Source organism: Streptomyces shenzhenensis (assembly GCF_021462265.1).
GTDB classification, from domain to species: Bacteria; Actinomycetota; Actinomycetes; order Streptomycetales; family Streptomycetaceae; genus Streptomyces; species Streptomyces shenzhenensis.
This window is the reverse complement of sequence record NZ_JAJONF010000003.1, coordinates 173,015-229,597: the sequence shown is the minus strand read 5'-3', so window position 1 is coordinate 229,597 and position 56,583 is coordinate 173,015. Positions and strand designations below refer to the sequence as shown.

The 56,583-nt window shown below is 71.3% G+C and carries 53 protein-coding genes and 2 tRNA genes (2 of these 55 only partly in view); 27 read left to right on the top strand and 28 right to left on the bottom strand.

Going from position 1 to position 56,583, the window contains the following annotated elements:
- Positions 1–401 carry the start of an alpha/beta fold hydrolase gene (locus LQ326_RS05625; RefSeq protein ID WP_234533283.1) on the bottom strand. It extends 556 nt beyond the left edge of the window, so only the first 401 of its 957 coding nucleotides appear in the window; it begins with the start codon at positions 399–401; its stop codon lies off the left edge, out of view.
- On the bottom strand, positions 398–1,924 hold the full coding sequence (locus LQ326_RS05620; RefSeq protein WP_234533281.1) for a flavin-containing monooxygenase: 1,527 nt from the start codon (positions 1,922–1,924) through the stop codon (positions 398–400). Before LQ326_RS05620 ends, LQ326_RS05625 begins: the two co-directional genes overlap by 4 nt.
- 210 nt (positions 1,925–2,134) lie before the next feature.
- On the opposite strand from LQ326_RS05620, the gene LQ326_RS05615 reads away from it, so the two are divergent.
- On the top strand, positions 2,135–2,761 hold the full coding sequence (locus LQ326_RS05615) for a MerR family transcriptional regulator (protein ID WP_234533616.1): 627 nt from the start codon (positions 2,135–2,137) through the stop codon (positions 2,759–2,761).
- 132 nt (positions 2,762–2,893) lie between these two features.
- On the opposite strand, the gene LQ326_RS05610 is transcribed toward LQ326_RS05615, so the two are convergent.
- On the bottom strand, positions 2,894–3,697 hold the full coding sequence (locus LQ326_RS05610; protein WP_234533278.1) for an exodeoxyribonuclease III: 804 nt from the start codon (positions 3,695–3,697) through the stop codon (positions 2,894–2,896).
- Positions 3,698–3,776: 79 nt separating this feature from the next.
- On the opposite strand from LQ326_RS05610, the gene LQ326_RS05605 reads away from it, so the two are divergent.
- Positions 3,777–4,277, top strand: a complete 501-nt coding sequence (locus LQ326_RS05605) for a GNAT family N-acetyltransferase (RefSeq protein WP_234533277.1) — start codon at positions 3,777–3,779, stop codon at positions 4,275–4,277.
- A gap of 122 nt (positions 4,278–4,399) precedes the next feature.
- On the opposite strand, the gene LQ326_RS05600 is transcribed toward LQ326_RS05605, so the two are convergent.
- The 7 genes from LQ326_RS05600 to galU form a co-directional block, all read right to left on the bottom strand.
- Positions 4,400–4,473, bottom strand: a tRNA-Ala gene (locus LQ326_RS05600).
- A gap of 105 nt (positions 4,474–4,578) precedes the next feature.
- Complete coding sequence (sepX, locus tag LQ326_RS05595) at positions 4,579–5,922, bottom strand: divisome protein SepX/GlpR (protein WP_234533275.1); 1,344 nt, start codon at positions 5,920–5,922, stop codon at positions 4,579–4,581.
- Between the two features lie 185 nt (positions 5,923–6,107).
- Complete coding sequence (locus LQ326_RS05590) at positions 6,108–6,788, bottom strand: GNAT family N-acetyltransferase (protein WP_234533273.1); 681 nt, start codon at positions 6,786–6,788, stop codon at positions 6,108–6,110.
- Positions 6,789–6,808: 20 nt separating this feature from the next.
- Positions 6,809–7,345: a MogA/MoaB family molybdenum cofactor biosynthesis protein gene (locus tag LQ326_RS05585; protein WP_234533271.1), complete on the bottom strand. Its 537-nt coding sequence runs from the start codon at positions 7,343–7,345 to the stop codon at positions 6,809–6,811.
- Positions 7,342–7,854 carry a cyclic pyranopterin monophosphate synthase MoaC gene (gene moaC, locus LQ326_RS05580; RefSeq protein ID WP_234533269.1) on the bottom strand — a complete coding sequence of 171 codons (513 nt, stop codon included), beginning with the start codon at positions 7,852–7,854 and terminating at the stop codon, positions 7,342–7,344. Before moaC ends, LQ326_RS05585 begins: the two co-directional genes overlap by 4 nt.
- A 233-nt stretch (positions 7,855–8,087) precedes the next feature.
- The gene (gene glp, locus LQ326_RS05575; protein WP_234533267.1) at positions 8,088–9,410 is read right to left on the bottom strand and encodes a molybdotransferase-like divisome protein Glp; all 1,323 of its coding nucleotides are present in this window, start codon (positions 9,408–9,410) and stop codon (positions 8,088–8,090) included.
- A complete protein-coding gene (gene galU / locus LQ326_RS05570) occupies positions 9,407–10,318 on the bottom strand; it encodes a UTP--glucose-1-phosphate uridylyltransferase GalU (RefSeq protein ID WP_234533264.1) in 912 nt (303 codons plus the stop codon). The genes glp and galU overlap by 4 nt, the downstream gene beginning before the upstream one ends.
- 132 nt (positions 10,319–10,450) lie before the next feature.
- Between galU and LQ326_RS05565 the strand changes: the two genes are divergently transcribed.
- Entirely contained in the window at positions 10,451–11,032 is a 582-nt protein-coding gene (locus LQ326_RS05565; RefSeq protein WP_234533263.1) for a 5-formyltetrahydrofolate cyclo-ligase, read from the top strand.
- Between the two features lie 89 nt (positions 11,033–11,121).
- Here the strand turns inward: LQ326_RS05565 and LQ326_RS05560 are convergent, their stop codons facing one another.
- Positions 11,122–13,881, bottom strand: a complete 2,760-nt coding sequence (locus LQ326_RS05560) for a penicillin acylase family protein (protein WP_234533261.1) — start codon at positions 13,879–13,881, stop codon at positions 11,122–11,124.
- Between the two features lie 197 nt (positions 13,882–14,078).
- On the opposite strand from LQ326_RS05560, the gene LQ326_RS05555 reads away from it, so the two are divergent.
- From LQ326_RS05555 to mscL, 6 genes are all read left to right on the top strand, one after another.
- Positions 14,079–15,692 (top strand): potassium/proton antiporter, encoded by a 1,614-nt coding sequence (locus LQ326_RS05555; protein ID WP_308401853.1) that lies wholly within the window; start codon positions 14,079–14,081, stop codon positions 15,690–15,692.
- A gap of 269 nt (positions 15,693–15,961) precedes the next feature.
- Positions 15,962–17,254 carry an MFS transporter gene (locus tag LQ326_RS05550; protein ID WP_234533259.1) on the top strand — a complete coding sequence of 431 codons (1,293 nt, stop codon included), beginning with the start codon at positions 15,962–15,964 and terminating at the stop codon, positions 17,252–17,254.
- Between the two features lie 67 nt (positions 17,255–17,321).
- Positions 17,322–17,657, top strand: a complete 336-nt coding sequence (locus LQ326_RS05545; protein ID WP_234533257.1) for an FmdB family zinc ribbon protein — start codon at positions 17,322–17,324, stop codon at positions 17,655–17,657.
- 102 nt (positions 17,658–17,759) lie between these two features.
- The gene (locus LQ326_RS05540) at positions 17,760–18,593 is read left to right on the top strand and encodes an S-methyl-5'-thioadenosine phosphorylase (protein ID WP_234533255.1); all 834 of its coding nucleotides are present in this window, start codon (positions 17,760–17,762) and stop codon (positions 18,591–18,593) included.
- 262 nt (positions 18,594–18,855) lie between these two features.
- On the top strand, positions 18,856–19,443 hold the full coding sequence (locus LQ326_RS05535) for a CpaB family protein (protein ID WP_234533253.1): 588 nt from the start codon (positions 18,856–18,858) through the stop codon (positions 19,441–19,443).
- Positions 19,444–19,581: 138 nt separating this feature from the next.
- Positions 19,582–20,061, top strand: a complete 480-nt coding sequence (mscL, locus tag LQ326_RS05530) for a large conductance mechanosensitive channel protein MscL (protein ID WP_234533250.1) — start codon at positions 19,582–19,584, stop codon at positions 20,059–20,061.
- 28 nt (positions 20,062–20,089) lie between these two features.
- Here mscL and LQ326_RS05525 read toward each other — a convergent pair whose 3' ends face one another.
- On the bottom strand, positions 20,090–20,266 hold the full coding sequence (locus LQ326_RS05525; protein ID WP_181809695.1) for a hypothetical protein: 177 nt from the start codon (positions 20,264–20,266) through the stop codon (positions 20,090–20,092).
- Positions 20,267–20,348: 82 nt separating this feature from the next.
- Between LQ326_RS05525 and LQ326_RS05520 the strand changes: the two genes are divergently transcribed.
- The 4 genes from LQ326_RS05520 (at position 20,349) to LQ326_RS05505 (ending at position 23,770) form a co-directional block, all read left to right on the top strand.
- Positions 20,349–21,572 (top strand): low temperature requirement protein A, encoded by a 1,224-nt coding sequence (locus tag LQ326_RS05520; protein WP_234533248.1) that lies wholly within the window; start codon positions 20,349–20,351, stop codon positions 21,570–21,572.
- Between the two features lie 51 nt (positions 21,573–21,623).
- Positions 21,624–22,658: a P1 family peptidase gene (locus LQ326_RS05515; RefSeq protein ID WP_234533247.1), complete on the top strand. Its 1,035-nt coding sequence runs from the start codon at positions 21,624–21,626 to the stop codon at positions 22,656–22,658.
- A gap of 63 nt (positions 22,659–22,721) precedes the next feature.
- Positions 22,722–22,880 (top strand): hypothetical protein, encoded by a 159-nt coding sequence (locus tag LQ326_RS05510; RefSeq protein ID WP_234533641.1) that lies wholly within the window; start codon positions 22,722–22,724, stop codon positions 22,878–22,880.
- Positions 22,881–23,023: 143 nt separating this feature from the next.
- Positions 23,024–23,770, top strand: a complete 747-nt coding sequence (locus tag LQ326_RS05505; RefSeq protein ID WP_234533245.1) for a DUF6227 family protein — start codon at positions 23,024–23,026, stop codon at positions 23,768–23,770.
- A gap of 16 nt (positions 23,771–23,786) precedes the next feature.
- On the opposite strand, the gene LQ326_RS05500 is transcribed toward LQ326_RS05505, so the two are convergent.
- The 6 genes from LQ326_RS05500 to LQ326_RS05475 form a co-directional block, all read right to left on the bottom strand.
- A complete protein-coding gene (locus LQ326_RS05500; protein WP_234533243.1) occupies positions 23,787–24,038 on the bottom strand; it encodes a hypothetical protein in 252 nt (83 codons plus the stop codon).
- 116 nt (positions 24,039–24,154) lie between these two features.
- Complete coding sequence (locus LQ326_RS05495) at positions 24,155–26,242, bottom strand: PTS fructose transporter subunit IIABC (protein WP_234533242.1); 2,088 nt, start codon at positions 26,240–26,242, stop codon at positions 24,155–24,157.
- Positions 26,243–26,489: 247 nt separating this feature from the next.
- Complete coding sequence (gene pfkB, locus LQ326_RS05490) at positions 26,490–27,437, bottom strand: 1-phosphofructokinase (protein ID WP_234533612.1); 948 nt, start codon at positions 27,435–27,437, stop codon at positions 26,490–26,492.
- Positions 27,438–27,466: 29 nt separating this feature from the next.
- On the bottom strand, positions 27,467–28,228 hold the full coding sequence (locus tag LQ326_RS05485) for a DeoR/GlpR family DNA-binding transcription regulator (RefSeq protein ID WP_234533240.1): 762 nt from the start codon (positions 28,226–28,228) through the stop codon (positions 27,467–27,469).
- 196 nt (positions 28,229–28,424) lie between these two features.
- Complete coding sequence (locus LQ326_RS05480) at positions 28,425–28,943, bottom strand: hypothetical protein (protein ID WP_234533238.1); 519 nt, start codon at positions 28,941–28,943, stop codon at positions 28,425–28,427.
- Between the two features lie 127 nt (positions 28,944–29,070).
- Positions 29,071–29,802: a Crp/Fnr family transcriptional regulator gene (locus LQ326_RS05475; RefSeq protein WP_234533236.1), complete on the bottom strand. Its 732-nt coding sequence runs from the start codon at positions 29,800–29,802 to the stop codon at positions 29,071–29,073.
- 1,369 nt (positions 29,803–31,171) lie between these two features.
- Here LQ326_RS05475 and LQ326_RS05470 point away from each other — a divergent pair.
- Positions 31,172–32,137 (top strand): helix-turn-helix transcriptional regulator, encoded by a 966-nt coding sequence (locus LQ326_RS05470; protein ID WP_234533234.1) that lies wholly within the window; start codon positions 31,172–31,174, stop codon positions 32,135–32,137.
- Positions 32,138–32,899: 762 nt separating this feature from the next.
- On the opposite strand, the gene LQ326_RS05465 is transcribed toward LQ326_RS05470, so the two are convergent.
- The gene (locus LQ326_RS05465) at positions 32,900–33,916 is read right to left on the bottom strand and encodes a sigma-70 family RNA polymerase sigma factor (RefSeq protein WP_234533232.1); all 1,017 of its coding nucleotides are present in this window, start codon (positions 33,914–33,916) and stop codon (positions 32,900–32,902) included.
- A gap of 239 nt (positions 33,917–34,155) precedes the next feature.
- Here LQ326_RS05465 and LQ326_RS05460 point away from each other — a divergent pair, with 239 nt between their 5' ends.
- The gene (locus tag LQ326_RS05460) at positions 34,156–34,674 is read left to right on the top strand and encodes a GNAT family N-acetyltransferase (protein WP_234533230.1); all 519 of its coding nucleotides are present in this window, start codon (positions 34,156–34,158) and stop codon (positions 34,672–34,674) included.
- A 93-nt stretch (positions 34,675–34,767) separates the two neighbouring features.
- Here LQ326_RS05460 and LQ326_RS05455 read toward each other — a convergent pair whose 3' ends face one another.
- A complete protein-coding gene (locus tag LQ326_RS05455; protein ID WP_234533227.1) occupies positions 34,768–35,559 on the bottom strand; it encodes a dioxygenase family protein in 792 nt (263 codons plus the stop codon).
- Positions 35,560–35,699: 140 nt separating this feature from the next.
- Here LQ326_RS05455 and LQ326_RS05450 point away from each other — a divergent pair, with 140 nt between their 5' ends.
- Complete coding sequence (locus LQ326_RS05450; protein WP_234533225.1) at positions 35,700–36,212, top strand: MarR family winged helix-turn-helix transcriptional regulator; 513 nt, start codon at positions 35,700–35,702, stop codon at positions 36,210–36,212.
- Positions 36,213–36,337: 125 nt separating this feature from the next.
- Here the strand turns inward: LQ326_RS05450 and LQ326_RS05445 are convergent, their stop codons facing one another.
- On the bottom strand, positions 36,338–37,876 hold the full coding sequence (locus LQ326_RS05445; RefSeq protein WP_234533223.1) for an MFS transporter: 1,539 nt from the start codon (positions 37,874–37,876) through the stop codon (positions 36,338–36,340).
- 184 nt (positions 37,877–38,060) lie between these two features.
- Positions 38,061–38,711 carry a TetR/AcrR family transcriptional regulator gene (locus LQ326_RS05440; protein ID WP_234533221.1) on the bottom strand — a complete coding sequence of 217 codons (651 nt, stop codon included), beginning with the start codon at positions 38,709–38,711 and terminating at the stop codon, positions 38,061–38,063.
- 625 nt (positions 38,712–39,336) lie between these two features.
- Here LQ326_RS05440 and LQ326_RS05435 point away from each other — a divergent pair.
- The 6 genes from LQ326_RS05435 to LQ326_RS05410 all read left to right on the top strand — a co-directional run bounded on the left by LQ326_RS05435 (position 39,337) and on the right by LQ326_RS05410 (position 47,591).
- Positions 39,337–40,563, top strand: coding sequence for a M6 family metalloprotease domain-containing protein (locus tag LQ326_RS05435; protein WP_372496737.1), 1,227 nt, complete (start codon positions 39,337–39,339; stop codon positions 40,561–40,563).
- Positions 40,564–40,925: 362 nt separating this feature from the next.
- Positions 40,926–42,509: an IclR family transcriptional regulator domain-containing protein gene (locus tag LQ326_RS05430; RefSeq protein WP_234533219.1), complete on the top strand. Its 1,584-nt coding sequence runs from the start codon at positions 40,926–40,928 to the stop codon at positions 42,507–42,509.
- 160 nt (positions 42,510–42,669) lie between these two features.
- Positions 42,670–43,326, top strand: a complete 657-nt coding sequence (locus tag LQ326_RS05425) for an RNA polymerase sigma factor (RefSeq protein ID WP_372496736.1) — start codon at positions 42,670–42,672, stop codon at positions 43,324–43,326.
- Entirely contained in the window at positions 43,323–44,414 is a 1,092-nt protein-coding gene (locus LQ326_RS05420) for a CU044_5270 family protein (RefSeq protein WP_234533217.1), read from the top strand. Before LQ326_RS05425 ends, LQ326_RS05420 begins: the two co-directional genes overlap by 4 nt.
- A 218-nt stretch (positions 44,415–44,632) precedes the next feature.
- Positions 44,633–45,271, top strand: coding sequence for a TetR/AcrR family transcriptional regulator (locus LQ326_RS05415; RefSeq protein ID WP_234533215.1), 639 nt, complete (start codon positions 44,633–44,635; stop codon positions 45,269–45,271).
- A gap of 1,102 nt (positions 45,272–46,373) precedes the next feature.
- Positions 46,374–47,591, top strand: a complete 1,218-nt coding sequence (locus tag LQ326_RS05410) for an acyl-CoA dehydrogenase family protein (RefSeq protein ID WP_234533214.1) — start codon at positions 46,374–46,376, stop codon at positions 47,589–47,591.
- A 268-nt stretch (positions 47,592–47,859) separates the two neighbouring features.
- Here LQ326_RS05410 and LQ326_RS05405 read toward each other — a convergent pair whose 3' ends face one another.
- Positions 47,860–49,212, bottom strand: coding sequence for an MFS transporter (locus LQ326_RS05405; RefSeq protein WP_234533212.1), 1,353 nt, complete (start codon positions 49,210–49,212; stop codon positions 47,860–47,862).
- Positions 49,213–49,351: 139 nt separating this feature from the next.
- The gene (locus tag LQ326_RS05400; RefSeq protein ID WP_234533210.1) at positions 49,352–50,377 is read right to left on the bottom strand and encodes an Lrp/AsnC family transcriptional regulator; all 1,026 of its coding nucleotides are present in this window, start codon (positions 50,375–50,377) and stop codon (positions 49,352–49,354) included.
- A gap of 167 nt (positions 50,378–50,544) precedes the next feature.
- Here LQ326_RS05400 and LQ326_RS05395 point away from each other — a divergent pair, with 167 nt between their 5' ends.
- The 3 genes from LQ326_RS05395 to LQ326_RS05385 all read left to right on the top strand — a co-directional run bounded on the left by LQ326_RS05395 (position 50,545) and on the right by LQ326_RS05385 (position 53,427).
- Entirely contained in the window at positions 50,545–52,017 is a 1,473-nt protein-coding gene (locus tag LQ326_RS05395; RefSeq protein ID WP_234533208.1) for a CoA transferase, read from the top strand.
- A gap of 68 nt (positions 52,018–52,085) precedes the next feature.
- Entirely contained in the window at positions 52,086–53,243 is a 1,158-nt protein-coding gene (locus LQ326_RS05390) for a hypothetical protein (protein ID WP_234533206.1), read from the top strand.
- A 111-nt stretch (positions 53,244–53,354) separates the two neighbouring features.
- Positions 53,355–53,427, top strand: a tRNA-Arg gene (locus LQ326_RS05385).
- A gap of 868 nt (positions 53,428–54,295) precedes the next feature.
- Here LQ326_RS05385 and LQ326_RS05380 read toward each other — a convergent pair.
- Both LQ326_RS05380 and LQ326_RS05375 read right to left on the bottom strand, forming a co-directional pair.
- Positions 54,296–54,784 carry a hypothetical protein gene (locus LQ326_RS05380; protein ID WP_234533204.1) on the bottom strand — a complete coding sequence of 163 codons (489 nt, stop codon included), beginning with the start codon at positions 54,782–54,784 and terminating at the stop codon, positions 54,296–54,298.
- A 46-nt stretch (positions 54,785–54,830) separates the two neighbouring features.
- Positions 54,831–55,145 carry a hypothetical protein gene (locus LQ326_RS05375; protein WP_234533202.1) on the bottom strand — a complete coding sequence of 105 codons (315 nt, stop codon included), beginning with the start codon at positions 55,143–55,145 and terminating at the stop codon, positions 54,831–54,833.
- A gap of 176 nt (positions 55,146–55,321) precedes the next feature.
- Between LQ326_RS05375 and LQ326_RS05370 the strand changes: the two genes are divergently transcribed.
- Positions 55,322–55,696, top strand: a complete 375-nt coding sequence (locus LQ326_RS05370; protein WP_234533200.1) for a hypothetical protein — start codon at positions 55,322–55,324, stop codon at positions 55,694–55,696.
- Between the two features lie 9 nt (positions 55,697–55,705).
- Here the strand turns inward: LQ326_RS05370 and LQ326_RS05365 are convergent, their stop codons facing one another.
- Entirely contained in the window at positions 55,706–55,885 is a 180-nt protein-coding gene (locus LQ326_RS05365; RefSeq protein ID WP_234533199.1) for a hypothetical protein, read from the bottom strand.
- Between the two features lie 121 nt (positions 55,886–56,006).
- Between LQ326_RS05365 and LQ326_RS48590 the strand changes: the two genes are divergently transcribed.
- Positions 56,007–56,156, top strand: coding sequence for a hypothetical protein (locus LQ326_RS48590; RefSeq protein ID WP_234533170.1), 150 nt, complete (start codon positions 56,007–56,009; stop codon positions 56,154–56,156).
- Positions 56,157–56,373: 217 nt separating this feature from the next.
- Here LQ326_RS48590 and LQ326_RS05355 read toward each other — a convergent pair whose 3' ends face one another.
- Positions 56,374–56,583, bottom strand: partial view of a sensor histidine kinase gene (locus LQ326_RS05355; RefSeq protein WP_234533168.1) — the 3' portion only. It continues 1,008 nt past the right edge of the window; only the last 210 of its 1,218 coding nucleotides appear in the window; its start codon lies off the right edge, out of view — the gene reads right to left on this strand; it ends in the stop codon at positions 56,374–56,376.

Genomic DNA, 56,583 nt, shown 5'->3' with positions numbered 1-56,583 from the left:
TGCTCGCGGAAGCGAGGGCGCGTCGCGGCCGCCATCACGGTCATGCCGCCCATCGAGTGGCCGACGATCACGGCGCGCTCGCCGCGTGCGAGAGTCTGCGCGAGCACTGCTTCGAGGTCGTCCGCCAGCGCCTGGGTGGTGCACGCGGAGCTCGCGGGACTGCGCCCGTGCCCCCGCTGGTCGTAGGCGATGACCCGGTGGTCGACGGCCAGTTCGCGGATCTGCGCCGCCCAGAAGGCGGTGGAGCAGGTCCAGCCGTGGGCGAGGACGACGCAGGGGGCGCCCTCGGGGCCGTGCACCTCGGCGTGCAGACGGGCGCCGTCGGCGGAGACGACGGTGAGTTCGCGCGCGGGGGCGGGCGGGGCGTACGGCCCGGTGGTCACGTGGGTGAGCCGGCTCACGCGCCCACCTCCGCGTCCACGGCCCTGTCGCTGCCGCCGCCATCGCCTGGCAGGGGCGCGCGGATCACGTCGTACTCCGTGAGGTCCACCCGCCGGGTCGCACGCCGGAACTCCGTGGTCGTACCGGGCCAGATGGTGGTGTTGCGGCCGCTCGCGTCCAGGTACCAGCTGGTGCAGCCGCCGGTGTTCCAGACGGTGCGCTTCATGCGCTCCTGGACCTTGCGGTTCCAGGCGGCCACGGCGCCGGGGCGCGCGTCGAGGGCCGCCCGGCCCCCGAGGACGTGGAGCTGGCGCAGATAGTCGGCCATGTAGTTCAGCTGGGACTCGATCATGAGGATCATGGAGGAGTTCCCGAGGCCGGTGTTGGGACCGATGATCGTCATCCAGTTGGGGAACCCGGCCGCCGAAGCGCCGCGCAGCGCCTCCATGCCGCCCTTCCAGACCTCCGCGAGGGTCCGTCCGTCGGCGCCGACGACCCGTTCGGCGATGGGCATGTCGGTGACGTGGAAGCCGGTGCCGAAGATGATCGCGTCGACCTCGGCACTGCTGCCGTCGGCGGCGACGACCGTCGACCCGCGGACCTCACTGAGCCCGCTGGCCACCACGTCCACGTTCCGCTGGGTGAGCGCCGGATAGTAGGAGCTGGAGAGCAGGATCCGCTTGCAGCCGATGCGGTAGTCCGGGGTGAGCTTGGCGCGCAGCGCGGGGTCCTTGACGGCACGGGCCATGTTGCGCTTGGCGAGGCTCTCCACCAGGCCGAGTTCGTCGGGCCGCTTGGTGAACGCCTGGACCTGGAGTTCCCGGATCCCCCACAGCAGTCCGCGCCGGGCCTGGGTGGTGAAGGGCAGCGCCCGGTGCAGCCGGCGCTCGGCGGCGCTGATGGCCCGGTCCACCCGGGGCATCACCCACGGCGGGGTGCGCTGGAAGAGGGTGAGCCGCGCGACGTCGGGCTGGATGGCGGGCACGATCTGGATGGCGGAGGCGCCGGTGCCGACCATGGCGACCCGCTTGCCGCGCAGGTCGTAGTCGTGGTCCCAGCGGGCGGAGTGGAAGACCTTGCCGGGGAACGAGTCCAGCCCCGGGATCTCGGGGATCTTCGGGTCGGACAGCGGCCCCGTGGCCGAGACGACGACGTCGGCGGAGAAGGAGCCGGCGGCGGTCTCGATGTCCCAGCGCAGTTCGTCCGCGTTCCAGACCATCCGCTTGACCTCGGCGTCGAGGCGGAGGTGCGGCCGGAGCCCGAACACGTCGGTGACGTGCTCCAGATAGGCGCGGATGTGCTCCTGCCCGGAGAAGGTGCGCGGCCAGTCGGGGTTGGGCGCGAAAGAGAAAGAGTACAGGTGGGAGGGCACGTCGCAGGCACACCCGGGATAGCTGTTGTCCCGCCAGGTACCGCCGACGCCGCCGGCCCGTTCCAGGACGACGAAGTCGGTGATCCCCTCCCTGCGCAATCGCACGGCCGCGCCCAGCCCGCCGAACCCGGACCCGATCACCGCCACCCGTACATGCTCGTGCTGGGCCATCCCGGAGCCTCCACACCTCGCCCGTGATTACGCCAGTGAACGCTGGCACGGTTGGACTGTAGAGCAGCCGCGTACTGATGGGTAGGGGGCGGACGGGCGAAAGTTACCGTCGGTACAACATAAGCTGCGCACGTGGCAGACGACGGCGGACGACGCACCCACACGGACCGCGGCCAGTCCGCCGAGCAGGGCGGCCCGCGCGAGTACCGCATGGAGGAACTGGCCGCGCTGGCCGGCATAACCGTGCGCACCCTGCGCTTCTACCGCGAACGAAAGCTGATCCGGCCGCCCCGCCGCGAGGGCCGTATCGCCTGGTACGACGACCATCACCTGGCCCGGCTGCGCACGATCTCGGCACTGCTGGAACGCGGCCACACCCTGAACGGCATCGCCGAACTGGCGGAGGCCCTCGACCACGGCAAGGACGTCGCCGAACTGCTCGGCGTCGACACCCCCACCGAGGAGGAGCCGGTCCGCCTGACCCCCGAGGAACTCGCCGCCCGCTTCGAGGGCGAGGTCACCCCGGAGAACCTCGGCGCCGCCATGGACCTCGGCTACCTCGGCACCGACGGGGACGACATCGTCCACATCAGCCGCCGCCTGCTGGACGCCTCCTCGGCCCTGGTCCGCGAGGGTTTCCCGCTCGCCGAGGTGCTGGCGGCCGGCCGCAGCGTCCGCGAGCACGCCGACGCGCTCGCCGAACTCTTCGCCGAACTCGTCCTGCGCCACGGCCCGGAGGAGGACCTGGAGCGCCTGCGCCCCCTGGCCCGGAGCGTGGTGGAGGCGGAGGTGTCACTGGCGTTGGACCGCCGGCTGCGCAAGCAGCCGCAGTCGTAGCAGAAGCCGGAGTCGAAGCAGAAGCCGGCCGCAGCAACACCCGGAGTCGAAGCAGAAGCCGGTCACAGCAACAGCCGGAGTCGAAGCGGCCGGAGTCGCGGCAGAAAGCCGGAGTCGTCGCAGCGGAGGCCGTCAGTGGTCGTAGACGACGGTGACCGGCGCATGGTCGGACCACCGCTCGGCATGCGTGGCCGCGCGCTCCACGAACCCCTTGACCGCCCGGCCGGCGAGCCCGGGCGTGGCCAGCTGGTAGTCGATGCGCCAACCTGAATCGTTGTCGAACGCCCGCCCCCGGTAGGACCACCAGGTGTACGGCCCCTCGGCCGCCGGGTGCAGCGCGCGCACGACGTCGACGTACCCGCCGCCGGCCGGGTCCAGGACGCCGCCGAGCCACTCCCGCTCCTGCGGAAGGAAGCCGGAGTTCTTGGTGTTGCCGCGCCAGTTCTTCAGGTCGGCCTGCTGGTGGGCGATGTTCCAGTCGCCGCAGACGACGACCTCACGCCCGTCGGCGGCGGCCCGCTCGCGCAGTTCCTTCAGATAGGCCAGGAACTCGCCCATGAAGCGGTACTTCTCGCCCTGCCGCTCGGTGCCCACCTCCCCGGAGGGGAGATAGAGGGAGGCGACGGTGACACCGGGCAGGTCGGCCTCGACGTAGCGCCCGCTCGCGTCGAACTCGTCCGACCCGAAGCCGATGCGCACGCGGTCCGGCTCACGCCGGGTGTACAGGGAGACGCCCGCGCGCCCCTTGGCCACCGCGGGGGCGTGCACCACGTGCCAGCCGCCGGGCGCGCGCACCTCTTCCGGGAGCTGCTGCGGCTCCGCGCGCACCTCCTGCAGGCAGAGCACGTCCGCGGAGGTCTCCGCGAGCCACTCCACGAAACCCTTCTTCGCGGCGGCCCGCAGCCCGTTCACATTCACCGAGGTCACAGTCAGCACGCCGGAACGATACCGGCACACTGGACGGAGTCCTGATGTCCACCGCGTTCGCCGCCCGCACGAATATGCGATATCTCACATGATTATACGTCCGGTCGCCTTCGACCACCCCGACGCCGTCAAGCTGAACGACGAGGTCCAGGCCGAGTACCAGTTGCGCTACGGCGACGGCGGCGACGCCACCGTCCTCGGCACGGCCGACTTCGAACCGCCGAACGGCGTCTACCTGATCGCGTACGACGAGTCCGACCGCCCCGTGGCCACCGGCGGCTGGCGCAGCCAGGACGCGAACGGCGAGGGCAACGAGGACGGCGACGCCGAACTCAAGCGCATGTTCGTCATCGAGGCGATGCGCGGCCGGGGCCTGGCCCGCCGCATGCTCGCGGCCCTGGAGGACGACGCCCGCGCGGCCGGCCGCCTCCGCATGGTCCTGGAGACCGGCACCAAGCAGCCGGAGGCCATCGCCCTGTACACCTCCAGCGGCTACGAACCGTGCGCCAAGTTCGGCTACTACCGCCACTACGAGTCGAGCCGCTGCTTCGCCAAGGTCCTGCGGGCGGACGGACGGGCGGATCTGTAGGCCCCAACCACCGTGGCGCACCGACCGGGTGGCGGCTCAGCCGCCGCCCACCGGTTCGGGCACCCGGAGAACGACGAAGACCCCGCACGATCCTTACGATCGTGCGGGGTCTCACCGTGCAGTGGACCTGAGGGGATTTGAACCCCTGGCCCCCTCGATGCGAACGAGGTGCGCTACCGGACTGCGCCACAGGCCCTTGCAACGAGTGAAACTCTAGCATCCCCGTCGGGGTGCTTGGAAATCCGTTCCCTGACTGGTCAGGAGCGGGGCGCCGGGGCCGCCCCGCCCTCTCGGCCTCGGATCATTCGTTGGCCGCGCGCGGGCGGTCGCCGTCCTCGTACTGGTCGAAGAGGGGCGTGCGGCCGCGCTCGCGGGCCCGGCGCGCGGAGGCCGCGGCGGGGTTTCCCCCGCGCGAGCGCCGCCGGGCCTGCGGGAGCGCGTCGGTCCCGTCGGCCGCCGTCTTGTCGTCGGCGGCCGGCGCCGCCGCCTCGGCCTCCGGCGTGGTCTCCTGCTCCGGCGCGACGGCACTGGACCGCGCCGAACTCCACGCGTCCGGCGCCGCCAGGTCCACGTCGGAGGTGGCGCGCGGCGCGACCGGCGCGGTCACGTACGTCGGCAGGGGCACCGGCACCGGGTCCCAGCTGTCGCCGTGCCCGGGGCGGCGCTGCCGCTCGCGCTGCTGGTCGACCCATTCGGCGTGGTCGGTCTGTTCGACGAGGGCGCGCCGGTCGGCGGCGAGGGCGGACAGCCCGGGGTCGGTACCGGTCTCTGGTCCCTCCTCCGGTTCGTCCGCGACGGCTCCGGCGTCGAGCGGCGGGCGCCGGCGCCGCTGGCGCTCCCGCAACCGCTGTGCGGCGGCCTCGGCCTGACGCCGGTCCATCTGGTAGGCGAAGCGCCGGCGCTCCTGGGCGCGCAGGTAGGCGATGTAGGCGCTGAGCATGACGGCGGGCACACCCGGCGCCCACAGGAACGCGAGTCCCCCGACGGCGGCGACGATCGCGCCCAGCGTGAAGGCGACGAAGAGCAGGACCGTGGTGCGCCGACGGCGTGCGAGCGCCTTCGAGCGCCGGGCTCGTTCCGCGGCCGCCTGCGCGGACGGCGCGCGCCGCGGGGTCGGAATCCGGCTGCGCGCGGACATGGAGCCGGACGTGGAGCCGGACTTGGGCGCGGAGGTGGATGCGGAAGCCGACGCGGACGAGGGTGCCGCGGAGGCGGACGCCGACGCCGTGGCGGGCGGGCCGCCCGGCTGACCGGACGGCACGGACGGGGACTTGGCCGTCGTCGCGACCCCCTGGTCGCGCGCCGGTTCCTGACGCCCGAGCGCCTCCGGTTCCCCCTCGGACCCGAGGTCTGCCCGGACCTGACGGCGGGTCGGAGGCATGGCGAAGGCCCGGACGTCCACCGACTCGGTGACGGCGTCCGGATCGCCGGCGTCCTGCTCCCCCTCAGAGGCGGAGCGCGCCCGCACGTCCCTGGCGTAACGGCGCTCCATCCCCGCCCGTCCGGACAGCAGCCGGATGGCGGTGCTGAAGCGTTCCGTCGGACGGGCCTCGTTCAGCTCGTCCTGCCTACGGAGCCACATCGGCACCAAGTAGGCGGCCCAGGCCCCGACAATGACTGCGTAGATGAGGCCGCTGCTGCTCACGCCTCACACGGTAGAGGGGTTTGCGTGGGGCCATCTGCCAATTGCGCCGGTGTGTCGCACGATCCGGCTGATATTTCGAGCTTTTTTTGTGACCGATGCGATCAGCGGGCCGCCCAAGCCGTGAATTCAATGGCCTGGGACAGTCAAGAACCGATCAATTTCGAACACGCATTCAATTTCTTCGGCTAACCGGGATTCCCTGGCGTGTTCTGCGGATTGCGGGGCACATGCGGAGGAGCGCCCGTCGGCCCCGCCCCCGGCGCCTCCGCGGACGCGCTCTGGGAGCGTGCCCGCCGCCAGCGGCCGAGCAACCCCTCGGGCACCTCTTCCGCCGTGAGGGCGAAGACCATGTGGTCGCGCCAGGCGCCGTCGATGTGGAGATATCGGGGCCGCAGCCCCTCCTCACGGAATCCGAGTTTCTCCACGACCCGGCGGCTGGGCCGGTTCTCCGGGCGAATGCAGACCTCGACGCGGTGCAGACCGACGGTGCGGAAACAGTGGTCCACCACGAGCGCGACGGCCGTCGGCATCACCCCGCGGCCGGCCACCGACTGGTCCACCCAGTAGCCGACGTGCCCCGAGCACATCGACCCCCAGGTGATTCCGGCGACCGTCAACTGCCCCACCAGCCGGCCCTGGTACTCGATGACGAACGGCAGCATGCGACCCGCGTTCGCCTCGGACCGCAGGTGCCGGACCATCTGCCGGTAGGTCGGCCGGTGGGCTATCGGCCCGCTGGGCGTGGGCGGCGGGATGGTCGCCTCCCACGGGCGCAGCCAGTCGCGGTTGCGGCGGTTGACCTCACGCCACGCCCGCTGGTCGCGCACCCTTATGGGCCGGAGGACGACATCGCCGTCCACCAGCACGACGGGCCAGGACGAGGTGTTCAGCTCGCACCCCCACTGCTGGTTCCGGGATGGTCGCCGCCGCGGATCTGGTCGACGGCGTGCGCCAGCAGCGGTTCCAGGACGGCGAGACCGTCCCGCACCCCGCCGGTGGACCCGGGAAGGTTGACGATCAGTGTCCGGCCCGCCACTCCGGCCAGGCCCCGGGAGAGCGCGGCGGTGGGCACTTTCCCGCGGCCGAACGCCCGCACGGCCTCGGCGATGCCCGGCACCTCGTAGTCGAGCACCGCGCGGGTCGCCTCGGGCGTGCGGTCGGTGGGCGAGACGCCGGTGCCGCCGGTGGTGACGACGACGTCGTACCCGGCCTCGACCCCGGCGCGCAGCGCGGCCGCCACGGGTTCCCCGTCGGGCACCACCCGCGGCCCGTCCACGCTGAAGCCGAGGCCCGCCAGGCCCGCCGCGACCAGCGGACCGCCCCGGTCCTCGTAGACCCCGGCGGCGGCACGGTTCGAAGCGGTCACGACCAGCGCGCGATACGGCGCGCGCGGCGCGCCACCGGCGGACGGCCCGGCGCTCACGCTCTGCTCCAGTCGCCCGACTTTCCGCCCGTCTTCTCCTCCACGCGTACGTCCGTGATGACCGCTCCCTTGTCGACCGCCTTGACCATGTCGATCACGGTGAGCGCCGCGACGGAGACCGCGGTGAGGGCCTCCATCTCGACACCCGTGCGGTCCGTCGTCCGCACCGTGGCCAGGATCTCCACCGCGTCGTCCGCGACCGACAGATCCAGTTTCACACCGGACAGGGCCAGAGGGTGACACAGCGGAATGAGGTCCGGGGTGCGTTTGGCGCCCATGATCCCGGCGATGCGCGCGGTGGCGAGGGCGTCGCCCTTCGGAACGCCCTCGCCGCGCAGCAGTTCGACCACGCGGGGCGAGACGAGGACACGTCCGCTCGCGCGGGCGGTGCGCGCGGTCACGTCCTTGCCGGACACGTCGACCATGCGGGCGGCGCCCGCGTCGTCGAGGTGCGTCAGTCGGTCTGGCACGGAGGGTCCGGGGGTCTCCCCCCGGAAGGGCTCAGTCATGCTGTGTGGCGCTCCCGGTCCTGGCCCGTCGCGGTGCGGCGCTCGGGCCTGCTGTGCGCGACACGCTACCGCCAAGACGGCCCGCACCAGCGGGCAGGACGTCCGGCGGACGGATACGCGGGCGCGGCAGAACGCCCGGCGGACAGATACGCGGGCGCGGCAGGACCGGCTGGCGGACAGATACGCGGGCGCGGCAGGACCGGCTGGCGGACGCCCGCCGGACGGGACACCCGCTAGCCGAGCAGGACGACCTCGACGTCCGTACCGGGCTCGACGTACTCCACGTCCTCGGGTACGACGATCAGCGCGTCGGCGTGTGCCAGCGCCGCGACCAGGTGCGAGCCGGCGCCGCCCACGGCGGTCACCTCGCCGTCGGCGTACGCCCCGCGCAGGAACTGCCTGCGCCCCTTGGGCGAACCCAGTGTCCTGTCGGCCCTGAGGGTCGCGGTGGTGCGGGGCCGGTGCACGTCGTCCAGGCCCATCAGGGTGCGGATGGCGGGGCGGACGAACAGCTCGAAGGAGACGTACGACGACACGGGGTTGCCCGGAAGCGCGAGCAGGGGCGTGTGGTCGGGGCCGATGGAGCCGAAGCCCTGGGGCTTGCCGGGCTGCATGGCGAGCTTGCGGAAGTCGATGCCGGCGCCCGGCTCGTCCTCGTCCCCGACGTGCGCCAGCGCCTCCTTGACGACGTCGTACGCCCCCACGCTGACCCCGCCGGTGGTGACCAGCAGGTCGGCGCGGACGAGCTGGTCCTCGATGGTGGCGCGGAGGGTCTCGGCGTCGTCGACGACGGCGCCCACCCGGTAGGCGATGGCGCCCGCGTCCCGGGCGGCGGCGGTGAGGGCGAAGCTGTTGGAGTCGTAGATCTGCCCGCTGCCGAGTCCCTCGCCGGGCTGGACGAGTTCGCTGCCGGTGGACACGACGACCACGCGCGGGCGCGGGCGCACGCGTACGGTGCCGCGGCCGATCGCGGCGAGCAGCGCGATCTGCGGCGGGCCGAGGAGGGTGCCGGCCTTGAGGGCGAGGTCGCCGGCCTTCACGTCGCTGCCCGCCGCGCGTACGTGCGCGCGTGCCTCGGCCGGCCGGTGCACGCGCACGTGCCCCTCGGCGCCCTCGGGGGCGAGGCTGCGCGCCCGCATCCCCGCCACCGGTCCTTCGCCGAGCCCGCCGTCGGTCCACTCCACGGGGACGACGGTCTCGGCGCCGGGCGGCAGCGGGGCGCCGGTCATGATGCGGGCCGCCTGGCCGGGGCCCACGGGGGTCAGCTCGGCCGCGCCCGCCGCGACGTCCCCGACGACCTCCAGGACGGCCGGGAACTCCTCGCTCGCGCCCGCCACATCCGCGACCCGTACCGCGTAGCCGTCCATGGAACTGTTGTCGAACGGCGGCAGCGACAGCGGCACCATGACGTCGTCGACCAGGACGCAGCCCTGGGCATCGAGGAGTTGCAGCTCGATGGGGTCCAGGGGGCGGACGGTGGTGAGGATGTCCTCCAGGTGCTCGTCCACCGACCACAGGTGGTCCGGGCCGGCGGTGCGGGTCGCGGCGCTGCTCAACTCTGCTGCATCTCCTCGGCTACGTAACTGCGAAGCCAGGTCCGGAAGTCCGGGCCCAGGTCTTCACGTTCGCACGCGAGCCTGACAATGGCACGCAGATAGTCGCCGCGGTCGCCGGTGTCATAGCGGCGGCCCTTGAAGACGACGCCGTGCACGGGGCCGCCAACCTTTTCGTCCTGGGCGAGCTGCTGGAGGGCGTCGGTGAGCTGGATCTCGCCGCCGCGGCCGGGCTCGGTGCGCCGCAGTATGCCGAAGACGTGCGGGTCGAGGACGTAGCGGCCGATCACCGCGTAGCCGGACGGGGCGTCCGCCGCATCCGGCTTCTCGACCAGGCCGGTCACCTTGACGACGTCGCTGTCGGCGGTGGTCTCCACGGCCGCGCAGCCGTAGATGTGGATCTGCTCGGGGTCGACCTCCATGAGCGCGATCACGCTGCCGCCGTGCCGCTCCTGGACCTCGATCATGCGCTGGAGCAGGGGGTCGCGCGGGTCGATCAGGTCGTCGCCGAGCAGGACGGCGAAGGGCTCGTCGCCCACGTGCGGGGCCGCGCACAGCACGGCGTGCCCGAGGCCCCTGGGATCGCCCTGGCGCACGTAGTGCATCGTGGCCAGGTCGCTGGACTCCTGCACCTTGGCGAGTCGGCCCGCGTCGCCCTTCTTCTGGAGTGCCGACTCCAGTTCGTAGTTGCGGTCGAAGTGGTCTTCCAGCGGACGCTTGTTGCGTCCGGTGATCATGAGAACGTCGTCGAGCCCCGCCGACACGGCCTCCTCGACCACGTACTGGATCGCCGGCTTGTCGACGACCGGCAGCATCTCCTTGGGAGTGGCCTTGGTGGCCGGCAGGAACCGGGTGCCGAGGCCTGCCGCGGGAATGACAGCCTTGCTGATCCTGGGGTGCGACTGAGTCATGCCCGCCACCTTATCCGGTGCCTTTGCGGAGAATCTGAGGCTCCGGGTAATAGGCACGCATATGGACTGATTAGGAAGGGTGCGGAGCGACCTGTGGAGCACGGTGGACCTGACGCCGAGACTGGCAAGCGGATGTTGCGCCGAGAAATCCTCGGGGTGAGGAACAGGTTGACGACCGATGTCGTCAGGGAGGCGGCCGACGCGCTGGCCGAGCACGCGCTGGAGCTGCCCGAGCTGGCGGGTGCGCGCACGGTGGCGGCGTACGTCTCCGTCGAGAACGAGCCCGGCACGCTCACGCTGCTGGACGCGCTGCTCGCGCGGGGGGTGCGCGTCCTGCTCCCGGCGCTCCTGCCGGACCATGATCTGGACTGGGGGGCGTACGCCGGGGAGGGCTCCCTCGCCCGCGTCCGGCACGGCGGGAAGATGGCGTTGCTCGAACCCTCCGGTGAACGCTTTGGGCCGGACGCCGTGCTCGGCGCCGACGTGGTGCTGCTGCCGGGGCTCGCGGTGGACGCGCGCGGGATGCGCCTGGGGCGCGGCGGAGGGTCGTACGACCGGGTGCTGGCGCGCCTGGAGCGCGTGGACGCGCGCCCGGCGCTCGTGGTGCTGCTGTACGACACGGAGGTGGTCGAGCGGGTGCCCGCCCAGGCGCACGACCGGCCGGTGCAGGCGGTGGTGACGCCGTCGGGGGTGCGCCGGTTCACGAGTCCCTGAAGGGCTCCCGCAGGAAGCGGAAACGGCCCTCCACGCGCGCGTGGAGGGCCGTTTCACCTGTGGATGCCCCTCGGCTCAGGGCTTTCGGCTCAGGGCTTGAGGACGAGGGTGTCGCTGGTGCCCTTGTCGACCGCCTTGTCCGAGAACGACCACGGGAGCAGTTCGCCGTCGGCCCACTTGCCCGTCTGGTCGGTGTAGTGGGCGCTGAAGGCGTGACCGGAGGCTCCGGTGAGGTTGATCCACTTGGATTTGTCCAGGTCGTCGAGGTTGACGACCATCCGCATGGAGGGGACCCACACGACGCCGTAGCCGCCGGCCGCGTTCCAGCCGGTCGCGTCGACCGTGGCCTCGCCGCCGCTGAGCTTCCAGGGGCCGCGGTTGAGGATGTACTGGACGATGCCCGGGCCGTCGGTGCCGAGGGTCTGGTTCTTCAGGAACAGGCGGTGCAGCCGGCCCCAGCTCCAGGTGTCGATGTCCTTGCCGAGCTTGGCGGTCAGCTCCCAGCGGGCGTCGATCATGGCGCGCTTGAACAGCTCGTCCATGTTGTCGGCCTTGTTGCGGTCGCCCACTCCGGCCGGCGTCTTCCACCAGTCGCTGTTCGGCTTCTCCATGAGGTTGCGGACCACCTCGAACCAGCGGTCGCCGCCGTCCGGCTGGGCCTGGTCGGCGTCGCGCTCGCCGCACTCGCGCACCTTGGTGTCCTCGTCCACCGGACCGGTGCTGTCGACCTTGTCCACCCACAGGCACTGGCCCTTGACGCGCAGTTCCTTGGGCAGCTTGTTGCCGAAGGCGAGCTTGAGGATGTTGCGCCAGACCGCGTTGAAGTACGCCGCGGCCGCGGAGTCCGCGTCCTGGGTGTAGTCCCAGCCCTCAAGGAGTTTCTGCGCCGCGCGCACGTCCTTGTCGTCAAGGTTGATCTTCAGCAGCCTGGGCACCAGCAGCTTGGCGATCTCACTGCTGGTGTCCGTCTGCATCTGGCGCATGTCGTCGGTGGAGATCTTGCCGCCGTCCTTGATCTTCGACTCGATCAGGTCGGTGATGCGCTGGCTGCGGGTGCCGTAGCCCCAGTCCGTGGTGAGCGTGTAGGGGTACTTGTCCTTGTCGATCACGGCCTGGTTGGCGGTGACGATGTAGCCCCGCTTCGGGTTGTACTCGTAGGGCAGTTCGTCCTGCTTGATGAAGCCGGTCCACTTGTACTTGGAGTCCCAGCCCGGTGCCGGGATGGACCCGTCGTCGGCCGACGAGCGCGTGGGGATCTTGCCGGGCAGCGTGTAGCCGATGTTGTTCTTGGTGTCGGCGTAGATCAGGTTCTGCGAGGGCACGTCGAACTGGGCGGCCGCCTGGCGGAAGGAGTCCCAGTCGGACGCCTTGTCGAGGGCGAAGACGGCGTCCATGGTGGTGCCCGGGTCCAGGGCGGTCCATCTCAGGGCGATGCCGTAGCCGTCGCCGCGGTCGGGGGCGGCGGTGTCGACGGTGGCCTTCTTGCCGACCTGGACGAGTTCGTCGTCGCGGTCGGACAGCAGCGGCATGCCGTCGGCGGTCTGGCGTATGACGATCTCCTTGGACGCGCCGCCGGCCACCTTGACGGTCTCCGTGCGGGTCGTGAAGGGCTTGGTCTTGCCGTCGTACAGGTAGCCGTCGCCGGAGAGCTTCTCCAGGTAGAGGTCGGTGACGTCGACACCGGAGTTGGTCATGCCCCAGGCGATGTCCGCGTTGTGGCCGATTATCACGCCCGGCATGCCGGCGAAGGTGTAGCCGGTGACGTCGTACTGGCACTTGCTGGAGATCGTGGTGCAGTGCAGGCCCATCTGGTACCAGACGGACGGCAGTGACGCCGACAGGTGCGGGTCGTTGGCGAGCAGCGGTTTGCCGGTGATGGTGTAATCGCCCCCGACGACCCAGGAGTTGGAGCCGATGCCCTGGCCGTTCACGCCGACGGCCGTGGGAACGCCGTCCAGGACGTTGTAGAGGCCCTCCAGCTGGCTCGTGAGCGCCGAACCGGCGGACGAGGTGGCCGATGAGCCACCCGTGGTCGTCGAGGACCCGGAGCCGCTCGTGGAGCCGCTCTGGAACGTCTTGGTGACCTCGTCGTACTGGCCCTGCTGGACGATCGCCTTGTTGCGGCTGTACGGGTAGTCCGGGTAGAGGTCCTTGATCTGCTGCGGGCCGAGGCGGCTGGTCATCAGGGCGCGGTCGATCTCGTCCTGCATGTTGCCGCGCAGGTCCCAGGCCATCGCCTTCAGCCAGGAGACCGAGTCGACGGGGGTCCACTGCTCGGGCTTGTAGTCGTTGACGAACCCGAGGGCGGCGTACTCCAGGGAGATGTCCTTGCCGTTCTTGCCCTGGAGGTAGGCGTTGACCCCCTTGGAGTACGCCTGGAGGTACTTCTTCGTGGCGGCCGACAGCTTGGTGTCGTACTCCTCCTTCGCGACCCGGTCCCAGCCCAGGGTGCGCAGGAATTCGTCGGCCTTCACCTGGCTCTTGCCGAACATCTCGGACAGCCGCCCCGCGGTCATGTGGCGCCGCACGTCCATCTCGTAGAACCGGTCCTGCGCCTGGACGTAGCCCTGCGCCATGAACAGGTCCTCGTCTGTCGAGGCGTAGATCTGCGGGATGCCGTAGCCGTCGCGCTTGACGGTCACGGGTCCGGCGAGGCCGTCGAGCGTGATCGAACCCTTGGTCTGCGGCAGGGACGCGCGGACCGTGCTGACCGACCAGTACGCCCCGTAGAAGACGCCACCGAGGACGGCCAGGACGAGCACGAGCACGATCAGCCGGGCTCTGCGCCCCTTCTTCCTGCCGGACTTGCCAGGCTTGTCACCCGTTGTGGCGGTGGTGTTGGGGGGCATCGCTGTCCTTGCTGTCCTAACGCGAGCGGCAGACGGGCATGTGCTTTTGACTGAGCGCTGGAGCAACCATAGGCGCAGGGCCCCACGCCACTTGACGCGGAGTGGGGAACCGGCAGGCACGGGCGTTCGATCTTGCCTCGGCAAGCGTCAAGAAAGCGTCAAGAGTTAGGTAAGGTAACGAAGTACTTGGGTGCGGAGTGCCGCACTCTCGGTCCTGTGTACGTGCGCTTCCGCGCCGCCCGCGCGCGAGCCAAGGAAGGGAACCGCCGCTGACTGTCCACCACCTCAACCAGCTCCTGCTCCTCTGCTCCGTGGTCCTGCTCGTCGCCGTCGCGGCCGTCCGGATCTCCTCGCGCAGCGGGCTCCCCAGCCTGCTCGTGTACCTGGGGATCGGTGTCCTCATGGGCCAGGACGGCATCGGCGGCATCCACTTCGCCAACGCCGAACTGACCCAGGTCATCGGCTACGCGGCCCTGGTCGTGATCCTGGCCGAGGGCGGCCTCGGCACGAAGTGGAAGGAGGTCCGCCCCGTCCTGGCGTCCGCCTCCACGCTGGCCCTGGCCGGGGTCGGGGTGAGCGTCGGCGTCACCGCGGCGGGCGCGCACTACCTGGTCGGGCTGGAATGGCGGCAGGCGTTCGTCATCGGCGCGGTGGTGTCCTCGACGGACGCGGCGGCGGTCTTCTCGGTGCTCCGGCGCATTCCGCTGCCCGCGCGGGTGACGGGCACCCTGGAGGCGGAGTCCGGTTTCAACGACGCCCCGGTGGTCATCCTGGTCGTCGCCCTCTCCACCGCGGGACCGGTCGAGCACTGGTACGTCCTGGTGGGCGAGATCGCCATGGAGCTGGCCATCGGCGCCGGCACCGGCCTCGCGGTCGGCTGGCTCGGCTCCTGGGGCCTCAGGCGCGTCGCCCTGCCCGCCTCCGGCCTCTACCCGATCGCCGTGATGGCCATCGCGGTCACGGCGTACGCGGCCGGCGCGCTGGCGCACGGCAGCGGCTTCCTCGCGGTCTACCTGGCCGCCATGATGCTCGGCAACGCCAAGCTGCCGCACTGGCCCGCCACCCGCGGCTTCGCCGAGGGGCTCGGCTGGATCGCCCAGATCGGCATGTTCGTCCTGCTCGGCCTGCTGGTCACCCCGCACGAGCTCGGCGACGACATCATCCCCGCCGTCGTCATCGGGCTGGTGCTCACCATGGTGGCGCGCCCCGTGAGCGTGGTCGTCAGCCTCGCGCCCTTCCGGGTGCCCTGGCCGGAGCAGACCCTGATGTCCTGGGCCGGCCTGCGCGGCGCCGTGCCCATCATCCTGGCGACGATCCCCATGGTGAACGGCGTCGACACCAGCCACCGGATCTTCAACATCGTCTTCGTCCTGGTCGTGGTCTACACCCTCGTCCAGGGGCCGACCCTGCCCTGGCTGGCCCGCACACTGCGGCTCGGCGAGGGCCCGGAGGCCGCCGACCTCGGCATCGAGTCCGCGCCCCTGGAGCGGCTGCGCGGACACCTGCTGTCCGTCTCGATCCCCGAGGGGTCCCGGATGCACGGCGTGGAGATCAACGAGCTGCGGCTGCCCGCCGGGGCCGCCGTCACCCTGGTCGTCCGCGAAGGAAAATCGTTTGTTCCGCTGCCCGCGACGGTGCTGCGGCGCGGGGACGAACTCCTCGTGGTCGCCACCGACCCGGTGCGGGACGCCGCGGAACGGCGGCTGCGCGCGGTCGGCCACGGGGGCAAGCTGGCGGGCTGGCTGGGCACGAACGGGACGGCCGACGCGGAACCGAAGTCGCGACCGGGGCGCGCGCGGGGCGTACGTTAAGAGCACGTTTCGGGCGGTTCACACCCCGACCAATCCCAGGCGAACGGGCCCGGCGGTGCTCGTTTTCACAGGCGTACCGAGCCTTCACCCCTGTACGATGAAGGCACCTTGATCGAACCAACTCTGCCTGACGCAGGGCTGGCGCGACCGTATGGCGGCCGGATCACTCCTCGCAGGGGACGCCGGTATCTACCGCAGTTCCGCGCAAGAGGACAGCTCTCGGCGCCCCCCGCACGGGCGCGCTACCAGGCGGCAGAAAGGCACGGGCCGTGGCATCCACGGTCACCACCGAGCCGTCCGGGAACCCGGCGGCGCCGTCCCGCCCGGGATACGGACAGCTGCTGCGCACCCGCGGCGCCTGGACGTTCCTGCTCCCCGGTTTCGCGGCGCGCCAGCCGTTCGCGATGCTCACCATCTCCATCGTGCTGCTCGTGCGGCACACCACCGGCTCCTACGGCGTCGCGGGAGCCGCCGCGGCCGTCACCGGTGTCTCCATGGCGCTGTTCGCGCCCTACAGCGGGCGTCTGGCCGACCGCCACGGGCAGCGCGCGGTGCTGGTCCCCGGCGTGCTCGTGCACACGTTGTCGGGTCTCGCCCTGACGGCGCTCGCGCTGGCGCACGCGCCCCTGTGGGCCCTGTTCGCGGCGGCGGTGCCGACCGGCGCCTCGGTGCCGCAGATCGGGCCCATGGTGCGCGCCCGGTGGGGCGTGCGGCTCCAGGACTCCCCTCTGCTGTCCACCGCGGCCGCCTTCGAGTCCGTCACCGACGAGCTCACCTTCGTGGTCGGCCCGCTGCTCGCGACCACCCTGTGCACCACCGTCGCCCCGGCCGCCGGCCTGGTCACGGAGGCCGCGCTCACCCTGGCCGGCGGCCTGCTGTTCGCCGCGCGCAGGAGCACCCAGCCCCAGGTGACGGGTACCGCCCACGCGCGCGTGCGGCACCCCTCGGCGCTCCGCGTGGCGGGTGTACGCGTGCTGATCGCGGCCTTCCTGGGCATCGGATCCGTCTTCGGCGGCATGCAGGTCTCCCTCGCCGCGTTCACCGAGTCGATCGGCGAGCCCGGCCTGAACGGCGTCCTGTACGGCACCTTCGCCGCGGGCAACATGCTCTCGGGCGTCGTCTGCGGCACGCTCGCCTGGAAGGCCGCCCCGCACCGGCGCCTGCTCGTCGGCTACGCGGCGCTCGCGGTGACCGCGTCGGCGCTGTGGACGTCCCACTCGGTACTCGTCCTGGCCGGTCTCGGCCTGCTGGTCGGCATGTGCATCGCGCCCGCCCTGATCACCGGCTACACGCTGGTCGAGAGCCTGGTCCCGGCCGGCGCCCGCACGGAGGCGTTCACCTGGCTGACCGGCGCGGTGGCACTCGGCCAGGCGGCCGCGGTCACGGTCGCCGGACAGTTGGAGGACCGCCTGTGGGGCGGCGCCGGATTCCTGGTGCCGATGGCCGGCACCGTGCTGGCCCTGGTGACCCTTCTGGCACTGCGTTCACGGCTGTCCGGCCGGCCCCGGAACCGTACGGTCGCACGTGGCGTCGGTCACCGCGTGCCCGTGACGGTGGACTGATCCTCAGGAATACGTCACTATGGACCGTCGTTAGCACTCATTGAGTGAGAGTGCCAGGAGGAAGACAGTGCCGACCTACCAGTACCAGTGCACCGAGTGCGGCGAGGGCCTCGAGGCGGTGCAGAAGTTCACCGACGACGCCCTGACCGAGTGCCCCAACTGCGGTGGCCGCCTGAAGAAGGTGTTCTCCGCGGTCGGCATTGTCTTCAAGGGCTCGGGCTTCTACCGCAATGACAGCCGCGGCTCGTCGTCGAGCAGCAGCCCCGCGTCGAAGCCGTCGAGCGCTTCGTCCGAGTCGAAGACGTCCGACTCGAAGTCGTCGACGTCCTCGACGTCGACCTCGTCCTCGTCCTCGTCCTCGTCCTCGTCCTCGACGGGCTCGGCCAGCAGCTCCGCCGCCTGAGACCTCAACCCTCGGGACCCCGCCGCCGACCGGCGGCGGGGTCTTGAGGCGTTCCCGGGCACCGGCTCCGGCCCGCCCGGGCGGCGAGCTAGTGTGCTGCGCATGGTGAACGCAGAGATCGGCGTAATCGGCGGTTCCGGCTTCTACTCGTTCCTGGACGACGTGACCGAGATACAGGTCGATACGCCCTACGGGCCGCCCAGCGACTCCCTCTTCCTCGGTGAGATCGCCGGCCGGCGGGTCGCCTTCCTGCCCCGCCACGGACGCGGCCACCATCTGCCGCCGCACCGCATCAACTACCGGGCCAACCTGTGGGCGCTGCGCTCCGTCGGCGTGCGCCAGGTGCTCGGCCCGTGCGCGGTGGGCGGTCTGCGCCCCGAGTACGGTCCGGGCACCCTGCTCGTACCGGACCAGCTGGTGGACCGTACGAAGTCCCGGGCGCAGTCGTACTTCGACGGGCTGCCGCTGCCCAACGGCACCGTCCCGAACGTCGTGCACGTCTCCCTGGCGGACCCCTACTGCCCCACCGGACGGGCGGCGGCGCTGAAGGCGGCGCGGGGCCGGGACTGGGAACCGGTGGACGGGGGCACGCTGGTGGTGGTCGAGGGTCCGCGCTTCTCGACCCGCGCCGAATCGCTGTGGCACCAATCGCAGGGCTGGTCGGTGGTGGGCATGACCGGCCACCCCGAGGCGGCGCTCGCCCGTGAACTGGAGCTCTGCTACACGTCGATGACGCTGGTCACCGACCTGGACGCGGGCGCCGAGACCGGCGAGGGCGTCTCGCACGACGAGGTGCTGCAGGTGTTCGCGGCCAACGTGGACCGGCTGCGGGGCGTGCTGTTCGACGCCGTGGCGGCCCTGCCGGACAGCACGGCACGGGACTGCCCGTGCACGAGCGCGCTCGGCGGCATGGATCCGGGGTTCGAGCTGCCGTGACGCGTGCCCGGACGGGGGCCGGGACGCGAGCCCGGACGGGGGCCGGGACGCATGCCATGACGAATGCCGTGACGCATGCCTGACGTGTGCCGTGACGCGTGTGTGATGCCGGGGTCTTCCGCGGGGCGGATGCGGGCGGAATTCCCCGTTCGGGTGGCCCAGTTGTCCACAACCGGCCGGTAGCCCACCGGCTCCGACGGGTTTCCGCGCGAGAGGTCATCGTGGTCTCGCAAGCCGATTCCTCGTCGCAGGTGGTGATCCCATGTCCGTTCCCCCGTCTCCCCACCCCGCCCTCCCCCCTCTCCCGCGCGTCCCGCTCCCGCTCCCGCTGGGCACCGACGCCCCCGCCACCTGTGAGGTCCCGCACTTCGAACCGGTGCGGGTACGCGGCGGGCGATATCAGCTCCACCGGCTGCTACGGCACCGCAGGCGGGCCCTCGCGACCGGCCTCGCGATCACGGCGGCGGCGCTCGTCGCGGCCGGACCGCGCACCGCCACCGACCCGCTGCGCGCCGAGCGGCGGCCCCGGGGGCACCCCAGCGTCACCCAGCCGGTACGACGGCACATCCCGCCCGCGCCCATGGTGACGGCACCGGTGCGGATCGCCGACGCGGCCACCGTCCGGCTGCTGCGCCCCGGCGACCGGGTGGACGTCGTCGCCGCCGGGGATCTCTCGGCGGGCGGCCGGACCCGGGTGATCGCACGCGGGGTGCGCGTGACCGAGCTGCCGGAGCCGGCCGACGCGGCCGCGGAGAGCGGGGCACTGGTCGTGCTCTCGGTCCCCCGGGACACCGCGGCCCGCCTGGTCGGGGCGAGCGCCACGGCACGGCTGGCGGTGACCTTGTACTGAACAACCCGGGGCGATTTACGGGACGCTTCGTGTCAAGTCGCACATCGTGACTACCGGATGGGGCGCGAGGGCCCCACGGTGCCGTAGGTTGCGGAGCGCTTTGTTCCACAGCCTGTGCATGTGAGGAGAGTCCCCAAGGTGAGCGCGAAGAAGGATCCGGGTATCTGGCAGGGCTTCAAGGCCTTCCTGATGCGCGGCAACGTCGTCGATCTGGCAGTCGCGGTGGTCATCGGCGCCGCCTTCACGAACATCGTCAACTCTGTGGTGAAGGGGATCATCAACCCGCTGGTCGGCGCGATCGGCACGAAGAACCTCGACAGCTACAGCTCGTGTCTGCAGGCCCCGTGCGCGCTGAACGCGGACGGCACGGTGAAGACCGGCATACCGATCATGTGGGGCGAGGTCCTGGGCGCCACGCTCTCCTTCGTGATCACCGCGGCGGTCGTGTACTTCCTGATGGTCCTGCCGATGGCGAAGTACCTGTCCCGGATGGAGGCCCGCAGAAGGGCGCGGGAGGGCACGCACGAGGTGGTCGAGGTGACCGAGCTGGAGGTGCTGAAGGAGATCCGCGACGCCCTGGTCGCACAGCGCAGAAACGGCCCCGACGCGCGTTACTAGCCGCGCCGCCGCGGACGGACCGGGCGGCTCAGAGGTGGTGGGGCGGCTTCTCGTCGAGGAAGCGCTTGAGGTCGGCGGCCGAGTCGCCCTCCGGGCGGTCGCCCCAGCCGCGGTCCGTGTCGTCCGACGACTGCCGGTCGAGCGGGTCGTCGAAGATCAGCGCGGCTTTGGGGTCGCGCGGCGCGGGTTCGGGGGCGGTACTCATGTCTCAAGACTACGGCCCTGTCACCCGCCACCCGCGAACCCGTTCGCAGGCCTTCGGCGCCCTTTTCTGCTGTGCTGGTCCCATGACGTCGAGTTCTCCTCCTGCTCCTGCCCCCCAGCTCCGGCCACTGCGCCGGCTCACCGCGCGTGGGCGCGCGGAGGCCCACCGGGTGGCCTCACCCCTTGAGCTGTTCTTCGACCTCTGTTTCGTGGTGGCCATCGCGCAGGCGGGCGTGGAGCTGGTGCACGCCGTGGCGGCCGGGCACGCGGGTGAGGGCGTCCTGAACTACGCGATGCAGTTCTTCGCCATCTGGTGGGCGTGGATGAACTTCACCTGGTTCTCCTCGGCGTACGACAACGACGACGTGCTCTACCGGGTCGTCACACTGGTCCAGATCGCCGGCGTCCTGGTGCTGGCGGCAGGCATCTCGCAGGCTTTCACCCACCACGACTACCTGGTGGTCTGGCTGGGTTACGTGATCATGCGGCTGGCGATGGCCGCGCAGTGGCTGAGAGCCGCGCGAGGGGCCCGCGACGCGGAGCGGACCATGGCGCTGCGGTACGCGGGCGGGGTGCTGCTGTGCATGGTCGGCTGGAGCGGCCTGGTGGTGCTGCCCGTGGACGCGCGGGCGTGGGTGTTCCTGGTGATGGCGGTCGCCGAGATGTGTGTGCCCCTGTACGCGGAGAAGGCCTACACGACCTCCTGGCATCCGCACCACATCGCCGAACGGTACGGGCTGTTCACGATCATCGTGCTCGGCGAGACGATCGCGGCGGCGACGGTCGCCGTGAAGTCGGCCGTGGCCGAGCACGACGCGCTGAATGAGCTGCTGCCGATCGCGGCGGGCGGACTACTGATCGTCTTCTCGGCGTGGTGGATCTACTTCGTGGTGCCGATCCACGGCCATCTGCGTTCCGGCAGGGAGTCGTTCCTGTGGGGTTACGGCCACTACCTGATCTTCGCGTCGGCGGCCTCGATCGGCGCGGGCATCGAGGTGGCCGTCGAGGAGGCGGTCGGCAAGGCGCACATCTCCACGACGGCGGCGTCGGCGGCCGTGACCGTGCCGACGGCGCTGTACCTGCTGACCGTGTGGGCGCTGCACGCGCGGTACTTCAAGGTGGGCCTCGCCCAGCAGCTGGTGCTGCCGGTGACGGCGCTGCTGGTGGGCTGTTGCACGTTCCTGGGTGACCGGGCGGTGCCGGCGGCGGGTCTGGTTTCGGCGCTGGCGGTGGCGACCGGGACCACGCTGACGGCGCGCACCGCCGGCCGCCGGCACCTCGCGGAGACCGCCACGGCCGCCTCCTGACCGGCCCCGGAACCGCACGGAGCTGGGCCGGGCTGGGCCAGACTGGCTGTCATGACTGTTGACGCATTGACGGACGTGGCCGGGCTGCGGGTGGGGCACGCCACCCGTACCGGCGCGGGCTGGCTCACCGGTACCACGGTCGTCCTCGCTCCCGAGGGCGGCGCGGTGGCCGCCGTGGACGTGCGCGGCGGGGGTCCCGGCACCAAGGAGACGGACGCGCTGGACCCGCGCAACCTGGTGCAGCGGGTGGAGGCGATCGTGCTCACGGGCGGCAGCGCGTACGGGCTCGACGCGGCGTCCGGGGTGATGGCCTGGCTGGAGGAGCGGGGGCGCGGGGTGCGGGTGGGACCGGATCCGGCCCATGTGGTGCCGGTGGTGCCGGCCGCCTGCGTCTTCGATCTGGGGCGGGGCGGGGACTTCCGGGCCCGGCCGGACGCGGCGACGGGGCGGGCCGCGGTCGAGGCGGCCGCGGCGAGCGCGCCGGGCGCCCCGGTCGCGCAGGGGTGCGTGGGCGCCGGTACGGGCGCGGTGGCCGGGGCGGTCAAGGGCGGGGTGGGCAGCGCGAGCACCGTGCTGGACTCGGGGATCACGGTGGCCGCGCTGGTGGTGGCGAACGCGGCCGGCGCGGTGCTGGATCCGGAAACGGGGGTGTTGTACGGGGAGTTGTTCCAGGGGCGGGTGGCCTATCCCGAGGAGCGGGTGCAGGAGGCCGCGCGCCGGCGGCTCGCCGAGACCGCCGCCGGGAACGGGCCGCCGCCGCTCAACACCACCCTCGCGGTGGTCGCGACCGACGCCGCACTGTCCAGGGCGCAGGCGCAGAAGCTGGCCGGGACGGCGCACGACGGGATCGCGCGCGCCGTGCGGCCGGTGCACCTGCTGCACGACGGGGACACGGTGTTCGCGCTGGCGACGGGGGCCCGCCCGCTCGACACGAGCCCGCTCGCGCTCAACGAGATCCTCGCGGCCGGCGCGGACCTGGTGACCCGCGCGATCGTACGGGCGGTGCGGGCCGCCGGGCCGGTCGACGGGCCGGGCGGGGCGTGGCCGTCGTACGAGGAGTTGTACGGGGCGCGCGGAGAACGGTGAGGGGCCGTCCGGAACCTCGCGGGTTCCCGTCGCCCGTCCCGGTTCCGGTTCCACGGTCAGGTGGTGCTACGACAGCTCGGCCGCAGCTCGCCCGTCGGCGACGTCGTGATCGTGAAGAACTCGCCCGACAGGACCGCGCAGCCGGACAATGGACTCGGCGGCCGGAACCTGCCGTGGCGCGAGCGGACCGCCGTGAAGTGCCGTATGACCGGCACGTTTTGACGGAACGTCGGGCCGCAGGGGAACTTTTCGTGCTCCCCGCGCGTTTTCACGGCGTACGTTTTCTCGGTTCCCGGACATGATGTCCGACTGAGGGGCTACCGTATGCACCCACAAGGTGACATGCAGCAACGCCGGGAGAAACCTTGAGCGTTCCGTACGAGACGGCAGCGTACGAACCAGCCGAGTCGCCCGAGTCTCCGGAGGAGCACCTCGCGCGGCTCCTAGGCCGTGCCCTGAACTCCTTCGAACTGCCCGACGAGGTCATAAGGCAGCTGGACTGCGCGCTGGCACAGGACAGTTCGCTGCACTCCGCGCACCACAGCGCGGGGCTGCACCGGGAGACGTACCGGCACACCTGGCTGCTGGCCGACGGCTCGGCGGTCACCCTGTGGGAGCTCGTGCACAACACCGCGCCGGGCAGCGACCCGCAGCACGAGGTGTACGTCGACGAGGAGGAGCTGCGGGTCGCGACCGCGCGGCTGCCCCTGCCGCCGGAAACCCCGGACTTCGAACTGCCGGTGCTGGTGACGCCGGCGCCGGTCCCGGTGCCCCGGCACGTGTACGTGCCGGACGACTCGGCGGACCACGCGCGCCGGCTGCTGCGCCGTGCGGAGAACCCCGACCGGCCGGACACGGAGACGGCCGAGGTGCTGTCGACGGCGTTCGCGCACCAGATCACCCAGGCGTTCGGGCGGCCGGCCCGGGCGGGCAGGCCTGGACTGGCCTTCTCGCTCTACGAGCACGCGTTCCTGCTGCGGGACGGCCGGGAGCTGTCCCTGTGGGAGGTCGAGCACACGGCGACGCCGGACGGCCGGCACATGTGCGAGGTGTACCCGACGGAGGACGCGGCCAGGAACGCGATGGAGCGGCGGGCGGCCCGGCGGCGCTAGGGCCTGTCCGAGAGGCTCAGCGGCGGCCCAGGCGGCGGACCAGGCCGGCGAAGGCGTCCTGTTCGGCGGGGGTCAGTTCGACGGTCTCGCGCGGCGGAGCGGCCCGGAGCTGGTGCGGGAGTGCGGGCAGGGCGCGTGCGGCGTGCCAGGCGAGGGCTTCGCGGCGGTTGCGGCGCAGCAGGCGGGTCACGACGACCACCCAGGCGGCGGCCGCCAGGGTGAGCGCGGCCATGCCGATCAGCTGGAGTGTCGAGGCGTGCGCGGGCATACGTCCCAGTACACACCACGGTCCGGGACTTTGGTCCCGGACCGTGACGAATCTCGCAGGTGCCGTGAACAACTCACAGCGAATCAAAGGGACAAGACGGCAAGGCGGGGCGGGGATCAGGCCGCGACCGGCTGCTTGGCCTCCTTCGCGGCGGCCGGGCCGGCAGCGGAGCCGCCCGCCGGGGTCTGCTGGGCCGGCTTGCGCAGGCCCTTGAGGAGGACGACCAGGGCCGTGGTGACGCAGACGCCGACGGCGATGGCGATCAGGTAGAGGAACGGGTTGCCGATCAGCGGGACCACGAAGATGCCGCCGTGCGGGGCGCGCAGGGTGGCGCCGAAGGCCATCGACAGGGAGCCGGTGACGGCGCCGCCGACCATCGCGGACGGGATGACGCGCAGCGGGTCTGCGGCGGCGAACGGGATCGCGCCCTCGGAGATGAAGGAGGCACCCAGCACCCAGGCGGCCTTGCCGTTCTCGCGCTCGGTCTCGGTGAAGAGCTTGCCGCGCACGGTGGTCGCCAGGGCCATCGCCAGCGGCGGGACCATGCCGGCCGCCATGACCGCGGCCATGATCTTCATCGCGGAGTCACTGGGGCTGGCGACGGCGATACCGGCGGTGGCGAAGGTGTACGCGACCTTGTTGACGGGGCCGCCGAGGTCGAAGCACATCATCAGGCCGAGCAGGGCGCCGAGCAGGATGGCGTTGGAGCCGGAGAGGCCGTTCAGCCAGTCGGTCATGCCCTTCTGGGCGGAGGCGATGGGCTTGCCGACCACGACGAACATCAGGAACCCGACGACCGCCGAGGAGACCAGCGGGATCACCACCACCGGCATGATGCCGCGCAGCACCGCCGGGATGTTGATCTTCTGGATCGCCATCACCACACCGCCGGCCAGCAGACCGGCCACCAGGCCGCCGAGGAAGCCCGCGTTGATGGTGGAGGCGATCATGCCGCCCACGAAACCGGGGACCAGGCCCGGCCGGTCCGCCATGCCGTAGGCGATGTAGCCCGCCAGGACCGGCACCAGGAAGCCGAAGGCGACGGCGCCGATCTGGAACATCAGGGCGGCCCAGCTGTCGGACTGCGTCCACACGAAGTGGTTCAGTACCGAAGGCGCCGACTTGATCTCGTAGCCGCCGATCGCGAAGCCGAGGGCGATCAGCAGACCGCCGGCCGCGACGAACGGGACCATGTAGCTCACGCCGGACATCAGCCACTTGCGCAGCTTGGTGCCGTAGCCCTCGCCGGCCTCGCCCGCACGCTCGACCGGCGTGGCCGGCGCGGAGCCGGAGGTGGCCTCGCCGCGGGCCGCCTTCGCGCGGACCTCGCCGATCAGGTCGGCGGGGCGGTTGATGCCCGCCTTCACGCCGACGTCGACGGTCGGCTTGCCGGCGAAGCGCTCCTTCTCGCGGACGGGGACGTCGTGCGCGAAGATCACGCCGTCCGCCGCCGCGATGACCTCGGGGGCGAGGCGGGTGAAGCCGGCCGAGCCCTGCGTCTCGACGACGAGTTCGACGCCTGCCTCGCGGCCCGCGTTCTCCAGGGACTCGGCCGCCATGTAGGTGTGGGCGATGCCGGTGGGGCAGGAGGTGACGGCGACGATACGGAAGGGACGCCCGTCGGCCTCCGGGCCCCCGTCCGCGGTGGCCGCTGCGGTGCCGGCGGAGGCCGCCGCCGGCACCGCAGCGGTGTCCTGGGAGGCGCCTTCGGCGCCCGCGGTGGCGCCCGCGGCCGCCGCCTCGTCCTTCGCGGGCGCGGGCGTCTCGTCGCCCCGGATCAGCGCCGCCGCCGTCGCCGCGTCGCCGGCCGACCGCAGCGCGTCGGTGAACTCGCTGTTCATCAGCTGGCGGGCCAGCGAGGAGAGGATCGTGAGGTGGGCGTCGTCGGCACCGGCGGGGGCCGCGATCAGGAAGACCAGGTCGGCGGGGCCGTCCGAGGCCCCGAAGTCGATACCGGCGGCACTGCGCCCGAAGGCGAGCGTCGGCTCGGTGACGTGGGCGCTGCGGCAGTGCGGGATGCCGATGCCGCCGTCGAGGCCGGTGGGCATCTGGGCCTCACGGGCGGCCACGTCGGCGAGGAAGCCCTCCAGGTCGGTCACCCGGCCCAGGGTCACCATGCGCTCGGCGAGGGCGCGCGCCGCCGCTTCCTTGGTGCCGGCGGACAGGTCGAGATCGACCAGGTCCGCGGTGATCATGTCGCTCATCGCGGGCTCCTATGCACGCGTATCGCCCGGAGTGTGGGGTGGGCGGGGGTGGGGACGGGGGTGCCGTGGGGGGCGGGGTGGGAGACGGGGCCGGGGAAGCCCCGCCTCCCGGGGACGGCGGGGCGGCTCAGGGTGCCCCGACGGCCCGTCGGCGCGGCGAGTAACGAAGAACCGCGCCGCGCCTGGGGCGGTTGCCGGCGGGCGGCGCCGGGGAGGAGCGCTGCCGCGTTCGGGGTCGTATGTACGTTCATGACACCGGCTCCGTCAGTTCGCGGTCGACGGGGATCCGGTCGGTGACGGTCACCGCCGTGGGATCCAGGTCGGCCGGGGTGGGCATCACGCTGCCGGGCAGCCGGACGGCGGCGGCGCCGTGCGCGACGGCGGAGGCGAGGGCCTTCGGGCCGCTGCCGCCGGCGATGAGGAAACCGGCGAGGGAGGAGTCACCGGCGCCGACGTTGCTGCGGACGGTGTCCACCCGGGCGCTCGCGAACCAGGCGCCCTCGTCCTCCACGAGCAGCTGGCCGTCGGCGCCCAGGCTGGCGAGGACGGCGTGTGCGCCCATGCCGCGCAGCTCCTCGGCCGCCTTCAGCGCGTCGCCCACCGTCGCCAGAGGGCGCCCGACCGCTTCCGCGAGCTCCTCGGCGTTCGGCTTCACCACGTCCGGCCGGGCCCGCAGCGCTTCGAGCAGCGCGCGCCCCGAGGTGTCCAGCGCGATGCGCGCGCCCCCGGCGTGCGCTCGGGCGACGACATCGGCGTACCAGGAGGGCGCGAGACCGCGCGGCAGGCTGCCGCAGCAGGCGATCCAGTCGGCGTCGCGGGACTGCTCGCGCACGGTCTCCAGGAGCAGTTCCTGCTCCTGGGCGGAGAGTTGCGGGCCCGGCGCGTTGATCTTGGTGAGCACCCCGTCGGATTCCGCGAGCGCGATGTTGGAGCGGGTGGCTCCGGCGACGGGGACGGGCGCGACCTCGATGCCCTGGGCGTCGAGCAGGTCGGCGACCAGGGCGCCCGGCGCTCCGCCCAGGGGCAGGACGGCGACGGTGCGCCGGCCGGCGGCGGCGACGGCGCGGGAGACGTTCACGCCCTTGCCGCCGGGGTCCATGCGCTCGCCGGAGGCGCGGATGACCTCACCGCGCTCCAGGGCGGGGACCTCGTAGGTGCGGTCCAGGGACGGGTTGGGGGTGACGGTGAGGATCACGCCCGTACCGGTCGCGGCGCTCGTGGTGCTCATGCTCGTACTACTTCCGTGCCGCCGCGCTCGATGGCGGCGGCGTCCTCGGGGCTCAGCCCGCTGTCGGTGATCAGCAGGTCCACGTCGCTCAGGTCGCCGAAGCGGGCGAAGTGCTCCTGGCCGTACTTGGCGGAGTCGGCGAGCAGGACCACCCGGCGGGCCGCGGCGACGGCCGCCCGTTTGACCGCGGCCTCGGCGAGGTCGGGGGTGGTCAGACCCTGGTCGGCGGAGAAGCCGTTGGCGGCGACGAAGAGGACGTCGGCGCGGATCTCGCTGTACGCGCGCAACGCCCAGGCGTCGACAGCGGCGCGGGTACGGTGCCGTACGCGCCCGCCGACCAGGTGGAGCTGGATGCCCGGGTGGTCGGCGAGGCGGGCCGCGATCGGCAGGCTGTGCGTGACGACGGTGAGCGTCGCCTCCAGCGGGATGGCCGCGGCCAGCCGGGCGACCGTCGAACCGGCGTCGAGGATCAGGGTGCCCTCGGTGGGCAGCTCCGGGACGGCGGCCTTGGCGATGCGGTCCTTCTCGTCGGCCGAGGTGGACTCGCGTTCGGCGAGGTCCGGCTCGAAGTCCAGGCGCCCGGCCGGGATGGCACCGCCGTGCACCCGGCGGACGAGGCCGGCCCGGTCGAGGGCCTTCAGGTCGCGGCGGATCGTCTCCGCCGTGACCTGGAACTCCTCGGCGAGCGACACGACGTCCACCCGGCCGCCGTCACGGGCGAGCCGGAGGATCTCCTGCTGCCGCTCCGGTGCGTACATGCCCCTGTGCCTCCGCTCGACGATGCGTCCGCGATGCGCCCGATGCCTGGCGCACCCGCCACTGACGCCCCGGCCGATGTCCGACTGCGTCCGACTCGTGCCCGAACTTGTGGTTTCGCTCGGAGGCTACGCCGGGATTTCCGGAAAGTAAACAGGTTCGGGCACGGGACGGACACATACGGGCAGAGATGCCGGGTCAGCCGTGCCTCAGGGCCTTGATCTTCTGCTCGGCGGCCATGACGGCGCGTGCCAGTTCGCCCCGGGCGGCCTCCTGCCGCATGGCCTGGACGAGCTGGGCGCGCAGCTCGGGGGCGGTGACTTCGGTGGCCGGGCCGGGCTCGGGCAGGGCGGTGGCGAGATAGGCGTCGACCCGGTCGGCGACCTCCGTCAGCTCGGGGCGCAGGGCTCCCGTGTGGTCGGCGATTCCCTTGATCATGTTGCCGGTCTGGGAGATGTCCTCGAAGTCGCCGGCCCGGCAGGGCTTCCGGGCGAGGCGGCACTGGGCCTTGTAGAGGTCGGTGAGCCACTCGGCCGGCCTGTCGAGTTCGGCGTTCGCCTCGTCCCGGCCGCGGATCTTCCGCGTCCAGGCGAAGACCTGTCTGTGGTGCCGGAGGGTGGAGGTGGCGAGGACACCCGTGACGAGAGCGGAGACGGTGCTCAGCACGAGAGTGCCGGCGCCGGTGCCGATCGCCAGCGTGGTGGTGCTGGTCATCATGCGGTGATCCGTTCGAACGTGAGCGTCAGCGGCGGGGGCCGGTGCGCCGGGGTGTGGGAACGGCGCACCGGGCCGGTGTCAGTTCGCCGGCCAGTGCCAGTGGGCGGGTGTCGGTGCGCGGGCGGTGTCAGTGCCCGGCGGCGAGGTGGCGCAGCGCGTCGACGTCGTGGATGACGAACTGGCGGTACCGGGCCTCGACGATCCCGTGGTAGCGCAGGGTCCGGATGGCGCTCTCCGTGGTGGAGGTGGCGAGCTGGAGAGCGGAGGCGATGTCCTTCTGGCTCGGGCCGGCGATGTTGGTGGAGTCCGCCCGGGGGCCGGGGACGCCCGCGGTGTCGGCGAGGTGCGCCAGCAGTCCGCTGACGCGCTGCAGGGGCGACCTGGTGACCAGGGTGTAGACGAGCTCGTCGCTGCGGCCGCGGTCCTCCAGGCTGCGCAGGAGGGCGAGCTGGATCTCGGGCCGGCGGCGCAGCAGGACGTTGAAGTGGCGGGCGCGGCAGGGGATGACCACGGTCCTGGTCAGGCACGTGGTGAGGACGGTGGAGCGGGGGGCGATGAGCTTGGCCTCGCCGACCAGTTGGCCGCCGCCGCGGAACCGCGTCACGGCGGGGAGACTCTCCCCTTCGCCCAGCGGGAAGCGGTCCTGCCGTACGACGCCTTCCCAGATGACGTACACGTTCCGGTCGTCCGGCCCCATCGGCAGGCGCTCGTCCCGGGTGTAGCTGCGGCTGTGCAGCCGCGCCTCCCGCAGGACGTGCCACTCCGCGGCGGTCAGCCGCTGCAGGAAGCTGCCCTCGGGCTTGTTCTCGTGCCCGAGAAGTAAGTCGATCGGCCGGGCGGTGTCGATGGCCGAAGGCATGGTCACTCCCCCGCGCCGGCGGCCGTGGCGGCGCGGGTCCCGGCGTACGCGCCCCGGGGCACGTGGTGGTGACGACGCGTCACAGGCGGGGCGCCGCAGGGGTGACAGCACGACGGCACGAGGAGGCCGTCGTCGTTGACGGTACGCACTTGGCTCTGATCCCTTTCTCTCGAAGTTCTGAGAACCCGCTGGTCAGCTGGGTTCCGTTGGTGGGTCCGGCGGTGGTTCTCGGCTCCCTTGCCGGGAGGTACGACAGCGCCCGGGTGGTGAGGCCGGGCGGGTTGAGACAGGTGAGCGAGATAAACCGTACCGCCCGCCGCAAGCGAAGAGCCAGTTACCTTTCCGAAGGCGTCGCGAAGAATAGTGATCATGACGGAAACCCCTGACCGCGGGGCTTTGTTACAGAAGATCACGCGCGATCCGGCTGGACGGTCCGCCCACCCTTCGGGAAATTCCGGATACCGGTTGCCGCGGTTATCCGCATACCCTCACAGAAACATGCCGGCGCCCTTCCAGACGCGCGCCATATGAGCGGTGTACGACATCCACGCATACCGCGGGCAAAAACGAGAGGCCCCGGGGCACCACCCCCAGGACCTCCCGGAAAAGGTCCGGACCCACCAGGGATCAGACCGGTGCCCAGTAAACACCACGGACGGCCTTTGGGTCACTCCCCATCGGACGACAAGGAGTCACCACCTGCCGACTCGTAGCGCGAAAGCCCCGACAGCGGGGAATCTCACGGACAGTGCCCCGTCCCGCACAGGCCGTCGAGACGCCTCACCGGGCCGCACGGTTTGCCCTTTTTATACACCCGGGGGCGAGGGGAACCGAGATCGCGGCCGGGACGTGACAGCGTTATCAAATGATTGCCATCGATCAAGAGCAAACAGATTCGGCCAGCCGGGCCACGTCCCGCCGGCGACCCGAACAACGACCCGAACGGACGGAAACACCTCGGGAAAAACCGCGCGGCGGCCCGCCGCTCCGTTGGAATTAACCGACACCGGTTCGGCAATTCCTTTCCGGGAGACCCCCAATGCCGACAGAAAACGCGGCGAGGTCGCGTGAGGCACGGATTCCCGTACGGAAATCCGTGCCTCACGCCCCCCGCCCCTCCAAATGTCGACTAGTGAACAAGGGCACTGCGGCTCGGCCCCGACTCCGCCCCTATGCCCTGTCAGTTTCCTTTCAGAGCACTGGAGTTGAGCGCGCCAGGTACTCGAAACCGGAGGGTTCAGCACATAAGGTGGCATTCACTGTCAAAGGGCATCCATCGCCCCACGGCCTCGGCCCTGGCCGATGAAGGCATGGGTGCCGCGACCGATTAGGCCGGATCCTGTCCTATTGATACGGCATCCTCGTCCGCATGACGACAGACACTCCGGCTCGGCTGCTTCAGCTGCTGTCTCTTCTGCAGACTCCCCGGGAGTGGCCCGGCGGGGAGCTCGCCGACCGGCTCGGGGTGTCCCGGCGTACGGTGCGGCGGGACATCGACCGGCTGCGGGAGCTGGGGTATCCCGTGGAGGCCAGCAAGGGGGCCGACGGGGGGTATCGGCTGGTCGCGGGGAAGGCGATGCCGCCGTTGCTGCTCGACGACGACGAGGCCGTCGCCATCGCGGTCGGCCTGCGGGCCGGGGCCGGGCACGCCGTGGCGGGGGTGGACGAGGCGTCGGTACGGGCGCTGGCGAAGCTGGAGCAGGTGCTGCCGGCCCGGCTGCGGCACCGGGTGACCACCTTGCAGGCCGCGACCACGCCGCTGACCAGTGGGGACGGGGCGAGTATCGCACCCGAGACGCTGACCGTGATGGCGTCGGCGGTCGCGGGGCGGGAGCGGCTGCGGTTCGCCTACCGGGCGGCGGACGGAAGCGAGACGCGGCGGCAGACGGAGCCGTACCGGCTGGTGTCGACGGGGCTGCGTTGGTACCTCGTGGCGTACGACATCGACCGCGACGACTGGCGGACGTTCCGGGTCGACCGGGTGAGCGAGCCGTTCGCGACCGGGGCGCGGTTCGCTCCGCGGGAGTTGCCGACGGGGAGTGCGGCGGAATACCTGCGGCGGTCCATCCAACGGCAGCAGGAGACGTACGGGTTCGCGGTCGCGTTCGCCGGCACGGCGGAGGAGGTGGATGCTCGGCTGCCGGGGTGGTTGGGGACGCCGGTTGACGAAGAGGGCGGCTGGTGTGTGGTGCGGGGGGAGAGCGGGGATCCGGTGGAGTGGCTGGCGGTGCGGTTGGTGATGGCCGGGTGTGAGTTCGTGGTGCGGGAGCCTGCGGAACTGGTCGAGTGCGTAAGGGACTTGGGGGGTCGGCTGAGCCGGGCCGGGGGTGCGTGAGGGGAGCCGGGCCGCGGGTGGGGACGCTTTCCGGCGCCGGCCGTGCGCCTGCCCCAAAGGGGTACCCCCAGCGCCCACCCGTGCCGCCTGGGTGCACCTCCCAGGCCCTTGGCAGGGCTGGAACGGTGCCCCGAAGGGGCGGGGGGCCGTGCCGGTGTGCCGGGGGGGCACCGGTGGTGCTGGGGGTGCTCACCTCGGCGGGCTGTGCCGCTGTGACAGAATCTGCCGTCCGGTGGTTCACCCCGTGGTTCAGGTACGGGGTGAACCACCGTCTCAGCATGCCCGGGCGCGTCGGAACCGGGCGGACGCAGCCCTCCGCGCCCCGGTGGAAAGAGTGGAGCCGGGCTCCGGCGCCTGGGGGGACAGGCACCGGTGCCCGGCTCTGGGAGAGTCCCGGCGCCGGGGGGATGGTGCGTCGGGACGTGGCTTGTCGACAGGGCGGGGGCGTTGTCGAGGGTCGCCGGGTCGTCGCTGGGCCGGGGAGAGTCGCCTTCGGCGGTCGCCGGTTGCGGCGGTCCGGTCGCGGCGGTCGCCCGGTCCCGGAGTCGTGGCCGGGCCTCGACCTTCCGGCCCTGGGGCGGCTGTTCCCGCCCTGGCTTGGTTGTTCCCTGCACGCGAACCTTGAAGCGGCGGTACCGCGCCATGTTTGCGCCGTCTTTCGCCACCCGGCGCGCGCCCGGCGAGAGTGGACTCCGAGTGGAGCCTCGCGTGCGCCAGGCACGCGAAACCCCTCTCGTGCGAACCCCTGCCTCCGCAACCCCCTTACGCGGCCGGCTCGAACCCGGTGGAGCGGGCCAGCTTCTTCAGCTCCAGCAGTGCGTGCTTCTCGATCTGGCGGATGCGCTCACGGGTCAGGCCGTGCTCCTTGCCGACCTCGGTCAGCGTGCGCTCGCGGCCGTCCTCGATGCCGTACCTCATCTTGATGATGGAGGCCGTGCGCTGGTCCAGGCGGCCGATCAGGTCGTCCAGTTCCTCGCTGCGCAGCAGGGTCAGGACGGACTGCTCCGGGCTGACCGCCGACGTGTCCTCCAGGAGGTCGCCGAACTGCGTCTCGCCCTCGTCGTCCACCGCCATGTTCAGCGAGACCGGGTCACGGGCCCAGTCCAGCACGTCGATGACGCGCTCCGGCGTGGAGCCGAGTTCGGTGGCGATCTCGGCGGGCTCCGGGTCCCGGCCGTGCTCCCGGTTGAACTCGCGCTGGACGCGGCGGATCCGGCCCAGCTCCTCCACCAGGTGGACGGGGAGCCGGATGGTCCGGGACTGGTCGGCGATGGAGCGGGTGATCGCCTGGCGGATCCACCAGGTGGCGTACGTGGAGAACTTGAAGCCCTTGCGGTAGTCGAACTTCTCGACCGCGCGCACCAGGCCGGCGTTGCCCTCCTGGATCAGGTCGAGGAGGGGCAGGCCGCTGCGCGGGTAGCGCCGGGCCACGGCCACGACCAGGCGGAGGTTGGAACGGATGAAGACGTCCTTCGCCCGCTCACCGGCGGCGACGAGCGCCTCCAGTTCCTCGCGGGTGGCGTCGGACGCGGACTCCTCCTCGCCTTCGAGGACCTGCCGAGCGAACACACCCGCCTCTATGGTCTGGGACAACTCGACTTCCTTGGCGGCGTCGAGGAGCGGTGTGCGCGCGATCTCGTCGAGGTACATGCCGACCAGATCGCGGTCGGCGATCTCGCCGCCATGGCCGCGAACGCCATGGGCGCGAACACTGCTTGCCGAGTCGGCCGTCTCGCCGGTGGCGGCGGACTGACGACGGGCGACGGCACGGGTTGCCATGCGTGCTCCCTTGCGATGGTGGGCGGGCGGGGTGTTCCTGCTCGGTTCTTCCCGGTCTTCGGTGGATGCCCGACGCTCCACTGGCAGCGCTTCGGAACTCCACTTCTGGAACTCCTCGGACTGTCGCCGAGTGCCCGGCATCTGATGGAAACAACGACTGGAATCAGGACAGAATTCCCATGCCGTCCCACGAATTTTGTGATCATGCAGTACCCTGTCCGACCTCGCGAGGAGGTGCGGTGTCGTCGGAACGTACAGAGGTGCAGGTCAGACCGGGAGCCGAGGGGGACCTCGAAGCCCTCACTGAGATCTACAATCACTACGTTCGTGAGACGTCCATCACATTCGACACGGTGGTCTTCACCCCGGAAGAGCGTCGTCCGTGGCTGCTCTCCCACCCGGAAGACGGGCCGTACCGCCTGATGGTTGCCATGTCAGCGGACTCACAGGAGATTCTCGGGTACGCCACATCCAGCCCCTACCGCGCGAAACCGGCCTACGGGACCTCGGTGGAGGTGACGGTCTACGTCGCCCCGGACGCGGGCCGGCGCGGTGTCGGCACGCTCCTGTACAAGGCCCTCTTCGAGGCGCTCGCGGCCGAGGACCTGCACCGTGCCTACGCGGGCATCGCCCAGCCGAACGAGGCGTCCACCCGGCTGCACGAGCGGTTCGGCTTCCGGTACGTCGGCACGTACCGGGAGGTGGGCCGCAAGTTCGGCCGCTACTGGGATGTGGCCTGGTACGAGAAGGATCTCTGACGGGGGCGGGTCACGCCAGGGGGCTTCCTCGGAGGGGCTTCCCCGGAGGGGCTTCCCCGGGCGGGTCTCCACCCCGGGGGAAGCCCGGGCCGGTCAGCCGAACTGCACCGACCGCTTCGCCAGCCCCATCCAGAACCCGTCGATCACCGACTTCTGGGTGTCCAGCTCGCCGCCCGCCTCGGCCGCGCCCATGGTGACGAAGAGCGGGGCGAAGTGCTCGATGCGCGGGTGGGCGTAACGGCCGGCCGGAGCCTTGTCGAGGAAGGCCAGCAGGGCGTCCCAGTCGCGGTTCTCCAGGGCCCGGTGCCCCCAGTCGTCGAACTCGGCCGACCAGGAGGGCACCCCCTGGCCGACGTACCGCAGCGCGGCCAGGTTGTGGGTGAAGAAGCCGGAGCCGACGATCAGCACGCCCTCGTCGCGCAGCGGGGCGAGCCGGCGGCCGATCTCCATCAGGCGAACCGGGTCGAGGGTGGGCATGGAGATCTGCAGGACAGGGATGTCCGCGGCCGGGAACATCTCCACCAGGGGCACGTAGGCGCCGTGGTCGAGGCCGCGGTCCGGGATGTCCTGCACGGGGGTGCCGGGGGCGCGCAGCAGCTTGCGCACGGACTCGGCCAGCTCCGGCGCGCCGGGGGCCGCGTACCGCACCTTGTAGTAGTGCTCCGGGAACCCCCAGAAGTCGTAGACGAGGGGGACGGTCTGGACGGCACCGAGGGCGAGGGGCGCCTCCTCCCAGTGGGCGGAGACCATCAGGATCGCCTTGGGGCGGGGCAGGCCGGCGCTCCAGGCGGCGAGTTCGCCGGGCCAGACGGGGTCGTCGGCGAGCGGCGGGGCGCCGTGGCTCAGGTAGAGGGCGGGCATGCGCTCCGGTGCGGCGGCGGACATGGCGGCGACTCCCTCCGAGTGCCGGACTGCCTCCCCGGCTCCTCGTTCCAGCGGTTCATGTTTTAACTCTCAAGCTTTCGTCCGTCACCTTACGCGTCATTTGTTTAATATTCAAGGAGAGGCCTCGTACAGTGGGAGACATGACTACGGCATCCGCTTCCGCCACCACGCAGAGCCGCTGGCTCACCGACCACGAACAGCGGGTCTGGCGCTCGTACCTGCATGCCACGACCCTGCTGGAGGACCATCTGGACCGTCAGCTCCAGCGGGACGCGGGGATACCGCACATGTACTACGGCCTGCTCGTCGGGCTCGCCGAGGCGCCCGGCCAGCGGCTGCGGATGACCGAGCTGGCGATGAAGGCGAAGATCACCCGGTCCCGGCTCTCGCACGCCGTCGCCCGCCTGGAGAAGAACGGCTGGGTACGGCGGGAGGACTGCCCCTCCGACAAGCGGGGCCAGTTCGCCGTCCTGACCGACGAGGGCGCCGAGGTGCTGCGACGCACCGCACCGGGCCATGTGGCCGCCGTACGGCAGGCGTTGTTCGAGCGGCTGACGCCGGAACAGCAGCAGGCCCTCGGCGAGATCATGCAGATCGTCGCCGAGGGCCTGCAGCCCGACGAAGCGGGCGCGGACCTGCCCTGGCTCCGCTGAGGAGCCGGGACAGGTCCGCGTGCGGGTACCCCTGTGGTCTGTCTGTCGACCGGCCTGTCTGTGCCTGCCTGCCTGTCTTTTCGGCCGGCCGGCCCGGCCGCTCAACGGCTCAGCGGCTCAGCGGCTCAGTGGGCGACCACCGGGACCGCCACCTCGTCCTCCGCGCCCTCGCCGGAGGCCACCGTGGTGGTGTCCGGCTTGCCGGCGTTGACGAAGGCCACCACGATCACCGCGGCCAGCACCAGCATGCCGACGGCGACCCAGATCGCGTTGGCGTAGCCGTGCACCGCGCCCTGCATCTGGACCAGCTGCTGCTGGGACTTGGAGGTCGCGGTCGCGATGTGGTCCTTGATGTACGACGTCGTCGCGGAGGCGGCGATCGTGTTCAGCAGGGCCGTACCGATGGCACCGCCCACCTGCTGCGAGGTGTTGACCATCGCGGAGGCGACACCGGCGTCCCGGGGCTCGACGCCGAACGTGGCCAGGGACATGGCCGGCATGAACGCGGTACCCATGCCGAGGCCGAGCAGCACCATCGCGGGCAGGATCGTCGAGGCGTACGCGGAGCCGATCTCGATCTGCGTCATGACCAGCATGCCGGTCGCGGCGACCAGGAAGCCGGGGCCCATCAGCGCCCGGGCCGGGACCCGGGTCATCAGCCGGGTGCCGATCTGGGTGGAGCCGACCATCATGCCCGCGATCATCGGCAGGAAGGCGAAGCCGGTCTTGATCGGCGAGAAGCCCTTGATGACCTGGAGGTAGTAGGTCAGGAAGAGGAAGGTGCCGAACATCGCGATGATCGCGATGCCGAGGGAGAGGTAGATACCGCCGCGGTTGCGGTCGGTGACCACGCGCAGCGGCAGCAGCGGGGCCTTGACCCGGGTCTCGGTGACGACGAACGCGAGCAGCAGGACCGCGGAGGCGACGAACAGGCCGACGGTGGTGGTGTCGCCCCAGCCGTCGGACTCGGCGCGGGTGAAGCCGTAGACCAGCGAGACCAGGCCCAGGGTGGACAGGAGCACGCCGGGGATGTCGAGCGGGTTGCGGTTGCGGCCGCCCTCCGGCTCACGGATGACGAAGTACGCGCCGAGCGCGGCGACGATGGCGAACGGGATGTTCACGAAGAACGTCCAGCGCCAGTCCAGGTACTCGGTGAGCACACCGCCGAGGATGAAGCCGACGGCGCCGCCGCCACCGGCGATCGCGCCGTAGATGCCGAACGCCTTGGCACGCTCCTTGGCGTCCGTGAACATCACGGCGAGCAGGGAGAGCGCGGCCGGAGCGAGCATGGCGCCGAAGACGCCCTGGAGGGCACGGGCGCCGAACATCATGGCGCCGCTGGTGGCCGCACCGCCGAGCGCGGAGGCGGCGGCGAAGCCGGTCAGGCCTATGACGAAGGCCCGCTTACGGCCCCACAGGTCGGCGATCCGGCCGCCGAAGAGCAGGAGACCGCCGAAGGCGAGGGCGTAGGCGGTGACGACCCACTGCCGGTTGCCGTCGGAGATGCCCAGGTCGCTCTGGGCGGAGGGCAGCGCGATGTTCACGATGGTGGCGTCGAGGACGACCATCAGCTGGGCGAGCGCGATGAAGACCAGCGCTTTCCAGCGGTTGGCATCACCGGACTGCGCCGGTGCGCCGGGAGCCTTTGCGGCTGTTGCAGACATGGGGGTACCCACTTCGTGACTTCGTGACGGAAAAAGTGATGCGTGAAGTGATGCTTGAGGTGAGGGACCGGCGGACGGTCCCTGCCTGATCGGCCCGATCGGCGGTTCGTGACTTGGTCGGATGCCTCGGAGGTGTCTGTCGGCTGTCTCGCTGTCTCGGCTTGTTTCGGCTGTCTCGGCTGGGTCAGGCCTGGCGGAGGTCCTCCATGATCACGGCCGTGCCCGGCAGGGCGGAGCGGGCCGGGGCCCGCAGTCCGTCCAGGAACAGCTGCAGAAGTCGGTGGACGAAGCGGTCGCCGACCAGGCAGTCAGTGCCGAACGGGGGCCGGCTGAGCTGGGCCACGGCGATCATCACATCGCCGACGCCCACGTCCGCACGGAGCTGTCCGGCCGCCTTGGCACGGCCCATGAGCTGCTCGATGAGCTGCTCGCACCGCTGACGTGCCGCTTCGAGGTCGGGGTGGTTCTTGTCGAAGGTGCTGGAGACCATCGGGCACAGCGCGCTGACCCGCTCGTCGGCGGAGATGTGCACGAAGCGCTCCAGCGCCTCGAAGGCGTCCCCGGTCTCCGCGAGCGCCAGCTCGGCCGCTTCCGACGTCCGGTCCATCACGGAGCAGACGACCTCACGGACAAGCGCGTCGCGGTCGGGAAAGTTGCGGTACACCGTGGCATTGCCGACGCCGGCCCGGCGGGCGATGTCGTCGAGCGGCACGTCGGCGCCGTACTCGGTGAACATCTCGCGGGCGGCGGTGACGATCCGCTCCCGGTTGCGCAGGGCGTCGGCGCGGGGCCGGGGTGCCTTGCGCACGGCGGGGATGGCGGTCGCGGTCTGCACGGCGCACTCCTGGTCTGTGGACTTTCCGCGATCCGGGGACGCGCTCCCCGTTTCGCGCGGACACAGGTCTAAACGGGGAGGGAGTCCCCGGTTATTTCCGCCCCTTCCCTCAATTTGATGTGACCTGAGTCACATCACCCCGAGGCGCCCTGTGTCCGGCCCGCGCGGCCCCCGGCATCCCACGATCGGCCTCTCCAGCGCGCGCCCGCCGCCCCCTCGACACAGGGTGATCGAAAGGGTGCAGCCGGAGACCGGCGGCTGCCGTGGCGCGAAAGGTCCATGCATGCAGCCGCAGCCCAGCCGCCGTAGACCCGCTCGTCTTCGCATACCCGCTCGTCTTCGCACCCCCCTGCGCCTGCGCCTTACGAGCCGCCGTGCCTCGCCCCGCCGTAGTACGCCGCCGGTCCGTCGTACGCCGTCAAGCCGCCGTCCCGCCCCGGACCGCCGTCCCGCCCCGGACCGCCGTCCCGCCCCGGACCGCCGATCCGCCCCAGACCGCCGATCCGCCCCAGACCGCCGTTCCACACCGGACTACCGTCCCGCCCGGGACCGCCGTCCCGCACCGGACCGCGGGACCCGGCCGACCCGCCGCATACGCCACCGCCGTGCGGTCTGCCTCGCCGCCGTGACCGCGCTGATCCTCGCGGTCGGCACCTCGGCGGGCACCGGGCACCTCACGGCGGCCCCCTCACCGACCGGCGCCGGACCGATCTCGCTGTCCCGCTCCTCCGTCTACGGTCCCTGCATGATCACCGGCGGCCACGACGTCCAGATGACCGAGGGCATCCCCACGCCGGGCGGCTACTCCCGCTCCACCGGCACCGTGCACGCCCTCACCCTGATGGTCGACTTCCCCGACGCACCCGGCCAGGGCAGCGCGCTCGACCGCTACCACGAGTTCTTCCCGCAGACCCAGGACTGGTTCCGCACCGCCTCCTACGGCAAGCTCGACTACCAGCCCGTCGCCCCCATCGACCACTGGCTGCGGATGCCCAAGCCGTTCAGCGCGTACGGCATAGAGCGCGGCGCGCCCTTCGACCCGGGTTACCGGCAGCTGGTCCAGGACCTCGTGGCCGCTGCCGACCCGGACGTGGACTTCCGGTCGTACGACCTCCTGAACGTGCTGGTCACCCCGAACGCCGGTCCCTCCGCCCTGGACACCGTCCTGTCGGTGACCTTCGCCGGCAACGGCGACGCCCCGGTCGCCGACGGCGTGCCGGTCTCCAACGCCTCCTTCGTCTACTCCCGCCAGGACGACGGCTCGGGCTCCTACGACCGCACCGGCTACCGGGTCCTCCCCCACGAGAACGGCCATGTCTTCGGCCTGCCCGACCTCTACACCCAGGAGGGCGGGGGCGCGGTCGGGCACTGGGACATCATGAGCGAGGACTGGGGGGCCGACAACGACCTCCTCGCCTGGCACAAGTGGAAGCTGGGGTGGCTGGACGCCGACCAGGTCAGCTGCGCGGCGTCCGGCGGCAGCGCCGAGTACACGCTGACCCCCCTCTCCCGGGCCGGCGGCCGCAAGCTGGTCTTCATCCCTGTCGACGACCGCACCGGCTACGCCCTGGAGGTACGCACCAAAGGCGGCAACGACGAGGAGGTGTGCCGCCCCGGCGTCCTCATCTACAAGGTCGGCGCGAACGTCGACACCGGCCGCGGGCCGATCAAGGTGTACGACGCCCACCGCGGCACCGGCGGCTGCACCCGCAGCCCCAACGTCCAGGCGGAACTCTCCGACGCCCCGTTCGGCCCGGGCGAGAGCTTCAAGGATCCCGCGCACGGGATCGAGGTGCTGGTGTCGGGGGCGGACGGGGAGGGGGACTATCGGGTGCGGGTGAGCCGGGGGTAGGGGGCGTGCACGGCGCCGGGGGGCGTGCGCGGTGCGTGGGTGTGGGCGTGCGCGGTGCGGGCTCCGGGCCGCCGGACGGGTCGCGGGGTGCGAGGCGCCAGGCGGGGTACGGGGTGCGGGGTGCCGCGCGGGATACGGATCGCGGGGTGCAGGGTGCGGCATGCCAGGCGGAGTGCGGGGGTGCGGAGGTGCGGGGTTGCCGGTCGCTCGGACAAGGGTCGCGGTGTGCGATCCGGCGTTGGCCAGGTGGGCCACGGTTTACGGTAGGCGTGCGCTGATCGCCGTACCGAAGGTCGTGCCCTGCCGGAGACCACGGAGACCACGGTGATCGCGGAAACCGTCGTACCGGAGCCGGAGAGTCGATGACCGCCCCCTTGCCCTCCTCGCCCGCGGCGCACGAGCCGCCCGCCGAGGCGGTGACGCCGTTGATCCGGGGCGTGGCGGTGCTGGAGGCGCTGACCGAGGCGGGCGGGAGGCTGAACGCGAGCGCGCTGGAACGGCGTACCGGCCTGGCCCGTTCCACGGTGGACCGGATCACCGCCACCCTCTCCCGGATGGGTTACGTCCGCCAGGACGGCCGGGACGCGGTGCTCACCCCCCGGGTGATGGAGCTGGGCAACGCCTACCTGGCCGCTCTCCGCCTGCCCGCGCTGCTGGACGGCCACGCCGACGCCCTCGCCGACGAACTGGACGAGTCGGTCTCCCTCGCCGTCGCCGACCGGGACGGCATCCGGTTCATCCACCAGGCGACCCGCCGTCGCGCGATGTCCGTCAGCTTCCGCATCGGCGACCTGCTGCCGGCCGAACGTACCGCCCCCGGCCCGCTGTTCGCGGCGGAGTGGACGGAGCGGGAATGGTCGGTCTGGCGGGCGAGGCGCGCGGCGGACCCCGCGGACGCGGGCTTCCCGGCCGTACCGCCCCGGAATCCGGCCGCCGACGACGACTTCGAGACGCGGGCCGAGGAGGCCCGGCGCAGCGGCTGGGCGCTGGACGACCAGTTGATCGAACCCGGCCTGGTCGCGGTGTCCGTCCCGGTGCGCGACCCGCGCACCGGGCGGGTGGCGTGCGTGGCGAGCGTCGTCAGCCACACCAGCCGCCACACGGCGGCGGACCTGCGCGAGACCCTGCTCCTCCGGCTGCGTACGGCGGTGACCGCGATGGAGGCGGAGCTGCGCGAGGCCGGGTCCCGGCCCGCCGAGCCGGGGCCGCCCCCCTGCGGCCTCGCCGTATGGACCACGGCCTCCAAGCACGAACTGGGCCGGGAGTTCGTGGAGTCGCTGGCCCGGGGCCTGACCGTCCTGACGGCCTTCGGGGAGGGCCGCTCGGCGCTGACCCTGACGGACGTGGCGAAGGCGACGGGCCTGGCCCGGGCGACGGCCCGGCGGGCCCTGATCACGTACGAGCACCTGGGCCTGGTGACCTCGGACGGACGCGATTTCGCCCTCACCCCCCGGGTGCTGTCCCTGGGCTACCCGCCGCTGTCCCGCACCACCCTCGCCCGCCTCGCGACCCCCCGGCTGCGCGCCCTCGCGGACCTGCTGCACGAGCCGACGGCGCTGGCGGTGCTGGTACCGGCGGCCGATCCGGCGGAGATCCAGTACGTCGCGGTGGCGGCCGCGAGCCGGGTCCTGACGGTGGACATCACGGTGGGCACCCGGCTGCCGGCGAGCCCCACGGCGCTCGGCCGGGCCCTGCTGGGCCTCGCCGGACCGGGCGGATACGCCCTGGCGGACGAGGAACTGGAGTCGGGCCTGCGCTCGATCGCGGTACCGGTACGGGACCGGACGGGCCGCCCGGTCGCCGCCCTGAACGTGGCCACCCACGCGGCCCGCCGCACCCTGGCGGACTGCGTGAGCGAGGTGCTGCCGGCCCTGCACGCCACGGCGGCCCAGGTCCAGGACGACCTCCGCACCGCGTCCCGCTTCACGAGGGTTCCGCTGTCCTGAGCCCGCCGCCTGCCCCCCGCCTGCCCATTTCCCGGCACCCGCCTGCCCCTGCCCCTCTGAGCCGCACGGGACAGAGGAACAGGGAGGACAAGAGGAAAGGAGAGCCGGATGTGACCCGGATCACGGGAAGTCGGTGCGGAGTGCCGGACAGCTCAGTGACGTGAGCACACATATGCGTACCCGGGTACGGGCCGGGGAGCCGAGCGCGTTCGCGGAACTGTTCGACAGCTACTCGCGCGCCGTCTACAACCACGCCTTCCGGCTGACCGCCGACTGGTCGGTGGCCGAGGACGTGATGGCCGCGACCTTCCTGGAGGCATGGCGGCTGCGCGACCGGGTGGACCCCGAGGGCGGCTCGCTACGGCCGTGGCTGCTGGGCATCGCCACCAACACCGCCCGCAACCAGTACCGCAGCAACCGCCGGTACCGGGCCGCCGCGAACGCCGCGGCCGCGGCCCAGCTTGCGGTGCCCGACCACGCGGACGAGGTGGCCGACCGTGTCGACGACGGGCACCGCCTCGCCGCCGCCCTCGCCGCCCTGAGCAAGCTCCGCAGACCCGAGCGCGAGGTCGTCACGCTCTGCCTGGGCGAGGGCCTGGACTACGAGGCGGCGGCGGAGGCGCTCGGCATCCCCGTCGGCACCGTCGCCTCCCAGCTCTCCCGCGCCCGCAGAAAGCTCCGCGACCTCGCCGGTCCTTCGTCGGCCGGACGCCCGGCGGAAAAATCTCGCGGAATCCGGGAAGGCGGCCGCCGCTCCCGACAGACAAGAGGTGATCACACCAACGTGATCCGGCCCGCACAGGAAGGAAGACCATGACCGTGAACACCTCCCGGAACCACCCGGCCGAGGGGGACGGCGACGCCGAGCTGCTGTCCGCCACCGCGCGGGATCTTCCGCCGGGCCGCCACCAGTTCCACAAGGAGCGACTGATGGCCCAGATCCACGACATGCGGCAGACGGAGCAGACCACGGCCCCCGTACGGGAGCGGCGCCGCAGGTTTCCCCGTCCGGCGATCGCCCTGCCCCTGACGGCGGCCGCGCTGGCGGCGGCGGTCGTCGCGGGCGTGATCCTCTCCGGCAACGGCGGCAACGGAGTGCAGGACGCCGGCCCGGCCCTCACCACCACCATCGGCGCGGCCACCACCAAGGGCGTCCCCCAGCTGCTCGGCCAGATCTCCCTGGCCGCCGCCGAGACCTCGGCCTCCCGCCCCGCCGCCAAGCCCGGCCAGTACATCTACATCAAGTCCGAGTCGGCCGACAGCTACGTCAGCAGCGTGGACGGCAACTCCTCCCTGGCCAGCCACCCGCTGCACACGCGGCAGGTCTGGCGGTCCCCGGACGGCACCAAGGGCTGGCTGATCGACCCGGCCGTCAACAAGAGCCCCGAGGGCGAGACCCTGTCCCTCCCCGACGAGCAGGGCAACACCCCGAAGCCGTCCCTGAACGGCCCGTCGTACGACTACCTCACCAAGCTCACCACCGACCCCGACAAGCTGCTGGCCAAGATCTACACGGAGACGAAGGGCCAGGGGAACTCCCCTGACCAGGAGGCCTTCACCACCATCGGCGACCTGCTCGGCGAGAGCTACCCGCCGGCAGAGCTGTACCCGGCGCTGTTCAAGGCCGCCGCGAAGATCCCCGGGGTCGTCGTGGTCAACGACGCGACGGACGCGGTGGGCCGGCACGGGGTGGCGGTGGCCCGGCTCGACGGGACCAGCGGTGAACGCGAGGAATGGATCTTCGACAAGAAGAGCCACGTCTTCCTGGGCGAACGCTCGGTGCAGGTGCGCAGGAACAGCGGCACCGACAGCCTGATCACGCCCGGCACCGTCCTCTTCACCAGCGCGATCCTGGAGCGCACGGTCGTGGACGGCATCAAGCAGACGCCCGCGGCGAAGTCCTGACCGCCGTCCGGCCCGGGCACGCCCCTGCCCGGGCTCCGACAGGCCCCCCCGACGCCGCGGGGCCTGTCGGCATGCGCGGGCGGGTACTGCGCGGCTGGTAATGCAGGACCCGACAGACGCGGCGAGGGCCGGTCCCGCCTTCTCCCCGGTGCCTGCCGGACCGGCCCTCCGCGCGGATCCGAGCCCTTCGGCGTTTGCCGGTTCCTTAAGATGCCCCCATGGCTTCCACCACTCGACGACGCTCCAGCGCGGCCGACCGACGGTCCGCCCTCGAACAGCGGATCCTGTCCGTGCTCGAGGAGCTGTTGCGCGGTGGTGTGACCTACACCGAGCTGAGCGTCGAGCAGATCGCCCACGCCGCGGGCATCTCCCGTTCCACGTTCTACCTGTACTTCCGCGACAAGGTGGATGTCCTGCTGCGGCTGAGCGGCTCGCTCAAGACGGAGAGCTTCGCGATGGCGGAGGCCTGGCGGCCCTGCGGTCCCGACGGCGGGCTCGACGGCCTGGCCCGTACCTACGAGCTCATCATGCGGCACTATCGGGAGCACGCGGCTCTGCTGTCGGCGATCAACGAAGTCGCTACGTACGACCCGGCGGTCCGGGAAGCATGGACAGCGGACCAGGACCGTTTCATCGACAACACGGTGACGGTGCTCAAGGAGGAGCAGCAGGCCGGCCGCACCCCCGCGGACATCGACCCGGAGCTCGCCGCAAGGATCATCGTCCAGGGCGGCGGTCAGGTCATCGCCCAGCAGATCTCCGGCAGCGACAAGGACGACGCCGAGGTCGCCCACGAGCTGGCAGCGGGCTACTGGTACGGCGTGTACCGCCGCTCCCCCGGAACGAGTGCCGGCTAGCCGACGGCCAGGCAGGCCGGAGGGCGCCCACTGTCCCTTCGACCAGGCTCGGACCGCGTCTTCCGCGCAGTCGTCCCCGGCAGAGTCGTCCCCGGCAGAGTCGTCTTCGGCAGAGTCGTCTTCGGCAGAATCCCAGGGTCTGTCCGCCGCTGCGGGTCGAGGGCGTGAGCCACGACGCCGCCTCCTTCAGTGTCGTCCCGTACGCCCTGCGCCTCCTGGCTGTCCTCGAAGTAACGGCCGGTTACGGCATCCAGCAGCGGCGACGCGGCGAGCCGACCGACACCTCGACTGCATTGACGACTGGCCTCACGCGAGAGCGGACGGCGTGCGCAAGCCGTCGGCGCCACCCGTGCTCGTTGTGGCAGTTGCACAGTACGTTGGACACTGTGTCTGATCACCTTTAGGGTCCTTCACGAGGGCCGATGGGGCACATGGCTCTTCTGGCCGATCCGAAAGTGACTTTTCGTGACTGATGGGGTTTCCCGTCCGACTCTGCTCCTGGCGCATGAGGCATGGCACGGCGGGTGGTGCTGGCACGGCCTGAGGTCAGCGCTGGAGGCCGACGGGCGGGCCGGCATGCGTGACGACGGCCCCCTGATGGTCGTCGCGCATTCATACGGCGGCGTACCGGTGAGCCAGGCCGCCCCCGAGGCGGGGAACATGTCGCGCAGCGTCTGCCTGGCGGCACTCCGACTCGATGCCGGCGAGAGCCTCTCCGGCTTCGCCGACACGCCTCTTCCACCGGAGCCGCGCGAACACGAGCCCGCGCCGAACGACCCAGCGCCGAACGAGCCCGTGCCGAACGGCCCCGGCCTGAAGCCGAGTAGGCCGCCGAGCAGTTGGCGCCGCAGAGCACGAAGTCTTCCCGGACGACCGGGCACTGCCCGCAGAGGCCCGGCAGGTGCTGACCGAAAGGTCCGATGAGGCCCACCGGATCGAGGGTGACCACTCGCCGTTCCTGTCGAAGCCGGTAGAACTCGCCGCTCTCCTCTCGAGGATCGCACTCGACGAGTCGACCGGCTGAGTCCCGGGCCGCAGCCCTCACACGAACACTCACCCCACTTGATCACTTGACAGTCAACCAGCGCAGAAGGAGAACGTGATGAACAGCGACAGTCGTCAGGACGAGACGAGTGTGCCGTCCAGGGAAGGGTTGAGGACCGAACTCGTCGGCCGGGCGATCGCCCTGCAGCCGCTGCTGCGCGACCAGGCGGCGCGCGGCGAGTCGGACCGCGTCCTGCCGGTCGAGGTCGTCGACGCGCTGGCCGATGCGGGCGTCTTCCGGCTGCTGACTCCCAAGCGGTACGGCGGCCATGAGACCGACCTGCGGACCCTGACGGAGGTGTCCGAGGCTCTCGGCGAGGGTGACGGCTCAGCCGCCTGGGTCGGGATGATCATCGCGGTGACCAACTGGCTGGCGTGCCTCTTCCCGGAGAAGGCCCAGGAAGAGGTGTTCGGGGCCGATCCGGATGCGCGCGTGACCGGTGTGGCCGCGCCGATGGGCGTGGGAGAACGGGTTCCGGGCGGCTGGCGCGTCAGCGGTAGGTGGCCGTACAACTCCGGCGCCCCGTTCGCCACCTGGGCCGCGGTCGGTGCACTGCTGAAGGACGACGGCGGAGCGGTGGTGGACCAGGTACTCGTCCTGATCCCCGCCTCCGAACTGGCCGTCGAGGACACCTGGCACACCGCGGGTATGAAGGCGACCGCCAGCAACACCCTGATCGGGCAGGACGTGTTCGTACCCGATCACCGGGTGCTGTCGGTTCCCGCTGCCGCGGAGGGGTCCTACCCCCGCGCGTCGCGGGACGAGGCGCTGTACACCTCGACGTTCGGGCCGATGCTGTTGCTGTGCCTTGTCGGACCGCTGCTCGGACTGGGGAAGGCGGCACTGAACGTGGCGGTGGAGGCGGCGGAGGAGAAGCCGCTGTCCTTCACCGTCCACGGTCGGCAGGCCGACTCGGTGGGCGTCCAGATACAGCTGGCCGAGGCCGCGCTGAAGCTGGAGACGGCCCGCCTGCACACCTACCGGGCCGTCGCCGAAGTAGACCAGGCCGCCGCCTCCGGCGGTCCGCTGGACTATGCCGCGCGTACGCACGTCAGGGCCCGGGCCGGCTTCGCCGCACAGCAGGTGCTCGACGCGATCAGCACTCTCCTGAACGTGCACGGCGCGTCCTCGTTCGCCGACACCGCCCCTCTCCAGCGCATCTGGCGTGACGCGGGCGTCGCGGCGCGCCACGCGGGCTTGGTCCCGGCGGTCGGCCTGGAGGTCTACGGCAAGTCGCTGCTCGGCATCGGCGAGCGAGTGAGCCTGATGCTCTGAACCCGAACCAAGGTCACACCGTACGGCGCCCTCGCAGCACTCCGTACGGCGCCCTCGCAGCACTCCGTACGGTGTGATTCCGGGCGTCAGGTCTCCGAGCGGTGCGCGAGGTACGGGGAGGGTTTTCCCCAGGCAGCCGTCCCCGACCCGGACGTCCTGGTCAACAACGCCGGCGGCATCCCCGCCGGCGCGATCCACCAGGTCGACGCGCAGGCCCGGCGGCATGCCTGGGACTCAAGGCATGAGCGTGACCGGCCTGTCGTGGCTGTCAGTCCGGCAGGGTGGCGCCGGTCTCGGGGACGAGTCGGGTCAGCAGGATGCCCGCGAAGAAGGGGACCGCGGTGAGGGCCAGGGGCAAGGCCAGGGAGTGCGTCACGGAGATGCCGTAGGCGATGAGCAGGGTGCCCACGGCTGCGGCCCACCGGGAGAGCGTGGTGGTGAAGGCGAAGGCGGTGGCACGGATGCGGGTGGGGTACTGCTCGGGCAGCCAGATGGTGAAGACCGCGAAGTTGGCGCCGCCGAAGCCCAGTACGGGGGCGAAGAGGAAGAAGGCCGCGATGTCGTCGCGGGGGTAGGCGTAGGCGTACGAGCCGAGGATGCCGACGATCATCAGCACGTAGAGCAGTACCAGCGTGCCGCGCCTGCCCAGGCGCCGGGTGAGGGCCGGCACACACCAGCAGCCGACGATGGTGGACAGGGATCCGACGAGGGTGATCAGCGACGCCAGACGCGTCGCGTCCCGGCGCCCGGCGGAGTCGGCCATCGTGCTGACGGCGGTGGCCCCGAAGGTCGTGCCGGCCCACAGTCCCATGACGCACACGACCAGCAGGACCAGGTTGCCCCAGGTCCGCGCCCGGTAGGACGGTCCGAGAACGGTGCGCAGCGGCGCCCACAGGGACCCGGCCTCCTGCCCTGTCTGCCGCCGGTGCGCTTCGAACCGCTCCGGCTCCTTGACGCCGAGGCGCAGGAACAGCACGAGCAGTGCGGGGGCGAGGCCGAAGAGGAACATGCCCCGCCAGCCCAGGGTGTGGCCGGCCGCGAGGTAGAGCACGCCGGTCAGCACGGCACCGACGTACGTCGCGGAGTGCAGGAGACCGCCGAGGCGTACCCGCAGGCGTTCCGGGACGGACTCGGCGACCGCGGTACCGGCCAGCGCCCATTCGCCGCCGACGCCTACCGCCGCCAGAAAGCGACAGGCCATGAAGATCCAGAGGTTGCCCGCGGCCCCGGCGAGCGCGGTGAAGACCGAGAAGGTGAGGATGCTGCCGATCATGGCGGGGCGGCGCCCGTACCGGTCGGCGACCGGTCCCCAGATGAACGACAGACCCCAGCCGGCCAGGAAGACCGCGGCGCTCAACTGGGCGTAGACGCCGACGTTGGTGCCGGTCGCGGCAACGCCTGATTTCGGCAGGAGTTCGGCAAGGGCGGGGGAGGCGACCAGCGCAAAGATCGCGATGTCGAATCCGTCCATGGCCCAGCCACCGACCGCGGCGGCGAACGAGCGCCGTGCCCGGCTCGTCATGTGCCTCGGTGCGGCGGTCCGGGAGGAATCGGGAACCGTGGGCGGCTCGTCGGGCGAGTCGACCGGTGAAGTACCGTTCGCCTGCGGTGCGTTGATCATGGTCACTCCGTCGTGTCCGGCTGGCGGCCCCGGGCCTGTGGTGGGGCTCACGCCTGACGACAGATGGTGCGATCGCTCCGCTCGCCGGTGAGCGGGGTGGTGGAAACTGCCGTCTCCGGGCATCCGGTGACGGAAACCGTCACACCGGGGCCCAGATGTCGACGGGGATCACCGAGGTGGCGTACCCGTCCTCGTCCAGCATCCGGCCCCAGGACTTCACCGACCGCAAGACGACCTCTCGCTCGGCGATGCGGACCTGCGGCCAGCTCCCCCGCATCCGGCGCAGCACACCGTCGAGGGCATGCAGACCGTGGAGCTGGAGGGTGACGAACAGGTTGGCTTTCCCCACCACTGCCAGGCAGACCCTGGTCTGAGGCCACTCGCCCAATTGCCGCCCGACGAGCTCCAGTTGCTCGTCCGGCACCTGGAGCCAGAGCGCGACCTGGACCGGCCAGCCCCCCTGCGGCCGGACGAAGTCGGTTCGGAAGGTCAGCTGACCCGAGCGCAGGAGTGCCGACATCCTCCGCTTGACGGCCTGCTCGGACTTGCCGAGCCGTTCGGCGAGGGTGCGGTACGCGGCACGTCCGTCGTCCTGGAGGGCCAGGAACAGCTCGCGGTCGAACCGGTCGGGTACCCGGTCCGGTGCCTGCTCCTGGTCCTCGGGCTCCTGGGCCCGCACCGCACCGGCCTGAGCAGCGCTGATCGCTCCCAGCCGCCAGTGCCGGCCGCTGAACACCTCGGTTGTCACACTGGTGCGCACCCGGATCAGGCCGGGCACTGCGGGCATCCGGTCCAGCACCAGACCGGAGAGCGTCCGGCTGTCGCCCGCCGCCACCAGCGCGTACAGGTCCCGGGTCCCACTGACCAGATGCACGCTGAACACCTGCGGCAGCGCGGCCAGGGCCGCCGCCGCCCCGGCGACGCGACCGGGCGCGCATTCGGCCTCGAACAGGGCACCCACCAGCGGCATCCGCGGGCCGGGCGCCGAGGACACCCATGCCTGGCCCGCCTCGGCCAGTCGGCGCCAGCGCCGGCCCGCGGTCACCGCGGACACACCGAGGGCGGCACCCAACTGCTCGAAACTGGCGCGCGGGTTGACGTGCAGCGCGTCCAGCAGCATCACGTCGTCCTCGTCCACCCACCGTCTGCCACTCGGATCCGTCATGCCGCCAGTGTGGCCGACGGCCCGGTCCGGTCAAATCCGGAGCGGGTGGCGGATTCCTGCACCGGATCGCTCACGAACGCTATTTCCCTTCGATCGGGGCCCGATATGCCTGCTCGAAGGAGGCTGATTCCCCGACCAGCCGACGATTCGGGAACAGAGGCGCACGCATGCCGCAAAGCACCAGCACCAGCACCAGCACCAGCACCAGCCGGGAAAGCCACTTCGACGCGGGCGAGGCGTTGGAGAGCCTGCTCGCCGATGTCGGTCTGTCGACGGCGGCGACCGGGGGGCGCGTCTCCTTCTCCGGCCAGGACCCGATCGTGGCCGCCCGCCACCGGCTCGGCGCGGCCATCGGCATCCCCGTCATGGCGAGCGCCGTCGGGGCCGCCGCGCTGTGGCGCCGACGCACGGGCCGTTCCCAGGACCTGCACCTGGACCTGCGGCAGGCCGTCCATGGGATCACCCCGCATGCCTTCTGGCACCCCACCCTGAACGGTGAGATGCCCCCGCATCCGCTGGTGGCCGACAACCCGTTCCTGCTGGACTCCTACCGCACTGCGGACGGCCGCACGGTGATGGCCTCCGGGGTCTACCCGCATCTGGCCGCGAAGTGGTGCCGGTTCCTCGACGTGCCGCCGGACAAGGAGAAGGTCGCCGCCGCCATCGCGAAGTGGGACGCCTTCGAACTGGAGGAGGCCGCGAACGCCTCCGGGCTGCCGTTGTGCGTGGCCCGCACGCCGGAGGAGTGGCTTGCCCACCCGCACGGCGCCCTGCTCGCGACCCAGCCCGTCATCGGCCTGGAACGCATCGGCGACGCCCCGCGCCGCCCCCTCGGTCCGGCCGACCGGCCGCTCGCCGGCGTACGGGTCCTGTCCTTCACGCACGCCATCGCCGGGCCCACCGTCGGCCGCACCCTTGCCGAGCAGGGCGCGGACGTGCTGTGCGCGACCCGTCCCAACGACTACGAGCACGACTTCATCTACGACGAGGCCAACATCGGCTCCCGCAGCGCCTACGTCGACCTCACCAAGGAGGACGGCCGCAGGCTCGCGGACACGTTGCTCGCCGACGCCGACGTGGTCGTCAACAATCACAGGGGCAGCAAGCTGGAGAAACTCGGCCTCGATCCACGGGAGTTGGCCGAGCGTCACCCGGGGCTGATCAATGTCTCGGTCACCTGTTACGGCTCGACGGGCCCCTGGGCCGACCGCGGCGGGTTCGACATGAACGGCTCCGCCGCCTCCGGACTCATGGCCCTCGAAGGCACTCCCGAAGCGCCCAGGCTGCCGATCACCGGCATGATCAACGACTTCATCACCGGCTACATGGGCGCCGTCGGCGCCACCGCGGCCCTGTACCGGCGGGCCACCGAGGGCGGTAGCTGGCACGTCACCGTGAACCTCACCCGCACCGCCATGTGGTACCGGACCCTGGGCCTCGTCGACCCCGCGGACGCCGGCCGCGACGAGGAGCACACCCTGCGCGACCCCGCCGCTTGCGACGCCGACACCCCCCTCGGAGCCGTCCACATGCTCGCCCCGCCGGTCGCCTTCTCCCACACGCCGGCCCGCTGGAGCGACCCCATCCTCGTGCCGCGCGGCTCCAGCAGCCCGAAGTGGCTGCCGCGGACGGCCCTGTAGGTCGGTCGAGGGAGCCGAGGAAGTCCTCGACCAGGTCCGCGATCACCGTGGCCCCGCGGCTCCGACGGATGAGATCCGTCGTCAGCCGCAGGCCACGCCGCCGGGAGGTCGCGTCGAACGCCTGGCCCAGCAGGAAGTGCCGCATCGCCGTCCGCCTGATCGGCGCCGCGCCGTACCGGAAGGCAATGCGAAGAGGGATGCCGCGAACCAGGCACGCCGCCGTACTCGGGCTGCTCCTGTCCGGTCTCCACACGAGCGAGATCAGCCTGGCCGCCACCACCGATGTAGATCTCGACAACTCCCGGGTTCGGGCGGTGGGGGCTGCCCGGATCACCGCCCGTCATTGCCCGCTCGAGGATCCGTGGTGCTGGGAGGCCCTCCGCCTGCGCGCCGAGTATGTCCAGCACCAGTCGAGCTGCGACCGCCCTGAAACGCTCACCACGAGCGGTCTCGCCCCCGCAAACCAACTGCAGTCCAGTGTGTGCACGGCCTTCGGTGAGGTCGTACGCGCCAGCGGAGTCGCCCCGGAAGGCCGGTCCGCCACACCGCAGGACGTTTCCATCCGGCTCGCTGCGAAGATCCACTCGGAGACCGGTCAGATCGCGGATGTCGCGCTGCGCCTCGGGCTCTCCTCGCTGAACCGCGCCGCTACGAATGGCGACCATCAGGGAAGGGGGCTGATGGGGACGCCGAAACGACGCCCTGCCGCCTCCAAGCCCAATCTCAGGTCCAAGAAGAAGCCGGACTACGTCATGGGCCCGACGCCCAAAGACGTATTCAGCTTCAGCCGCCCCGAACCTCCCGGCCCTGCTGCCCGGGCCCTCCCCGCGCTGGAGCGTCTGGAACTTCTCGTCGCCAACCCTGACCTGTACGACGTGACAGACAAGGTCCACCCCGGACGTGCTCCGGGAACGCCAGGCCGTCGCCCCGCGTACTCCCCGTTCGTCTACCTGATCCTTCTCGCCTCGATCTCGATCTCCGACACCGCCGAGGTGGCCTGTGCCAGCTTTCAGCACGAGCACATGGGGGGAGATCGCCCGCGCGGGCGTCCGACAGCAGAACTCCGTGGCCCTCGGCATCACCCGCCGGACACGGTAGCCACGAGGCCGGTCGGTGCGCGTCACCGCACGACACGCTCCGCCGGCCGATGCAGAGGGCTCGCCACACAGCGGCGGGGCCACACAGCAGCAGGGCATGCCGCCTCGGTGTGCTGCCGCAGCCGCTAGACTGTGCGCGGTGCACCACTCCGGTGGGGCGCCAATGGATGTCTGGGGCCTTCAGATGTCGGAATCCGTCCGATGCGGGCGGATTTCCAACACCTTTGCCCGCACATCCCCGCCTTCGTAGCTCAGGGGATAGAGCACCGCTCTCCTAAAGCGGGTGTCGCAGGTTCGAATCCTGCCGGGGGCACAACAAAATGCTGGATAATTGGACATAGCACCCGTCGACGACGATCGCGGCGGGGTGCTTTTGTCCTAGACGGGAACCCCACGGGAACGACACGATGAGTAACGAGCGATAACTCTTCGTTGATTATCTCATGGTTGCTTTTTGTAGCTTCATAATGATCTAGGGGGAATTGCCAGCTCCGGCGAACTGCTCCCTGGGCGATGCCTGAGCGGGGCGGAAGCGCCTGGCTCGCGCATCTGGAGAATCCGCTGGCGAAAGCGGCGCTCACCGCTTCGATCTGGTTCGGTGCACAAGCCGGACAGTGCAGGTGCGGAGCAGAGGTTCCGAAACCCTCGGCGGGCAGGGGCCGGGGTGAGCCGTGCGGGCTCGGCCGGCCTCTCCCCCGGGCGGCGGAGATCCGCCGCGGCAAACGTATGTCCTGGCACGGGTCACGTCCCATGCGTCCGACACAGCGATCTATGAGCAGCGCGGCATCGTCGTCTCGCTGAGAGAACCCTCCGGGCCACTGGACGTGCGCACGACCTTGTGCGTGGAACTGGCTGGCAACACCTACGGGGACTACGACACGACCCAAGACGGGGGCAGCCCGGACTGGAGCAGCATCCGCGTCACGCTGAGCAAGGAGATTCCATGCTGAGGGCTGGTTTCGGGGGCAGTGGCCTCGTTGAAGTCAATTGGATGCCGCGTCGGCGCAGGCGTCCAGAAATGCGGGGCTCGGCCCGAGGGTGATCTTGCTGGCACGATCGGGCCCGCTCGGGCCGACCGATCACGCGCGCCGGACATCGGGCGGCCGGAGCCCTGCCCGGCGAGCACATCAGCTCGCCGGGCAGTCTGTCGTTACCGGCCGCATGTGGAGTCGGCTGTCGGGTCAGAACTTCTTGAAGGCGACCTTCTTCCCCTGCTTGTCCATCGGTTGGGGCGTGGTCAGCAGCGTTCCGTCGGCCTTGCTTGGCCACCCCGGTGGTTCGATGAAGAACCAGTAGCGGCCGGAAGGCAGGCCGCTGCCGTGGGGGAACGGGACGGACTTCACCACGGTGTGGCTTGCCACTTTGATCGCGGTGGCATTGTCCGGGAGCGGTCCGTACACGACCACGGCGTTTTCCGCGCCGGGCTCCTGTCCGCCTGACCAGTAGCCGTCGGATGGGTGGTTCCTGTCGAAGCCGCAACCTCCGGACGACCAGTCTTCGCCAACCTCTGGCCCCTTGGGGCTGTCCACCATCAGGCACAGCCCCTCGTCGCTCAAGTACGCGTCCAACTGCCAGCGCACACCATGGGTGACATGCTTGGACAGCAGGATGTAGTCGGGGAGGTGAGGGCCCTTTGCTGAACAGCCGGCCAGAAATGCGGATACCAGCAAGGCGACCGGTCCCGTAGCGAGTAGGCGTCTCATGGCGTCGACCTCATCAGCTCTCGGTGGGCTGGGCGGCCCACGCATGCAGGTGGGGGTTGGCTCTCTGCCAGCTGATAGCGTCTTTGACCTTCCATATCGGCTCGTTTCTGTGCTTGTTAGAGTGCTGGGTCACGTAGACGTTGCTTCCGGTGACCTTGGTGATGACCGCCGCGTGGCTGATGCCCGCCGAACTGGTGCCGGTCCAGTTGACCCAGACGATGTCTCCAGGGGCCGCGTAGTGCGGGGACTCGAAGCCGGCGCCCTGTATCTTCTCGAACTGGTAGAGATCATGGGCGACGGTCCAGGAGTGGCTCCAGCTGCGCCCCAAGCGGCTCTCGAAGAACCAGTACTTGTCGTTGGACGTGCTGGAGTGCTTGCCCCGCGCTCGCCACCGGCGGCTTCGCGGGTGAGCGGCTGAGCGTCCTCTTCGGCGGGCCGCATCACTCCCTGCCCAGCTTCGCGCGAGCAGGGGTCAAACCGGGGGATGTCATCCATCCGATCCGCGTGTTCCGCAAGCAGTTGTGGGTGCTCGGCAGCATGGAGGTCGGACGCCTGCTGGACTACGACACAGTCGGTGAGCACCTCGCCATGGAGGACTACGTCCGGCTGATCCGATGGGGGTTGCTGAAGACCAGCTGCGTCAGTGAGGTCCTCGTCGGCCCACCCGGCACGCCGCTCGACTTCGGCCTGCCGGTCCCCGGGGATCTGCTGACCCGCCTCACCTACCGGTCGCGGCGCAGCGAACGGCAGATCAAGCACGTTGTGGACGGAGAGCTGCGCAGAGCGGCGAGTGTGCACGGGATCTACCGCCTGGCCAGGGCTCGCCCGCCTGTCACAGTTGACCGCGATCAGGCCACCCCGCCCCGCAACTATGCTTGACGCATCAAGTCAGTTTTGGGTCTGCTTCTCGGGCTTCTGCTGCGGGGGGCCTCGGGTCGGGGCCGTGTCCAGGGTGAGGGTCGTGAAGTCCTTGTCGGTCTTCGTGACGATGACCTGCTGGACCTGCTGCTCCGGGGCCGTGACGCCGGTCTGCGGGTCGGTGGCCAGGACCGTGTCGCCGGCTTTCACCTTGCTGATCGGTTTTGATGTGCCGTCGGCGAGGCGGACGCCGGTACTGGGGACGAAGCTGTGGACCGAGCATGCCGCCGCGTGCCCTCGAACCCGCCCCCGGAACGGAAGGAGAGCCCGGATGAACAAGATCGAGCAGATCACCGGTCGCCCGCTGCGCGAACACCGAACTACCATGGCGCTCTACCTCGCCTGCCTGGCGGACCGGTTGGGCGGCGGCACCGATCCCGCCGTGCGATCACATCGCGGGGGCGTTGAACTGCGCCGGTGAAGACGCCCGGCGGCTCACCGGCCGACGGGAAGAGGGCGTGGGCGAGATCAGCGTGCCGGGCGGATGGCGGACAGTACGCCGAATCCAGCGGGATCGGGCCCGCAGCACAGTGTGTCCGGGAGGTGCCTCATGACCGCCGAGATGGTGGCCCCGGCGTGGATGTCCGATGACGCCGCGAAGATCTGCGGCTCGGGCCTCGGGCGAACCGGGGCGTCGGTCAGCCGGACGGGAGGCGTAGTGTGGCCGTCGCACCTCCGTCGGGCGGATTGGCGAACTCCAGACGCGCCTCGATGACTTGTGCCTGGCCCAGCGCGATCGTCAGCCCGAGGCCATGGCCCTGGCCGCGCTCGACCGCTCCGGTTCGGAAGCGTTGCGGCCCGTGCGCGAGCAGTTCTGCCGGGAAGCCCGGGCCGTGGTCGCGTACGAC

Excerpts from the sequence above, each read along its gene's own strand:
- LQ326_RS05620 (WP_234533281.1), bottom strand. The coding sequence starts at position 1,924 with ATGGCCCAGCACGAGCATGTACGGGTGGCGGTGATCGGGTCCGGGTTC.
- LQ326_RS05615 (WP_234533616.1), top strand. The coding sequence starts at position 2,135 with ATGGAGGAACTGGCCGCGCTGGCCGGCATAACCGTGCGCACCCTGCGC.
- LQ326_RS05605 (WP_234533277.1), top strand. The coding sequence starts at position 3,777 with ATGATTATACGTCCGGTCGCCTTCGACCACCCCGACGCCGTCAAGCTG.
- moaC (WP_234533269.1), bottom strand. The coding sequence starts at position 7,854 with ATGACTGAGCCCTTCCGGGGGGAGACCCCCGGACCCTCCGTGCCAGAC.
- galU (WP_234533264.1), bottom strand. The coding sequence starts at position 10,318 with ATGACTCAGTCGCACCCCAGGATCAGCAAGGCTGTCATTCCCGCGGCA.
- LQ326_RS05565 (WP_234533263.1), top strand. The coding sequence starts at position 10,451 with ATGTTGCGCCGAGAAATCCTCGGGGTGAGGAACAGGTTGACGACCGAT.
- LQ326_RS05560 (WP_234533261.1), bottom strand. The coding sequence starts at position 13,881 with ATGCCCCCCAACACCACCGCCACAACGGGTGACAAGCCTGGCAAGTCC.
- LQ326_RS05540 (WP_234533255.1), top strand. The coding sequence starts at position 17,760 with ATGGTGAACGCAGAGATCGGCGTAATCGGCGGTTCCGGCTTCTACTCG.
- LQ326_RS05535 (WP_234533253.1), top strand. The coding sequence starts at position 18,856 with ATGTCCGTTCCCCCGTCTCCCCACCCCGCCCTCCCCCCTCTCCCGCGC.
- LQ326_RS05525 (WP_181809695.1), bottom strand. The coding sequence starts at position 20,266 with ATGAGTACCGCCCCCGAACCCGCGCCGCGCGACCCCAAAGCCGCGCTG.
- LQ326_RS05520 (WP_234533248.1), top strand. The coding sequence starts at position 20,349 with ATGACGTCGAGTTCTCCTCCTGCTCCTGCCCCCCAGCTCCGGCCACTG.
- LQ326_RS05515 (WP_234533247.1), top strand. The coding sequence starts at position 21,624 with ATGACTGTTGACGCATTGACGGACGTGGCCGGGCTGCGGGTGGGGCAC.
- LQ326_RS05500 (WP_234533243.1), bottom strand. The coding sequence starts at position 24,038 with ATGCCCGCGCACGCCTCGACACTCCAGCTGATCGGCATGGCCGCGCTC.
- LQ326_RS05495 (WP_234533242.1), bottom strand. The coding sequence starts at position 26,242 with ATGAGCGACATGATCACCGCGGACCTGGTCGATCTCGACCTGTCCGCC.
- LQ326_RS05485 (WP_234533240.1), bottom strand. The coding sequence starts at position 28,228 with ATGTACGCACCGGAGCGGCAGCAGGAGATCCTCCGGCTCGCCCGTGAC.
- LQ326_RS05480 (WP_234533238.1), bottom strand. The coding sequence starts at position 28,943 with ATGATGACCAGCACCACCACGCTGGCGATCGGCACCGGCGCCGGCACT.
- LQ326_RS05475 (WP_234533236.1), bottom strand. The coding sequence starts at position 29,802 with ATGCCTTCGGCCATCGACACCGCCCGGCCGATCGACTTACTTCTCGGG.
- LQ326_RS05470 (WP_234533234.1), top strand. The coding sequence starts at position 31,172 with ATGACGACAGACACTCCGGCTCGGCTGCTTCAGCTGCTGTCTCTTCTG.
- LQ326_RS05465 (WP_234533232.1), bottom strand. The coding sequence starts at position 33,916 with ATGGCAACCCGTGCCGTCGCCCGTCGTCAGTCCGCCGCCACCGGCGAG.
- LQ326_RS05455 (WP_234533227.1), bottom strand. The coding sequence starts at position 35,559 with ATGTCCGCCGCCGCACCGGAGCGCATGCCCGCCCTCTACCTGAGCCAC.
- LQ326_RS05450 (WP_234533225.1), top strand. The coding sequence starts at position 35,700 with ATGACTACGGCATCCGCTTCCGCCACCACGCAGAGCCGCTGGCTCACC.
- LQ326_RS05445 (WP_234533223.1), bottom strand. The coding sequence starts at position 37,876 with ATGTCTGCAACAGCCGCAAAGGCTCCCGGCGCACCGGCGCAGTCCGGT.
- LQ326_RS05430 (WP_234533219.1), top strand. The coding sequence starts at position 40,926 with ATGACCGCCCCCTTGCCCTCCTCGCCCGCGGCGCACGAGCCGCCCGCC.
- LQ326_RS05420 (WP_234533217.1), top strand. The coding sequence starts at position 43,323 with ATGACCGTGAACACCTCCCGGAACCACCCGGCCGAGGGGGACGGCGAC.
- LQ326_RS05415 (WP_234533215.1), top strand. The coding sequence starts at position 44,633 with ATGGCTTCCACCACTCGACGACGCTCCAGCGCGGCCGACCGACGGTCC.
- LQ326_RS05410 (WP_234533214.1), top strand. The coding sequence starts at position 46,374 with ATGAACAGCGACAGTCGTCAGGACGAGACGAGTGTGCCGTCCAGGGAA.
- LQ326_RS05405 (WP_234533212.1), bottom strand. The coding sequence starts at position 49,212 with ATGATCAACGCACCGCAGGCGAACGGTACTTCACCGGTCGACTCGCCC.
- LQ326_RS05400 (WP_234533210.1), bottom strand. The coding sequence starts at position 50,377 with ATGACGGATCCGAGTGGCAGACGGTGGGTGGACGAGGACGACGTGATG.
- LQ326_RS05395 (WP_234533208.1), top strand. The coding sequence starts at position 50,545 with ATGCCGCAAAGCACCAGCACCAGCACCAGCACCAGCACCAGCCGGGAA.
- LQ326_RS05390 (WP_234533206.1), top strand. The coding sequence starts at position 52,086 with ATGAGATCCGTCGTCAGCCGCAGGCCACGCCGCCGGGAGGTCGCGTCG.
- LQ326_RS48590 (WP_234533170.1), top strand. The coding sequence starts at position 56,007 with ATGAACAAGATCGAGCAGATCACCGGTCGCCCGCTGCGCGAACACCGA.